We start from the raw sequence: 40550 nt of genomic DNA, 5'->3' as shown, positions 1-40550 counted from the left end.
CATGGCCACCCTGACCTATTTCGGCCTGCCCGAGGCCTGGATCGCCCTGGTCCTCGGCGTCGACCACCTGCTCGACATGGGCCGCTCGGCCACCAACGTCGTCGGCAACTCGGTGGCCGCCGCCGTCGTCGCCAAGTGGGAGGGCGAGCTGGACGAGGTGGATCCCGAACTGGCCAAGGCTTCGGCCTGATCCTCTTCGCCATCGGAACAGGAAGGGCGGGACCTCGCGGTCCCGCCCTTTTCTCTTGAGCGCTCGCGAAGCCCCCTACTTTACCGTCTTGTCGACCGTCTCCCGCGTCACCGCGTGATAGAGCGGCCGGCTCTGCGCGTAGATGCGCCTGGCGATCGACTGGCCCCAGTCGCCCTGGCCCCACAGCGACACGAACAGAGGCGCGACGAACTTGCGGCGGCCCTGGCCGGTCAGGAACTGCTCCAGCGACGGCACGGCCGGCTCGTAGCGGTTGGCCACGGCCAGTTGCAGCCAGGCGAAGCGGATCTCGCTGTTGCCCTGGGCCGACAGGCCGAAGGCCGTATCGGCGGCGGCCAGGCGCTCGGCCGACAGCTGCCGCGGCAGGCTGCCGACGAAGCGCACGCGCTCGGCCGTGCTCCAGGCCTTCCAGGCGTCGAGCGGCGCGGCGCCGCCGGCCGCGAAGGCCTTGGCCTGGGCGTCGACGGCCTCGAAGGCCTTGGACTGCACGTGGACGGCGTTCTCGGGCAGGCCCGGCTGGTAGACCCAGCCCTGGACGTCGATCTTCCGCTCCAGCGCCTTGTCGCCCTTGAACAGGTGCGTGCGCAGGTCGGCGATGAAGCCCTCGGCGGTCTGCGGCTGGAAGGCGTGGCGATCGAAATAGCCGCGCAGATAGGCGTCCCAGCGCTCGCGGCCGACCTCCTTCTCGATGGTGCGCAGGAAGGCCGCGCCCTTCTCGTAGGGGATGTCGGTCATGCCGTCGTCGGGATCGCGGCCGGTCAGGTCGATGTGCAGGCGGGTGTCGGGGCCGGTCGGGCCGCCGGCCTCGTCGATCGCCCGGTGCAGGTCGGTCCAGCCGAGGTCGGCCAGCATGGCGGCCGTGTCCTTGCCGTACAGGGACTCCATGATCCGGTTCTCGAAATAGACCGTGAAGCCCTCGTTGAGCCAGAAGTCGGCCCAGGTGGCGTTGGTGACGAGGTTGCCCGACCACGAGTGCGCCAGCTCGTGCGCCACCAGGCTGACCAGCGAGCGGTCGCCGGCGATGATGGTGGGCGTGGCGAAGGTCAGGCGCGGGTTCTCCATGCCGCCGAACGGGAACGACGGCGGCAGCACCAGGAGGTCGTAGCGGCCCCAGCGATAGGGGCCGTAGAGCTTCTCGGCGGCCTCGACCATCTTCTCGACGTCGGCCAGTTCCCAGGCGGTGGCCTTCATCACCGACGGCTCGGTGTAGACGCCGGTGCGCTGGCCCAGCGGCTGGAACGTCAGGTCGCCGATGGCGATGGCGATCAGGTAGGGCGCGACCGGCTTGTCCATCCTGAAGCGGTAGGCGCGGCCGCCGGCGACGGGCTCGCCGTCCGGGGTCAGCTGTTCGGCGCTCATCACCGCCTTCAGGCCCTCGGGCGCGACGATGCGGGCGGTCCAGGTCTGGCGAACGCCCGGGCTGTCCTGGGTAGGGATCCAGGTGCGGTTGAGGATCGCCTCGCCCTGGCTGAACAGGTAGGGCTTGGCCTTGCCCGCCGTCTGCGAGGGCGACAGCCATTGCAGGGCCGCGCCGTCAGGGGCGCTTTCATAGGCGATGACGATGCGCTTGGCGCCGTTCAGGGTCACGGTCAGCGGCGCGCCCAGGTGCGGGTCGGCAGCCCCCAGGGTCCATTCCAGCGGCTGGCCCTTGGCGTTGGTGATCGACTTGACGACCAGGCCCTTGCTGTCGAGCACGACCTCCTTGGCGCCCGGCGCGAGCTTGAGGTCGAGGGCGGCCGTGCCGACCATCTTCCTGCCCGTGAAGTCGGCGGTCAGGTCGAGGTCGACATGGGTGACGCGGGCGATCTTCGGCTTGGCGTAGGAGTGGATGTCCGTCGCGTCCGAGGCGGTCGACAGCGGCGCGGCCATCGGCTTGGCCGGCGCGGCCTGGGCAAGGGCGGGAACGGCGGCGGCGCCAAGCAGCGCGGCCATCAGGACGGCGCGCGGGGTGTTCGAGGTCAGGGACATGGGCAATCCGTGGAAGCGGAACTTTGCCCCCTTATTCCAGATACGGACGGCTACAGATAGTCGAGCAGGCTCATGCCGGTCTTGATCGACCCGTCGGGGCCGAACATCGACGAAAGTTTCGCCGACAGGTTCTGCGTCGCGACCATCTTCTCGTACAGCGCCGGGGTCCAGCCGACCGCCTCGCGCTCCTCGCTGCTCATCGAGACGTACTGCGAGACCAGCGTCCGCCCGAAGGCCGAGCCGTCGCCCGACTGCTGGGCCGACTTCCAGTAGGACGACACGCCCTCGCGGTTGCGGCTGCGGATCTCGCCGGCGGCTTCCTTGGCCTCGTGCTCGGAGAACTGGCCTCCCTTGTTCAGCGCGATGGCCGACAGCGAGCGGTCGTCGAAGCGCGCGAAGTCGATCTTGCCGGCGTCTGGGCCGACAGCCATCCCTTCGCCGGTCGCCAGCGAATACTGCCGGTCCAGCGCCACGCGGACGTCGGCGACCACGTCGTCGATATCGCGCGAGCGGGGGTTGGAAACGACGCCGCCGTTCTGCTTGACGTAGGCGGCGACCGGATCGTCGGCGATGCCCGTCGGCGCGGTCCCCGGCTTGGCGGTGGACTGGCGCAGGCCCTCGACCAGGGCGGCCTTCTCGTTCTGCCACTTCAGCGTGGCCTTCTCCTCGGCCCCCGCGCCCTCGTGGCGGGTCAGGGCGGCCTTGTAGAGGCCGGCATAGTCGCCGGTCACACGCGCGTCGGCGGCGGGTCCGGCCAGGGCGGCGTTCTGCCCCGACTGCAATTGCAGGCTGGCGACCACCTGCTCCTCGATCGGGAAGCTCCCCCCCTGGTTCGAAGCGATGGCGTAGAGGGCCCGGCGATCCAGGCCCGAAACGTCGATCGTCGCCTTGCCGTCCTTCAGGGCGCTGGTCGCCTTGGCGGCCGAGAGCAGGGCGTCGAGGCTCTTGCGGGCGTCGGACACCACGGCGCCCAGGTCACGGCCGTCGGCCTTGCCCGCCAGCGCCGCCTGTGCCTCCGCCGACAGGGTGACGCTGACGCTGGAAGCGCCCGTCCTGGCCGCCTCGGCGGCCTTGGCCTGCTGCTGGGCGGCGGTTCCCGTCTGGCTGTTCGTCGCGCCCGCATAGGCATAGGCGGCGGCGTAGCCCTGCGACCCGATCCTGGTCATCACGCACTCGACCTCGATTCAACTTCGGCGAGTTGTATCAGGCTCGATGCGATTTGAAATGTTTGGAAATCAGAAGGTTGGTTGGTTAACGAGCCGACCCTTCTTCGGCGCGTGGTCCTCGCCCTTCGACAAGCTCAGGGTGAGGACCATTTCACAGGCCGCCGAAGTAGAACCTCACCCTGAGCTTGTCGAAGGGCGAGGTTTGGCCCCTCAGTCCGCGTGGCCCGGCTTGCGCGAAGTGGCCCAGGGATCGGACACGTCGGCCAGCACAACCTCGATGCAGTCGACGGCCACCTTCAGGTCGCCGCCGCCGGCGAAGGTCAGCAGGATCGTGCCGCCCGGGGCCTCCTCCCCCGGCTCGAACGCCACCGACAGAAGCTCGACCACCGCCTGCTTGGCGTCGCGGCGCAGGTTGCGGGCCTGGACGCCGGTGACGTCGCCCAGTTGCAGGGCCGAGCGCACGCGCTCGCCGCCCTTGCCCCGCTTGGCGCCCGCTTCCCAGCGGAAGCGGTTGCAGGCGAGCGTCAGGGTGCGGGCCCCGGCGTCCCAGCGGATGTCGCCGATCTTGGCCACGGCGTCCTGCAAGGCGGCCGAGACCACCTCGAGGTCGGCGGGCTCCTGGGCCAGCAGGCGAAGGGGAGCGGCGGTCATGGTCTACAGCTCCGGCTCGCCGTCGCCCTTGATGCGACGCACCTGGGCCCCGCAGGCGCCCAGCTTCTCTTCCAGGCGTTCGAAGCCGCGATCCAGGTGATAGATGCGCGACACGACGGTCTCGCCGCGCGCCACCAGGCCGGCGATCACCAGGCTGACGGACGCGCGAAGATCGGTGGCCATCACCTCGGCGCCTTCCAGCTGCTCGACGCCGCGCACGCGGGCCTCGCCGCCATGCACCGAGATGTCGGCGCCCAGGCGCATCAGCTCGGGGGCGTGCATGAAGCGGTTCTCGAAGATGGTCTCGCGGATGCGGCTCTCGCCGTTCGCCGTCGTCATCAGGGCCATGAACTGGGCCTGCAGGTCGGTGGCGAAGCCGGGGAACGGCGCGGTCTCGAGATCGACGGCGTTGAGGCGCGAGCCGTTGCGCTTGACGATGACGCCGTCCTCGGTGCGGACCACCGTGGCGCCGGCCTCTTCGAGCTTGACCGACAGGCTCTCGATCAGCTCCGGACGAGCCTTGGTCAAGCGCACTTCACCGCCGGCCATGGCCGCGGCGACGGCGTAGGTGCCCATCTCGATGCGGTCGGGGATCACCGAGTGCGTCGCGCCCTTCAGGCGGGCGACGCCGGTGATGGTGACGGTGGGGGTGCCCGCGCCCTCGACCTTGGCGCCCATGGCGTTCAGGCATTCCTGCAGGTCGACCAGTTCCGGCTCGCAGGCGGCGTTCCTGATCACCGTCACGCCGTCGGCCAGCACGGCGGCCAGCATGGCGTGCTCGGTGGCGCCGACCGAGACGATCGGGAAGACGATCTCGGCGCCCTTCAGGCCGCGCGGGGCCTGGGCGTAGACGTAACCTTCGTGCAGGTCGATCTTGGCGCCCAGGGCTTCCAGCGCCTGCAGGTGCAGGTCCACCGGACGCGCGCCGATGGTGCAGCCGCCGGGCAAGCTGACCTTTGCCTGGCCCGAGCGGGCGACCAGCGGGCCCAGCACGTTGAACGAGGCGCGCATCTGCCGCACCAGGTCATAGGGCGCAAAGCCGCTGGTGATTTCCGGCGCGTGCAGGATGGTCTGCTGGCCGTCCGGACCGTCGCTTTCGGTGACGCTGACGCCCAGGCGCGTCAGCAGCTTGCCGAGGAATCGCGTGTCGGCAAGGCGCGGCATGTTGGTCAGGCGCAGCGGCTCGTCGGTGAGCAGGCTGGCGGCCATCAGCTTGATGGCCGAGTTCTTGGCGCCGCTGACGGGGATGACCCCGTTCAGCTGCGCGCCGCCGGTGATGGCGATGCGATCCAATGAAAATCCCTCGAACGCGCGAAAAAGACGTCCTTCGCGCGGGTCACATGTGAGGTCGCGGTTCTAACGCTTGCAAGAGGTCATGCAAGAGGCCGCGCCGATTCCCCTATTCGTCGCCCGGCGGGGGTGATTCAGGCTTGGCCGAAGCGCTGGCGGGCGCCTTGCGACGGCGAAGGTTGGTTCGCAGGGCCTGGGCCAGCCGCGCCTCGCGATCGGCTTTTTCCTTGTCCTGGCTTGGGTTTGACGTCGGTGAGCGGCTCATGTGTCCACAGGTGAATTGCGTGCGGACCTCGGTCTATACGATTTGGGCTTTGCAATCCCGGAAATCGTTGGCTATACGCCCCTCCTCGCCGCCGCCGTAGCTCAGTGGTAGAGCGCATCCTTGGTAAGGCTGAGGTCGGCAGTTCAATCCTGCCCGGCGGCACCACGGGGACCCAGATGGAAGTCTGGGTCCCCACCACACCCCAAAAATGCGGCGAGATCCAAACGCTTAGGGCGACGCGAGATGCGTCCTTAAAGGCTCCCCGCCCCGCCGGCCGGGACCGGTCCCTGCACGAACTCGATCAGGTTTCCGGCCAGGTCGCGGATGAAGCAGGCCGTGCCGTGCGGCATCACCTTCAGCCAGACGATGTCGGCGCCCCTCCCCTTCAGTTCCTCGACCAATGCCGGCACGTCAGGCGCGACGAAGGCCACGTGCTTGACGCCGTGGGTGTGGACGTCGCGGTCGGGGATCCGGCGCTCGTCCGGCAGCGGCGCGGCCCCGGGAACCTCGAACAGCTCGATCCGCAGGTCGCCGTTGGCGATCATCGCCACCTGCGCCGGGATGGTCGGGATCTCGAAGCGGCGCTCCAGCGAAAAGCCGAGCACGCTCCCGTACCACTCCACCGCCGCGTCGAGATCGGGGACGCTGATTCCGCCGTGATGGAAGCCGTACCGAAAGCCGCTCATCGTCGCTCGCCCCGCTGGTCGCATGAGCCCCGCCATGCAAGGCGTGCATTGTCGCCAGCCAAGCACGGCGCGCCACTCGCGCATGGGGTCCGCTCGCACAGCGAACGTCGCCCCTGAAGCTCAAGTCACAAACACCCTATACTTCACCAAGCTGAAGCTTGCGCCGCGTCGAATGTAGACTTTCCGACGCAGATAACGGGCTACCGATGCGCTGTCCTGACGCATTACGCGAGTCAGTCGCGCCCTATACACATCGATTAAGCATATCGATTAACCACAGCTGATCGGGGGAGCGTCGATGACGTTCGACTTCGCACGCCAGGCCATGGGCTTGGCGGCCATAGCGACCTGCTGCCTGCTCTCCGCCCTCGCCACGCCCGGCCTGGCCGCCGCCCAGGTTCTGGAAATCGGCGACGAGGGCGAGGTCACGCGCTTCGACGGCCCCGCCGTGCACACCGGTACGAGCGTGGAGGCCATCTTGCCGCCGGCGCCTCCGCCGACCGCTCTGACCGCGACGCTCATCGAAGAGGGCCACGAGGACGTGCGCCGCGAGATCGCCGTGGCCGCCGCCGCCTATTCCTTGGATCCCAAGCTGGTCGAGGCCGTCGCCTGGCGCGAAAGCCGCTTCAAGCCGACCGCCCGCTCGCGCAAGGGCGCCATGGGCGTCATGCAACTGATGCCGGCGACCGCCCGCGACCTCGGCGTCGATCCGTCGGACATGGCCCAGAACGTCCGCGGCGGTGCGATGTACCTGCGCCAGATGCTCACCCGCTTCGGCGGCGACGTGAAGCTGGCGCTGGCCGCCTACAACGCCGGCCCCGGGGCCGTCCTCAAGCACGGCGGCATGCCGCCCTACGCCGAAACCCAAGCCTACGTCACCTCGATCCTCGGCCGCATGGCCGTGTCAGGCGCCGCCTTCGCCGTTCCCGCCCTTGGAGTCTCCAACTGATGCGCAAGTTTCTGAACGCCCGCGCCGCCGCGCTGGCGACCGCCCTCCTCGCCGCCGCCGGCCAGGCCCACGCCCAGGTCGCGCAGGCCGACCCGCAAGGCTCGTCGGCCGTGCTGTCCGGCGTGATGTGGCTGCAAGGCACGTTGCTGGGCAATGTCGCCACCGCCGTGGCGGTGATGGCCGTGGCCGCCGTCGGTTTCATGATGCTGACCGGCCGGATGAACTGGCGCTACGGCGCGACGGTCATCCTGGGCTGCTTCATCCTGTTCGGCGCGACGACGATCGTCAGCGGCATCCGCACGGCGGCGGGCGCGTAGAGCCCGATGGCCGCTCCCCTCGATCGCGACGTGGTGTTCGGGGCCCTGACCCGGCCCCAGATGTTCGCCGGCGTGACCTACAGCTACTTCGTCGTCAACGGCGTGGTCACGACCGAGCTGTTCCTGATCACCAAGTCGTTCTGGGCGCTGCTGGCGGCGCTCGTGATCCATGCGATCGGCTATGCGGCGTGCCTGCGCGAACCCCGCATCTTCGACCTGTGGCTGACCAAGGTCAGCCGCTGCCCCCGCGTACCCAATTTCCGGGCCTGGCGATGCAACAGCTACCAACCGTGAAGCCGAAAATCGGCAAGGAAGCCTCGGCCGGCAAGCGCCTGCCCTACGCCCGCCTGCTGGACGAGCGCACGATCGAGACGCGCGACGGCCTGCTGATGCAGGTCATCCACCTGGCCGGCCTGCCGTTCGAGACCGCCGACAGCGAGACCCTGAACTACCGCAAGGCCGTGCGCGACGTGATGCTTCGCGGCCTGGCCTCCTCGCGCTTCGCCGTCTACCACCACATCATCCGCCGCGAGGCGAAGGTCGGCACGGAGGGCGATTTCGCCGACGGGTTCAGCACCCGCCTCGACGCCGAGTGGAGCGCCCGGCTCGCGGGCCGCAGGCTCTACGTCAACGACCTCTTCCTGACGATCGTGCGCAGGCCGCTGCAAGGCCAGGGCGGACTGATCGACAAGGCCCTGCGCCTGGCCAAGGGCTCGACGCAAGGCGCCGGCAAGAAGGCCCAGGACCACCGCGAACTCGACGCCGCCCGCGACAGCCTGATCTCGGCCCTGGCCCCCTACGGCGCGCGGGCGCTTTCCCAGTACGTGGGCGCCAGCGGGACCTGCTCGGAGCCGCTGGAATTCCTGTCCTGCCTCTATAACGGCGAAATGCGCCCGGTGCTGGCGCCGGAGGGCGACGCCGGCGAGTACCTGCCCTATCGGCGGGTCAGCTTCGGACACGAAACCCTTGAGCTGTCGCGCGCCGGCGCCCTGGCGCGGAGCTTTTCCTCGATCGTGTCGGTCAAGGACTATCCCGCCCAGACCACGCCGGGGATGCTTGACGACCTGCTGCGCCTGCCGTGCGAGATGGTGGTCACCCAGAGCTTCGGCTTCGTCGACCGCCAGCCGACGCTGGACCGCATGAACCTGGCTTTGCGCCGCATGCGCGCGGCCGACGACGAGGCCATCAGCGTCAAGGCTGATCTGATCCGCGCCAAGGACGACGTGGTCAGCGGCCGCGCCGCCTTCGGCGAGCATCACCTGTCAGTGCTGGTGCGCGGGCAGAGCATCGAGGGTCTCGACCAGTCGACCGCCGAGGTGATGAGCGCCTTCACCGAGATGGGCGCGATCGCCGTGCGCGAGGACATCAATCTGGAGCCGGCCTTCTGGGCCCAGTTTCCCGGCTGCTTCAAGGACATCGCCCGCCGGGCGCTGATCTCGACGGCCAACTTCGCGGGCTTCGCCAGCGGCCACAACTTCCCGGTCGGCAAGGCCCAGGGCAACCACTGGGGCCCGGCGGTGACGCTGCTGGAGACCACCTCGGCCGGCCCCTACCACTTCAACTTCCACAAGGGGGATCTCGGCAACTTCACGATCATCGGGCCGTCGGGCTCGGGCAAGACCGTGGTGCTGAACTTCCTGCTGGCCCAGGCCCAGAAATACAGGCCGCGCACAGTCTTCTTCGACAAGGACCGCGGGGCCGAGATTTTTCTGCGCGCCATCGGCGGCCGCTACGAGGTGCTGCGCCCGGGCCGGGCCACGGGCTTCAACCCGCTGGCCCTGCAAGACGCGCCGGCCAATCGCCGCTTCGTCGCCGACTGGGTCGCGCGGCTGGTCTCCCAGCCCGGCGAGACCCTGACGCCCGACGACCTTGCCCGCATCAAGGACGCCGTCGACGCCAACTACGACCAGGCGCCGCGCCTGCGCCGCCTGCGGTTTTTCGCCGAGCTGTTCAAGGGCGCCCGCCGCCCCGACGCCGCCGACCTCTTCGCGCGGGTGGCGCCGTGGCACGGAAGCGGCGAGCACGCCTGGCTGTTCGACAACGCCGAAGACGGCCTGGATCTCTCGGCCGCCACCCTCGGCTTCGACATGACCCAGCTGCTGGACGACCCGGCCCTGCGCACGCCTGCCATGATGTACCTGTTCCACCGCGTGGAGCAGCGCCTGGACGGCCACCCGACCCTGATCGTCGTCGACGAGGGCTGGAAGGCGCTGGACGACGATGTCTTCGTCGCCCGGATCAAGGACTGGGAAAAGACCCTGCGCAAGCGCAACGGCCTAGTCGGCTTCGCCACCCAGTCGGCCCAGGACGCCCTGGAAAGCCGCATCGCCAGCGCCATCGTCGAACAGGCCGCCACCCAGATCTTCATGGCCAACCCCAAGGCCCAGGCGAAGGACTACTGCGGGGGCTTTGGCCTGACCGAGCACGAGTTCGAATTGGTCCGCAGCCTGCCCGACACCGCCCGCTGCTTCCTGATCAAGCACGGCAGCGACAGCGTGGTGGCCCGCCTGAACCTGGCCGGCTCGCCCGAGCTGCTGACGGTGCTGTCGGGCCGCGAGAGCACGGTGCGCCGGCTCGACGCCCTGCGCGAACACCTTGGCGACGCCCCGGAGGCCTGGATGGCCAAGCTCCTCAAGGAGGCCGCATGAGCCCCGTCTCCTGCCCGACCGCCGACGCCCCGCTGGTCCAGGGCCTGATCGGCTCGGTCGACTGCCAGGTGCATGGCCTGGCCCAGGCCGGCTATGCGGCCCTGTCGGCGCCCGGCTCGCCGGTCTCCACCCTGCTGACCGTGCTGATGACCCTCTATGTGGGCTTCATGGGCTACCGGCTGGTGCTGGGCCGTGGAACCCTGCGCATCGGCGACGCCACCATCGCGGCGGTGAAACTGGCGCTTGTCGTGGCGCTGGCCACCAACTGGGCGCTGCTGGAGACCCTGGCCTACGACCTGCTGTTCAAGGCCCCGACCGCGGTCGGAAGCCTGCTGCTGGCCCAGTTGGACGGCGGCCCCGGCAAGCTCGATCCCTTCGTGCGCCTGCAAGCAGCCTTCGATACGCTGCAAGACGCCGCGCAGCACTTCGCAACGCGAGCCGGCTCCCAGGACGCAGCCCTTCAGGGCGGTCCCGGCTTCGCGGCCTTCGCCGCCAATGTCGGCGGGCTCGTCATGCTGCTGACCAGCCTGGGCGTCGTCCTGGCCTGCAAGGTGGTGCTGTCGGTGCTGCTGGCCCTCGCCCCCATCGTCGCGGGCCTTCTGCTGTTCGAAACCACGCGCGGCCTTGTCGAGGGCTGGTTGAAGGCGATGATCGCCCTCTCCGTCCTGCCGATGATCGCCACCCTCGCCCTGTCGCTGGAACTGGCCATGATGGCCCCCTCCCTGAAGGCCCTGGCGGCCATGAAGGACGCCCAGCAGTTCGCCGAACTCGACATGGGCCCGGCGATCACCGTGCTGGTGCTGAGCCTCGTGTTCACCGCCGTGCTGGTCGCCGCCGCCATCTCGGTGTGCGTGATCGCCGCCGGCCTGCGCCTGCCCCGCGAACGGTCGCTCGACCGGGAGGCCCCGCCCGTTTCCGAGCCTGGCCAATCGCCCGCCGCGCCGCTGGAGCCGCCCTCGCGCGCCGCCCACGTGGCCGCCGCCGCCATAAACCTGTCCCGACGGGAAGAGCAGGCGGCCCAGGCCGCCGCCGCATCCTCGCCCATCGGCCCGCGCCGCCTGACGGTGGTGTCCGACCGCACGGAAACCGCGCCGGCCTCCGGCCCGACCACCGCCACGGCGGCCGCCGTCCCCCTGGGCGCCAGCTATCGCCGCCCGGCCTCGCCCCGCATCGCCGCCTCCGGAGCCCGGAGAGACCAGTGACCACGCCTATCCGTTCCGGAGTTTCGCCCGTGAAGCGCCCGCTTCTGGCCCTGTCGCTCACCTGCCTGCTGGCCACGCCGGCCCTGGCCCAGACAACCCTGGCCCAGGCTCCTTCGGCCCAGGCCGCCGGCGCACCCGTGTCCGCGCCCGACCCGCGCATCCGCACCCTGCCCTACGACCCCGATCAGGTTTACCGCCTCGCGGGCGTCATGGGCTTCCAGACCATGCTGGAGTTCGCCCCCGACGAGCGGATCGAGAACGTCTCGATCGGCGACTCCGTCGGGTGGCAGGTGACGCCGAACAAGCGCGCCAACCTGCTGTTCCTGAAGCCGATGGACCGTGCCCCGGCCACCAACATGACCGTCGTCACCGACCGACGTCGCTATGTCCTGGAATTGTCGGTGTCGAGCGGCGGCGCCGCCGACGCCTCCTACGTGATCCGCTTCCGCTACCCGCCCGCGCCTGTCGCGGTCCCCGCCCCGACCGCCGGACCGGCGACGCCCCCTCCCCCGCGCAACACCGCCTATTCGGTCAGGGGATCGCGGGCGGTGACGCCTTCGGACGTCTTCGACGACGGCCGCGCCACCTATTTCGCCTGGACCGGACGAACCGAACTGCCGGCCATCTTCGTCATCGGCGCCGACGGCTCCGAAGGCCTGGCCAACGCCGTGGTCAAGGACGGCTACCTGGTCGTCGACCAGGTGGCCCCCCGCTTCGTACTGCGCAGCGACAAGGCCCGGGCCACAATCGTCAACCGCGTCTGGCGCAAGACCCAAGCCCCGGAGAAGGCCGGATGACCCAGGATATCGATCCGCGCCTGACGCCCCAGGTCCAGGACGACCTGGCCGCGGCCGACGCCCAGGCCCGCCCCTCGGTGGGCAAGGCCGGCGGCGTCTCCAACCTCGCCATCATGGTCGCTTTCGGCGTCTTCGGCCTGGTCGTGTTCGGCTGGCTGTCGACCCATCGCGCCGACGCTCGCCCGCAGGCGGCCGCGATCCCTTCCGCCCCGCCGGCGCCCCCGGGCCCTCCGCCGCCTGTGGCCAAGGTCGCCCAGGTGCAGGGCCCCCTCTACACCGTGCCGGCGCCGCAGTTCACGGTCGACAACAGCGCCCCCGACCTGGATCGGGCGCCGCTGCCGGAGCCGAGCCAGGTCCCGCCGCAGGCCCCGCTCATCTCCGTGCCTGACGACTCCGGGCGTCGCCGCGCGCCGACTCTCGTGGTCGACCTCAGCGACCGCAACGGCGCCCCGGGGGCAGGCGGCGAAGGCGCACGCCCCGTCGCCCTCAACCCCGACGACCGTGTCTCCGACCGCGTCGGCCTGGACGACGCCGCGCCCGCCAAGGCCACGGCCATGCGCGACCTCGACGCCGTCATCCCGCAGGGCGCGGTGATCCCGGCGGTGATGGAGACGGCGATCAATTCCGACCTGCCGGGCCTGGCCCGCGCCATGGTCACCCGCGACGTGAAAAGCTTCGACGGCTCCACCGTGCTGATCCCGCGCGGCAGCCGGGTCATCGGCCAGTACAAGTCGGGCCTGGCCCTGGGCGCCAGCCGCGTCTTCGTGATCTGGACACGCGTGATCAGGCCCGACGGCGTGTCGGTGCAGATCGGCTCGCCGGCCGCCGACCCGCTGGGCCGCGGCGGTCTGGAGGGCAAGGTCGACCGCCACTTCTTCACCCGCTTCGGCGGTTCGATCCTGACCTCGGTTCTCAGCGCCGGCGTCGCGGCGGTCAGCAACAGCCGGGCCAACTCGCAGATCTACATCGGCTCGATGTCGGAGGCCGCCAACATGGCCAACGCCGCCAAGGGGACCAACACCTCGCCCACCATCAGGACGCCGCAGGGCGCGCCGGTGACGATCTTCGTCGCCCGCGACCTCGACTTCTCCGGCGTGCGGGGCGGCAGATGACCCGTCACGCCCCGATGGGGGTCTATCTGGAGGCCTACCTGGCGCCGCTGGCGCCGTGGCTGGCCGATCCGGCGGTGACCGACCTCTACGTCAACCGGCCCGGCGAGCTGTGGGTCGAGCGGCTGGGCGGCGCGGTCGCTCACGTCGCCGTGCCCGAACTCGACGAGACCAACCTCTGGCGCCTGGCCCGCCAGGTCGCCGCCATCGCCCACCAGGGCGTCAGCCGCGAGCATCCCCTGCTGTCGGCCGTGCTGCCGGACGGCGCCCGCGTGCAGGTCGTCGCCCCGCCCGCCACGCGCGGCGGGATCGTCATGGCCATCCGCAAGCACGTGGTCTCGGACCTGTCGCTCGACGACTACGCCCGCGCTGGCACCTTCGACCGCGCCACGGCCCCGCTGATCCGCCCCGACGCGGCCCTGCGCGCCATGCTCGACGCCGGCGAGGTGCGCGGCTTCCTGTCGGCGGCCGTGCGGGCGGGCAAGAACATCGTCGTCAGCGGCGGCACCTCGACCGGCAAGACCACCTTCCTCAACGCCCTCCTGAAGGAGGTCCCGCTCGACCAGCGCCTGGTGCTGATCGAGGACGCCCCCGAGATCCGCCTGGTCCACGCCAACGCCGTCGGCCTGGTGGCCGCGCGCGGCGAGCAGGGCGAGGCCCGGGTCGGGACCGAGGACCTGTTGCAGGCCAGCCTGCGCCTGCGGCCCGACCGTATCATACTGGGCGAGCTGCGCGGGGCCGAAGCCTTCAGCTTCCTGCGGGCCGTCTCCAGCGGCCACCCAGGCTCGATGACCACCGTCCACGCCGACGATCCGCGCGGCGCCGTCGAGCAACTGGCCCTGATGGCCCTGCAGGCCGGCGCCAACCTGCGACGCCAGGACGTGGTCGACCATGTCGAACGCGTCGTCGACGTCTTCATCCAGCTTCACCGCCAGGACGGCGTCCGCGCCGTGCGGGAGATCGTGTTCACAGACCGCTAGCGACGGCCTTCACCCACCTTGTTTTTCGCGTTCAGCGCGCCCGCACCGCGGGCGTGATCGGGGACCTATTGTTCATGCGTGCCAGACTTCTAGCTTCGGGGACCGGGATCGGCCTGGCCCTTCTTCTGACGGCCTGCGGCGGCGGTGGAGGCGGCGGCGGGGGATCCACCGCGCCTCAGAGCGGCGGCGGAACGACGCCGACCACCCCGCCCCCGCCGACGGTGATCTCGGCGGCCGAGGCCTCGCGCCTGGCCAAGCAGGCGAGCTTTGGCCCGACGCCCGAACTGATCGACCAGATCGTCGCCGCCAAGAGCGCGTCGGCCTGGATCGACCAGCAGCTGGCGCTGAGCTCCAGCACCTATGCCGACATCGCCGGCAAGCCCGTGCCGACCAACTTCTGCACGGCCCAGAACCTGACCGGCACGGATCTGAGCAACTGCAACCGCGACAACTTCGGCGCCCTGCCGATGGCCATGCGGTTCTATTACAACGCCATGGGCAAGGACGACCAGCTGCGCCAGCGCACGGCCTTCGCCCTGTCGCAGATCGTGGTGGCCTCGGACCTCGAGGTGCACACCACCGCGGGCCTGGCGACCTTCAACCAGGTCCTGCTGGGCAACGCCTTCGGCAACTACAAGGACATCCTGCGCGAGGTGACCCTGAACCCGTTCATGGGCAACTTCCTCGACATGGTCGACAGCAACAAGTCGGCCCCCAACGAGAACTACGCCCGCGAACTGATGCAGCTGTTCTCGGTCGGCACGGTGATGCTGAACATGGACGGCACGCCCAAGACCGGCGCCGACGGGGCGGTGATCGCCACCTATTCCAACGCCGAGGTCAAGGAAGTGGCCCGGGCGCTGACGGGGTGGACCTACGCCCGCCTCGATGGCGCGGCGATCAGCGACTACGTCAAGGTCGACTACACCAAGCCGATGATCGTCAACGCCGCCCGGTTCGACACGGGGGCCAAGACCTTCCTGAACGTGACCATCCCGGCCGGCGCCACCCAGCAGCAGAACGTCGACACGGTGGTCGACACCGTCTTCAACCACCCCAACACCCCGCCCTTCATCTCCAAGCGGCTGATCCAGCAGCTGACCCTGGCCAATCCCTCGCCGGCCTATGTGGGCCGGGTCGCGGCCGTGTTCGCCGACAACGGCGCGGGCGTGCGCGGCGACATGAAGGCGGTGATCAAGGCGATCCTCACCGACAGCGAGGCGCGCGGCTCGGCCGCCACGCCCGGCAAGGTCAAGGAGCCGGTGCTGTTCCTGACGGGCCTGGCGCGCGGCATGGGCCTGAAGTCGGACGGCTACGCCTTCTATTACCGCGACAACGGCCTGGGGCAGATGCCCTTCCGCGCCCCGTCGGTGTTCAACTTCTATCCTTACGACTTCCCGCTGCCGCTGGGTTCGGGCGAAATGAGCCCGGCCAGCAAGCTGATGACCACCTCGACCATGGTCGCCCGCCACAACCTGGCCTGGGACTGGACCATGGGCGGCGAGGCCACCCGCACCGAGTTCAAGTCGCAGCCGACCATCGCCGGCTCGGTTCCGGTCGAACTGCCCTGGGCCCAGTGGGAAGCCCTGGCCGCCGACGAGGCCAAGATGCTCGAGCGCATCGACCTCGTCTTCCTCAACGGGACCATGACCTCGGCCCAGCGCGGCGCGCTGTCGTCGGCCATGGCCGCCGTCAAGAACACCGACCCCGCCATCCAGGCGCGCAAGCGGGCGCAGGTCGCCCTCTACATCGTCGCCTCCTCGCCCCACTTCCAGGTCGATCGCTGAGCCATGACCCTTTCCCGCCGTGATTTCGGCCGGCTGCTCGCCGGCGCCTCCGCCACCGCCGCCCTCGCCCAGATCGGGGTTTCGGCCGCCGTCGCCGACACCTCCAGCTATCGCGCGATGGTCGGGGTCTTCCTGTTCGGCGGCAACGATGCCTGGAACATGGTCGTGCCCACCGACGAGCGTTACGCCGACTACGCCGCCAAGCGTTCGGCCATCGCCGTCAGGCAGGACGCCCTGACGCCGCTGACCGGCACGGCGTTCGGCCTGCACCCGGCCATGGCGTCGCTGAAGAGCGCCTGGGACGAGGGCGCGCTCAGCGTCGTGCTCAACACCGGCACGCTGTTCCAGCCGCTGACCAAGACCATCTACCAGAGCCGCCCCGACCTGCGTCCGCTCAACCTGATGTCCCACGAGGACCAGCAGAACGAGTGGCAGGGCATGCGCATGCGCGAGAAGAACCTCGACGGGTTCATGGGCCGCATCCTCGACCGCGCCGAAGCGGCCGAGATCCCCCCGCTGGTCTCGATCGCCGGCTCGCAGCTGGCCCTGCTGGGCAGCCGCAAGTCGCCGCTGATCCTGCCCTCCAGCGGCGGCATTTCGCGCGCCGGCTACAACGCCGCCAGCACCGACGCGGCGACGATCGCCCGCCAGCAGGCGCTGAACACCTTCTCGGACGCCTCGGCGTTCGGGGCGGTGACCGACTTCACCGGCCGCGGCATGTCGTCGGCCTATGCCCAGGCGGCGACGGCCAACGCCATCGTCACCTCGACGACCTCGGTGGTGGACCAGCATTTCAAGAACCCGACCACGGGCGCGACCCTGACCAGCGAGATCTCGCGCCAGCTGTTGCGGGCGGCGCGGATGATCGAGGCCCGCAACACCCTGGGCCACGCCAAGCAGACCTTCTTCGTCAGCCAGGGCGGCTATGACACCCACAACGGCCAGGTCGCCTCGCACAACAGCCTGTACGCCGACCTCGCCATGGCCCTGGCGGCCTTCTACAACGCCATGAAGGCGCTAGGCGTGGCCAACAACGTCACCGCCTTCACGATGTCGGACTTCGGCCGGGTCTACAAACCCAACGCCAACGCCGGCACCGACCACGCCTGGGGCTCCAACCACCTGGTGCTGGGCGCGGGCCTGGCCAAGGGCAAGGTCCACGGCCGCTATCCCGACACCACCTACGGCGGGGCCGAGGACGCCTACAACGACGGCCGCTGGATCCCCAGCATCGCCGTCGAGGAATATGTCGGCGCCATCGCCCAGTGGTACGGCGTCTCGCCCGCCGACATGCCGTACGTCTTCCCCAACTGGGCAACGTGGAACGGCGGCGGGCGCGGGCCCGTGCCGCTATTCGGGTAGGAAGGGAAAAGACCCCCTCCGGCCCTCCGGGCCACCTCCCCCAGAGGGGGAGGATCTGTAAAGCGCCGTGCAAAGAAGATGCTCCCCCTCTGGGGGAGCTGTCGCGGAGCGACTGAGGGGGTCTTACCCCGCCAGTTCCGCCAGCCCATGCTCGCGCGACACCACCGGCGCATAGCCCAGCGCCGCGCGGGCCTTGGCGATGCTGACGGTCACCTCGACGGCGGAAGTGGCATAGACCTGCCGGCTCAGCGGCCCCTTGATCCGGCCGCCGCTGATCGCCGCCAGGGCGTCGCCGATCGTGGCGATGGTCTTCAAAAGGTCGCGCGGGACGGTCTTGTCCGGCGCCGTCAGCCCCTGCGTGGCCAGGAGCCGCGTGGCGAAGGCGCGGAACTCCGCCGGCTCGCCGTCGGTGATGAAATAGGCCTGCCCGCCGGCGCCGTTCCTCAGCGCCAGGACCACGCCCTCGCACAGGTTGGCCACATGGGTGGTCGAGGTGCGATAGCGGCCGCCGTCGATCCAGGCGAAGGCGCCCGAGCGCACCGCCTCGGCCAGTTGCGGCAAGGCCGTGGTGTCGTCGCGCCCCCAGACGAAGCGCGGCCGCACGGCCATGACCTCGAACCCCGGCGCGCTCATCGCCAGCGCCAGGCGCTCGGCCTGCGCCTTGCTCTTCGAATAGGCCCCGGCCGGGCGGGCGGGATAGGCATGGTCCTCTGTCGCTCCGACCAGCGGCGCGCCGTCCAGCAGCACCGACTCGGTGCTGATCAGCACCGAGCGCGACACGCCCGCAACCTTGGCGGCGGCCAGCACCGCGCGGGTTCCCTCGACATTGATCCGCTCAAGCCTCGCCTCGACGCCGGCGCCGTGGTCGGTGTCGGCGGCGGCGGCGGCGTGGACCAGGGCGTCGCAGCCGGCCATGGCCTGCGCCAGGCGCGGATCGAAGAGGTCGCCCTCGAAGGGCTGCGCGCCCAGGTCGCGGACGGTCTCGACGGCGGCCGCGCTGCGCGCCAGCGCCACAACCTGCACGCCGTCGGCGACGAGGCGGCGGATCAGGTTGCGGCCGACATAGCCGCTGCCCCCGGTGAGGAACAGGCGCGAGGGCGCGCGCCCGCCGGCGGCGGGTTCGTTGAAGCTCATGGTCTCAAGTCCTTGGGTGGGGGGTCTTCAGGTCGTCTTCGGCGACGGCAGAGGCGCTTCGCCGTCGGGCTTTGCGGTCACCAGCCAGTTGATCTCGCGCAGGATCCGCGTGCGCTCCTCGACCGGCCAGGCGTGGTAGTCCAGCGCCTCGAGCAGCTTCAGTCCCTCCAGCGCCAGATAGGCCAGCAGCGCCCCGCGCGGGCTGGCCGCATCGGCGGTCAGGGCGCCGATCACCGCCTTCTGGTTCTCCTGGATGCGGCCGCGCAGGCTCGCGTCCTGGGCCAGGGCCGCGCACAGGTTCAGGGCCACCGCGCGGAAGTCGTCGGGCAGCGGCGTCGCCGCCGCCAGAATCCGGCCGCGGATCACCGCGTCGCCCTGCCCATCGAGGCTCTCCGTCATGGCGGTGTTGAAGGCGTTGTCGCGCGCCACCGCCCGCTCGACCACGGCGTCGATCAGCGCCGCCTTGGTCTTGAAATCGTACAGCACCGTGGCCTTGCCTATGCCGGCCTGCTCGGCCACCGCGTCCAGCGTCAGGCGCGCGGCTCCGTCGCGGGCGACCACCGCCTCGGCGGCGTCGAGCACCGCGTCACGATTGACGATGCGCTTACGGCCCATGGCCAACTCCATTTATAACCGACCAGTCGGATATAAATGAGTCCAGACCGTCAGGTCAACCACGCCCCTCAAACGACGACGCCCCGGAGCCTTTCGACCCCGGGGCGCGCCATTACGCGAAGAGATGCGCCTTAGAACTGGATGTTGGCGCCGAAGAAGACCGTCCGGCCGCTCTTGGTGTGGTTCCACAGGCGGTGGGCGCCCGGCAGGGTGACGTCGACCTTGTTGACCGTGTCGTAGACGTAGAAGCTGTTGTACTGGGCTTCACGCTCGTCGGTCAGGTTGACGCCGTCCAGAGTCAAGCGGATGCGCGGCGAGACCTGGTAGAAGGCCGAGGCGTCGACATAGGTAGTGGCCTCGAAGCCGCCGCTGTCGACGGTGTAGTCCGAGCGGTAGTTCGACGACACCCGCGCGCCCCACTTGGCGGTCTCGTAGTAGAGCGTGACGTTGGCGTTGACATCCGACAGGCCGTACATCTGGCCCTTCACGTCCTTGGTGTTGATCTTGTTGGTGGTCTCGGAGTCGATCAGCGTCAGGTTGGCGACCATGCCCAGGTTCTTCAGCGCACCCGGCAGGAAGAAGAAGTCGCTCTGGGCGCTCAGTTCCAGGCCGGTCAGGGTGGCGCCGGCGGTGTTGATCGAGCGGGTCCAGATCACCGGGGTCGAGCCGGTGACGCCGGCCACCAGGCCTTCGGCCAGGCCCGTGTCGGAATAGACCGCCGCGTTCGTGGTGCTGGCGACCAGGTTGTCGATCTTCTTGTGGAAGACGCCGGCGGTCAGCATGCCGACGCTGCCGAAGTACCACTCGCCCGCCAGGTCGAACTCGTCGGAGGTGTAGGGCTCCAGGTTCGGGTTGCCGCTCGACACCGTGACCGTCGTGCCGTCGACGCTGATCGAGCCGTTCATGGCGTAGGAGGCCAGGGACGGACGGTTGATGTTCTGGGCCGCGGCGGCGCGGATCTGGAACTGGTCATTGACCTCCAGCACCGCGTTGAAGGCCGGCAGCACGCCCGAATAGGTCTTCTTGACGGTGGTGGCGGTGTTGACGCCGCGCACGGCCATCACCCCCGACGAGGTCAGCTCGGTGTCGTAGGCGCGGGCGCCGATGTTGCCGCGCAGGCGCATGCCGGCCAGCTCGGTCTTCCAGTCCAGTTGCAGGTAGCCGGCGGTGGTGTCTTCCTGCACCTCGTAGATCGACTTGGGCGCGCCCAGCGTGCGGGTGATGTTGTATTTGGCCAGCGCCTTGTCCCAGTCGACGATCAGCCAGGCCTGGTCGTCGTGCTCGCGGAAGATCTTGTAGTAGTCGTTGACCCGGTCATCGAGCGTGCCCTTTTCCCAGGGCGTCTTGTTCACGTCGTCGTTGGTCTGGGTGTAGCCCGAGTTCTCGAAACCGCGGAACGACACGCCGCCCTTCAGGGTCAGGGCGTCGTCGAAGGCGTAGGAGCCGTTGAACTCGGCGTTCTTCAGCTTGGTCGTCTGGTAGGTGGCCGAGAAGTCGATCTCGTGGGCGCGGTAGTTGTTGGGATCGGTGGTGTCCCAGCCGTAGATGTTCTTGCCGGTCTTGCCGCGATAGTCGGTGATCAGGTCGCCGAACGCCTCGGTGTAGAACTTGTCCGAGATTGGGATGTCGTAGTCCGAGGTCTCCTGGCCGATGTGGCCGTCGAACTTCAGCTTGTCGGACAGCTCCCACTCGCCGCTCAGCACCAGCTGCTTGAAGGTGTTCTCGGTCTCCTGGCGACGGGTCTCGGTGGCGAACACCGTGTTGGCGACGTCGGCGTAGATGATGGTGTTGTACTTGTCGTACTGGATCGAGCGCAGCACCGGGGCCGGGGCCGTGACGCCCGAGTGCGGCGTGGCCGCGCCCAGGATGGTCGAGCCGACGCTGGCGCGGGTGGCCAGGTGGTTCTCGCTGCGGTCGTTGGAGAACTTGCCGTACAGGCCGTCCAGCGTGAGGGTCAGGTTCTCTACCGGACGCCATTGCACGGCGGTGGTGACGCCCAGGCGCTCGTTGTCGGCGCCCCACACCGACAGGCGGTTGCCGCGCTGGAAGATCAGCTCGCCGTTCAGGGCCTTGGCGCGGTCGGCCGGGCTGAGATTGACCACGTTGGCCGCGTTCGCCTTCTGCACGCCCGCGCCGTAGGTGTTGTAGCCCTGCTCCTCGACCTGGCGCTTGGAGTAGGCCACCGAGACCAGCACGCCGAACTTGTCGTCCCAGTTCTGGCTGATCATGCCGGCGACGCGCGGCTGGAAGTCCTTGGTGGCGCTGTTGGTGCCGCCTTGCAGCGACAGCGCGGCCTTGCGGCCCGAATATTCGAACGGCTTGGCGGTGTAGAGGCCGACGGTGCCGGCCATGCCGCCTTCGTCCTGCTCGGCCGAGAACGACTTGCGCACGTCGATCTTCGAGAACAGCTCCGAGGCGAAGATGTTGAAGTCGAAGGCGCGGTCGCGCGAGGTCTGACCGCGGCTGTCCATCGGCGAGTCGACGTTGCCCAGCACTTCCATGCCGTTCAGCTGCACGCGGGTGAAGTCGGGACCCAGACCGCGCAGGGACACGCGGCGGCCCTCGCCGGCTTCGCGGTTGATGGCCACGCCCGGCAGGCGCTGCAGCGACTCGGCGAGGTTCAGGTCGGGGAACTTGGCCATGTCTTCGGCGACGATGACGTCGGCGACGATGCTGCTGTCGCGTTTCATCTCGCGGGCGACGCCCAGCGACTTGCGGAAGCCCTGGACGACGATCGCCTCGACCTCGGCCGTGTCGGGGGCCTCGTCGGGGTTGGCGGCGGTGACGATCGGCGCGTCGGCCGACAGGTCGGCGGCCTGGGCCTGGGCGGCGAGCATGGCGAAGGCCAGGACGGCCGACGCGGCGCTGAGCGACAGCGCTTTTTTCGTGGTGGACATGAGACCCCCTGCAACTGGATCGCCGGGAGCCTCGAACAGAGCGGGCCGCCGGCGCGATGGCGGGGCGGTTAGGGCGAAATTGTGACCGCGTGTTACGAGTTTGATAACGGCCAGATGAAGCCCGACAGCGAGGGCCGGACTTTCCCCGCATTTGTTGCCAACCCGCCGCAGGGCGGTCAGCGGCGCCTGACGCCGAACCGTCACGCGCCGCCGCTAGAGAGGCCGCTTTCCCAAGGTGGAGTGCGCGTGATGCTGGGTCTGGTGGCGGCGATGACGATGGCGGCGGGGGCCCAGGCGCCGCTGCGGATGAACGACCTTTTGGCCGTCGGCACCCACAATTCCTACAAGCAGGCGATTCCTGCCGACGAGCTGGCCGCCATGGTCGCCGCGCGCGGGCGGCTGGTCCTGGGGCTCGACTACGCCCACCGCCCGCTTTCCGAACAGCTCGACGCCGGGGCCCGCCAGCTGGAGATCGACGTCGTCGCCGACCCGCAGGGCGGGCGTTACGCAACGCCGCTGACGGCGCTCGGCGGCGGGACGGTGCTGGCGCCGGCGACGTTGCAGGCCCTGGCCAAGCCCGGCTTCAAGACCCTGCACATGCCCGACGTCGACTTCCGAACCTCGTGCGTGACCTTCATCGAGTGCCTGACCCAGGTCCGCGCCTGGTCGGACGCGCATCGCGGCCACGCCCCGATCCTGATCATGCTCAACGCCAAGGAGGGCCAGGCCAGCCTGCCGGGCGGCGTCACGCCCCTGCCCTTCGACGAGAAAGCCTTCGACGCGCTGGACGTCGAGATCCGCGGCGTCTTCGGCCCCGACCGCCTGATCACCCCCGACCTCGTCCAGGGCAAGAAGCCGACCCTGCGCGAGGCGGTGCTGGCCGGCGGCTGGCCGACGCTGGAGGCCGCGCGCGGCAAGGTGTTCTTCGCCCTCGACGAGGGTCCCGAGAAGGTGGCCATCTATCGCGGCAAGCGCGCCTCGCTCGAAGGCCGGGCGATGTTCGTCAACACCGACGAGGCCTCGCCGGCCGCCGCCTACCTGACGCTCAACGATCCCGTGGCCCAGAAGGACCGCATCGCCGCGGCCGTGAAGGCCGGCTTCATCGTGCGCACCCGCGCCGACGCCGACACCTGGGCCGCCCGCGACGGCGACGTGACCATGCGCGAGGCGGCGCTTTCCAGCGGCGCCCAGTACGTCTCGACCGACTACATGTGGGCCGACCCGCGCCTGCCGGGGAACTACACGGTGCGCCTGCCCGCCGGCGTCGCGGCCGCCTGCAATCCGGTGCGCGCGCCCAAGGCCTGCCACGGCGCGATCGAGACGACCGCCGGCGCCCCATCCAGGGCAATCCCGAAATAGGCAAACGCAAGTCGCCGAACGGCGCTTGCCAAAACGATAGTTATAGCTAGCATCCTCCTCGTACGGACATGCGGGGGGTTGTAGTGCGCAAGCTGCAAGTGTTCGCCGGGGTCGCCGCCGTCGCCATGATGGCGTCGGCGACCTCATCCTGGGCTCAGACGGCCGACCAGGCCGCGCCCGTCGCGTTGGACGAGATCGTCGTCACCGCCCAGAGACGGGCGGAGAACCTGCAGGAGGTGCCCGTCTCGGTCACCGCCATGACGGGCGCCCAGCTGCAGAACCAGCGGGTCGGCGACGTGCTGGCGCTGTCTGGCCTTGCGCCCGGGCTTCAGATCAAGACCGACGACAACGCCGCCAACCCGCGCATGTTCATCCGCGGCATCGGCGTCAACGACTTCAACCCCGGTACGGCCAGCGCGGTCGGCGTCTATGTGGACGGGGTCTATGTCGCCTCGCCGCTGGCCCAGCTGGCCGGCTTCTACGACCTGGAACAGGTGGAAGTGCTGCGCGGCCCGCAGGGCACGCTCTACGGCCGCAACACCACCGGCGGGGCGATCAACGTCGTCACCAGGAAGCCGACGACCACGCCCGGCGGCGACATCGCCGTCGAGTACGGCCGGTTCAACGCCGTCAACGCCCAGGGCGGCTTCGGCGGACCGATCGCCGGCGACGTCCTGTCGTTCCGCATCAGCGGCCTCTACGACAAGAACGACGGCTATACGACCAACCGGCTGACGGGGAACAAGGGCAACGACGCCAACCGCTGGGCCACGCGCCTGGCCCTGCGCTACCAGCCCGACGACAAGCTGACGGCCGACCTGTCGCTGAGCCTCAACCAGTCGCGCGGCGGTTCGATCTGGACCTACAACCGCTCGCTGGTGGCCCAGACGCCCGATGCGGCCGGCGATTTCGATCCCAGCCTCGGCTACGCGGTCTGCAAGCCGGCCTTCTACACCTCGGGCCAGTGCACGAACGTGCTAGGCTACGCCAACACCAGTTCCAACCTCTACGAAGGCGACTACCGCTTCGAGGGCAAGGACATCGTCAAGCTGTTCGGGGCGACCGCCAGCGTCTCCTACGACCTGGGCGACATGACGCTCTATTCGATCACCGGCTACCAGCGCGCCGCCCGCGACGACTGGGAGGACACCGACGCCAATCCCTTGCAGGTGATCAGCGCCCGCTACATCGCCCTGCAGGAGACGGCCAGCCAGGAGTTCCGGCTGCAATCCAACGGCCAGGGCCCCACCCGCTGGGTGACCGGCCTCTACTGGGCCAAGGACGACCTCTCCAACGACAGCCGCTACGACGTGCTGGGCGACCTGCGCGCACCCACGCCCGATAATCCGACCGGCATGGATCCGGCCGCCAGCATCGGCGTGTTCGGCTGGCCGCTGACCCAGAAGACCCGCAGCTGGGCCGTCTTCGGCCAGCTCGACCACGACCTGACCTCGCGCCTGACCTTCACGGCCGGCCTGCGCTATTCGGTCGACGACAAGAGCTTCCACTATGTCAGCGACGTCGACTACGGCCTGCTGACCCTGTTCACCTACGACGGCGACAAGACCTTCAAGTCGCTGTCGGGAAGGCTTGGCCTGCGCTACGCGCTGACCGACGACGCCAACCTCTATGCGACCTACAATCGCGGCTACAAGAGCGGCGGCTTCTTCACCGGCCAGACCACCGCGCCGGAAGACCTGGGCCCCTATGACGACGAGACCGTCGACGCCTTCGAGGTGGGCGCCAAGAGCGAGTTCCTCGACCGTCGCCTGCGCCTGAACGCCGCCGCCTTCTATTACGACTACCAGGACCTTCAGGTTTACACCGTGATCCAGCGCGGGGCCCTGTCGGTGCAGTACTTCACCAACGCCTCGGCCGCGCGAGTGTACGGCGCCGAAGCCGAGATCGAGGCGCGGCCCGTGCGAGGCCTGTCGCTGACCCTGGGCGCGGCCCTGCTGAACGCCGAGTACAAGGACTTCGTCTCGGTCGGGCAGGACTATTCGGGCAACCGCCTGCCCTCGGCTCCAAAGGCCAGCGTCAACGGCGTGGTCCGCTACGAGCACCCGCTGCCGGTCGGCGACTTCGCCGGCCAGCTGGATTTCACCTACCGCTCCAAGGTGTTCTTTGACACCGCCAACACCGAGCGGCTCAGCGACAAGGGCCGGGCCTACGTCAACGGCCAGTTGGGCTGGAAGCTCGACGGCGGCCGCTACGAGCTGGGCGTCTGGGGCAAGAACCTGTTCGACGAGACCAACATCCTCGACATCACCGCCATCGAGGGCCTGGGCTTCGACGTCTTCAGCATGGGCCCGCCGCGCACCTACGGCCTCTATCTGCGGGCCCGCTATTGAGCGCCCAGGACGGGTCGTGGATAGGGCCTTCGCCCAGCCTCCCAGAGCGGCTGGCGGTGCTGTGGATCGGCATCGTCGGGGTGCTGTTTCCGGGCGTCGGCCCGCTGCTGCTGGGCGGACTGGAGGCGGCCGGCCGGCTTACGGCGACAGAGATCGGCCTGGCCGGCATGGCCGAACTGGCGGCGATGGGGATCGGCGCGGCCGTGCTGGGCCCGGCCTTCGGCGCCAAACGGCTGCGCCTGGCGGCGGTGGCCTGCGGCTGCTTCCTGGCCGCATTGAACCTGGCCTCGACCTTCGCCCATGACGGACTGCTGGTGCTGGCCCGGGCGGCGGCGGGCCTGCCGGCCGGGGCGCTGATCTGGATCATCACCGGCATGATCGTCCGCTCGCCCCGGCCCGATCGCTGGTCGGGCGTCTACCTCACCGTCCAGACCCTGGCCCAGCTGATCGTGGTCTCGGCCCTGACCATCTTCGTCATCGGCCATTTCGGACCCAACGGCGGCTTCGTGGCCCTGGCGGCGCTGGCCGCCTCGGCCGCCCTGGCCGGCGCGCTGATCCCGCGCGCCTGGGCCGCCCTGCCGCAGGCCGAGGACGGACCCAAGGGCCTGCCCAGCCCGCGCGGCTGGGTCGCCCTGCTGGCCGTGTTCTGCTTCCAGGCCTTCATCCTGGCGCTGTGGATCTATGCCGAGCCGCTGTCGCGCCAGGCCGGACATCCGGCGACCACGGCGGGCCTGGCCTTCTCGATCTCGCTGGCGGCCCAGGTCGTCGGCGGATCGGCGGCCACCGCCCTGGCAGGAAGGACGTCCTGGTTCGTGTCGCTGACCTTGGGCGTGGTCGCGGCCGCCGCCTGCCTAGTGGCCTTCGCTGCGCTGCCGCCGGCGGCCGCCTTCCTGGCCGCCTCGGGCCTGTTCGGCTTCGCTTGGCTGTTCGCCTCGCCGTTCCTGACGCCGCTGGCGATCGAGGCCGATCCCAGCCGGCGCGCCGCCCTGCTGGGTCCCGGCGCCAGCCTCCTGGGCTGCGCGGCCGGCCCGCTGCTGGCCGCCCTGATCGTCGGCGAACACGACGTGCGCCCGGCCGTCTGGCTGGCTGGAGGCCTCGCGATCGCCACCCTGGCCTTGATTTCCGGCCTTCACCTGACCCGCCACAGGTAAAGCGTGGGGATAAGCCAGTTTGGCCATTGCGAGCCCGCCCGACCTCTGATAGCCAGACCCCCTCTTCGCCGACGCAAGCGTGTCGACCCGGTGGCCCGGTGGCGGAGTGGTTACGCGCCGGACTGCAAATCCGTTTACCCCGGTTCGATTCCGGGCCGGGCCTCCACCCATTCCTCTCTAGAATTCGACCAGACCTCGCGGCCTAGTTCTGCGGCAGGGTCAGGCTTTCGGCCTGGCTGTCGGCGGGGATCGCCGTGGTCCTGTTGTCGACATTGACGGCGCAGTCGGCGAAGGCGATGCCCGACAGGTCGCCGCTGGTCGGACGGTCGATCCACAGGCCGGTCTGGCAGTTCTGCACGGTGACCCGCCGCACGGTGATGTCGGCCCGATCGGGACCTGAATCCACGCCCCCGCCGATGCCGCTGATCGACACCCCGCGATTGCAGTCGCTGATCACCAGGTCCTCGTAGACATGCTGGCGTACGCTCGTGGACTCGCCCACGCCGACGCCCCAGCTGTAGGCGTTGAGCCGCGAGCCGCTGACCTTGCCCCGGCGCACGACCATGTTGTCGCCGTTCAGCCCGATGCCGAAGTTCAGGCCATAGGCGACGAAGTCCTCGATCACCGTGCCCGCATTGCCGGTGACCACGACGCATCCCTTGCCGCTGCTGGCGCCGCGCATGTCGTACTGGTCGCCGCTGAGGCGCACCTGGGCGCCCTGGTTGTCGCTGAGCTGGAAGTTGTCGGCCTCGGCGCCGTTGGCCGGGTCGTAGCGGTTGCCCTCCGAGATCACCCAGCCGCCCTTGGTGGTCTGCAGGAAGACGTCGTCGCCGATCACGTCGTGCACGTGGCAGGCGCCGATATAGAAGTTCCTGAAATTGCGGCTGGTCACCCCGCCGCGGTTGGTCTCGGCCTGGCCCGACGCGATCGGCCCGATCTCGCAATCCCACAGCATGTGGCTGTTGAAGCCGTAGTTGTTGAAGCCCTTGAGCTTCCAGTCGCGCAGTTGCAGCCCTTCGATCCGGAAGCCGGACTTGTTGTTCTCGTCGCAGCCATAGTCCTGGCCGACGCCGACGATAGGCCGCGCGCCTTCGCCATAGGCCCCGACCGTGCACCAGTCGGACGGCGGCGACAGGATCTCGGGCCACGATCCGCCTCGCTTGAGCAGCAGGTGGACGCCGGACGGCAGCGCGGTCGCGGCGGCGGCCGCCTTGGCCAACGTGGCCCAGGCCGTGTCGGGGGTCAGGCCGTCGGCGGTGTCGCTGCCCTTGGGGTCGACATAGCGGACGATGTCGTGAGCCATGGCGTCGGCCGTCGGGGCGCTGGCCAGCTTCAGTTCGCGCGGATCCACCAGCCCCCGGATATCGAGGCTGCGGAACCAGCCGGCCAGCGGCTCGGTCCCGTCCGGTCGCGCGCCCAGGGTCAGGCGCGAGAGCTTGGCGGGGAAGGTGTTGAAGGCGTCATGGGCGTTGGCGCCGCCGATCGACAGCACCCTGCCCTGCGGCCGCACCTGCAAGGCTACGCGCGCGCCGCCCGGGCCATGAATGCGGGGAAGGCGCGGCGCGACGGTCGTATCGTGGATCGCGCCCGCGCCGGTCAGGGTCAGGGCGTTGTCGGCCGAGCGGGTGACGACCACCTCCTCGCCGCCGCCCGAGACGGTGATCCAGCGGCGGGCCAGATCGCTGGCGCGGCGGATGTGGGTGTCGACGACGATCGTGAACGGCTGGCCAAACAGGGCGGCGTTGTCGATCACCAGTTCGTCGGCCGCGCGGCCCACCGAAGCCCCGGCCACGACGATCGGGCTGGTGGCCAGGGCGCTGGGCTCCAGCTGGTGCAGGATCCAGCGGATCCGGGCCTTGGCGTGGATGGCCATGGTCAGGCCCTGGCTGGCGCTGGTCGGCGTCAGGCCGGCGCGCTCGACGCGGGCCCAGTAGGCCTGGCTGTAGGCGGGACCGGCAGCGCCGCCGGTGAGGCGCAGGTCGCCGCTGCCCGCCACGCAGCGGGTCCAGGCCGACAGCGTGTGCTTGACCCCTATCGTGGCCATGCCGGCGGCGGTGACGGCCGCCGAAGCCGACCCGGAATTGTAGGCCTCCAGCACCATGCCGTTCATCACGCCCTGGTCCAGCAGGTCGCGGAACAGGTAGTCGCCCGTGGCCGGATCCTGGGCGGCGTACAGCTCGTCACGGGCGTCGACGACCTTGAGGCTGATCGTGGCGCCCGCCGACCAGCCCTGGCTGGTGGTCGGGGCGGCGTTGAAGCTGGCGCACAGGTTGCGCGAGGCCGGCTCGATCAGCAGCCCGGCCTGCGCATGCTGGCGCTGCTGACCGTCGGCGAAGGGCAGCAGCCGCCCCGTCGGCGCCAGGGCCAGGCCGCCGGCGGCGCGGATGACGATGCCCGGCATGGCGGTCAGCGGGCCGGCGTCCTGGCCGTTCTGGAACAGGCGGGCGGCGCGGAAGTCGAGCCTGTAGCCGTCGGCCGGCGCCGGCTCGCTCGCGCGAGGCGCGGCCCCCGCCCTGCCGGGCAGGGCGGCGAGCCCAGGAAGCCCCAAGGCGGCCGCGCCAACCTTAAGTATTTCGCGACGCTCGAACCCGGATTTCATGGCAACGCTCTGGCTTACTGTTACTCACCCAGCAAACACAGAATGCACCAAAGAGCACAGCGTGCCCAATACCTAATTTTGCTCCAAATATAGGCGCCAGTTGCTTACACGCGGACCTTAGACACACGGCCAAGGCGAGTCCGCTCGTAGCCGCCAATCCTTTTGGCGAGAAACTCGGCGATCGGCCGCTCGACGACATAGTACATCGCGATGCCGACCAGGGTCGCCAGGACGACGATCGCCGCCACCGCCGCGGTGCTGGCGTAGCCCGTGCCGATCGCCGCGCTGACCATGCGGCCGACACGCGCGCCGACGATGCCGACGATCAGGATATGGACGAGATAGATCGAATAGGAGGCGTCGCCGACCAGTCCGAACACCTTGGGCGTCCGCGTGACCTTGCCGTCGGCCTCCAGCGACACCGCCGCGAACACAATGACCGCGCTGGGCAGGCCCCAGCACAGCACCCGCCAGGCCTCGGCGTGGACGAACAGCGGCGCGACGAACAAGGCGGCGGTGGCGACGGCGATGGCCGGCAAGGGCAGCGGCATCCGCGCCCCGCGCTTGATCGCCAGGGCGACCAGGCAGCCGAACAGGAACTCGATGGCGATCGGATTGGCCAGGAAGCTGACGATCGCCGCCTTGCCCGGCAGCAGGCTGCACGCGGTGATCGCCAGCAGGATGAACGCCGCCAAGGGCGCGAAGAACGCCTTGCGGGCCACCACCACGGCGGCGGCGAACAGCAGGTAGAAATAGAGCTCGTACGACAGGGTCCAGCCGACGCCGAGGATCGGCTGCACACCGCCCGCCTCGTTGAACGCCGGGATCAGCAACAGCGAGGTCGCGATCCGCAGCGGCTGGAGGTCGAAGCTCGACGCCCCCTCGGTGACGTGGTTCATCACCTTCAGGCCGATCAGCACCAGCGAGACGATGATGTAGATCGGGTAGATCCGCGCCGCGCGCTTGAGCAGGAAGCCCAGGATCGGCTTGTCCGAGGCCATGTAGGCGCCCGAGACATAGACCATGATGAAGCCGCTGATGACGAAGAACAGGTCCACGCCGAAGGCCAGGGCGTCATAGAAGGCCGGCGCGCCGATCAGGGCCGGTGGAACGATGCCGGCGCTGGCCTTGACGGTGAAGGTCCGGATCGTGTGGTGGGCGACCACGGCGATGGCGGCCACGCCCCGCAGAGCCTGCACCAGGGCCAGGTTCTTGGGCAGGGGCGCCGGGCTTTGCGACGCCGCCTCCCCCATCCCGAGGCCGGACAGCAGCCTCATGCGGGGCCCCGCGACGCGAAGGCCGGGCGGCGCAGGGGCCGGCGGGCCGGCGTCGCCTCGAACGAGGCGGGCAGCGAGATGACGATCAGCGGCCACAGCACGATGGGCGCCAGCAGCATGCCGGCGTCCAGACCCGAGGCCACCAGCACCAGCAGGATGATGATCACCTCCAGCCGCTGCTGCCTCTGGACCGGGATGCTGGCCGGCGACGGGGCGATCTTGGCGAACAGGCGCACCAGGATCAGGAACAGCAGCGCCGCCGCGCCGGGCACGCCGATGTTCAGGCAGAGCTCCAGATAGGTGCTGTGCGTCGAACTGACGTTCCACGAGGCGCGCACGAACTGGTCGAACACCTCGGGCTGGCGGAACACCGCGAAACCGTAGCCGAACAGCGGCCGGTCATAGACCAGCGGCAGCAGCTGGTCCCAGATGTTCGAGCGCCCCGAGAGGGTGGCGTCCTTGCCGAACGCCTCGGCGATGGTGGCGATGACGATGTTGTAGGAGACGACGATCAGGGTCGCCATGACCACCGTGGTCCCCAGGATCAGGCCCACCCGCGCCGGCTTGCTCTTCAGGGCCCGGGTGGCGTTGAGGCCGACGATCACGGTCATGCCCACGCCGATCATCATCAGGGCGGTGGAGGATCGCGCCAGCACCACCAGGCCCAGGGCGCAGGCGGTGGCCACGGTCTTGACCACGCCGTGGAAGGTCGGACCGTACCGGTGCTGCGAGTTCAGGAAGATGATGAAGAACCCGAGGGAGAAGAAATGGCCCATCAGGTTCTTGTGGTAAAACATCCCCTTGACCATGCCCTGGTAGGCCCCGCCCATGATGGCGAACTGGGGGAAGACGACGGTGTAGGCCACGTTGGCGATCGCCGACACCACCATGAACGTATAGACCGTGTTCCAGGTGTCGGCCGCCCCGTAGCGCAGCCGGTACATCAAGGCCGCGATGGTGATCAGCGACACCGCGATCAGGCCGCGCGTCGAGGCGCCCATGTTGATCGACCAGAACACCGACGCCACGCAGGCGGTGAAGATGATCACCACCGAGATCGGGGTCTTCTGGATCATCTGCTTGACCCGTCCCGCCTCGAGCAGGGCGTAGAGCAGGATCAGCGGGATCAGGCTGTAGAGCAGCGCCTTCATGACGAAGACGTTGTCGCCGCTGCCGCCCTCGTCGAAGCGCGACGGATAGCCGTAAGACATGCCCGAGGCGCGCCACAGGCACAGGATCAGGATGGCGGTCAGCAGCGTCTTCAGCTGGCTTTCGCGGCGCGCCGCGCCGCTGACCTTGGCCTGGGCGGCGCGACGATGCGAGGGACTGTCGTTCACGAGGGTCATGGGTAGATCACTGGGCCAAGCCGCGCGCGGGCGCTAGGCTTCGGCCTTTCCGTATTCCTGATAGCTGTGGCCGAGGATGCCGCTGACGACGCCGGCGCCGCGCACCCCATGGATGATCGCCCGCATGCCGAGGCTGGGCGAGATCAGCAGGGCCGGCGACATCACAGCCCCCAGCACCATCCGCGCCGCGCCGTAGACCAGGCGGTAGGCGCGGCGGGCCGGCGTGCCGTGCAACTGGTCGGCGACCGCGAAGGTGTTGCCCAGACGGTACTGGCGCTGGATCACCCACTTCCAGGTCATCCGGTTGGCCGGCACCACATCGTAGACCAGGGCCGCGTCGCTCCAGTGGATCTTCGCGCCCTTGCGGACCGCCTGGTTGAAGAACAGGTAGTCGGTGCCGCCGGTGTGGCGCATCCGCTCCTCGAAGCGCAGCCCCATCTGCCTGAACAGCGGCAGGTCGAACATCACGTTGTTGGAGGCGGCATAGCCGATCCGGGCGCCGTCCTCGTTCTTCTTGCGCTCGAAGACGCGGCTCTTGATGAAGTAGGCGGGCGGATCTTCCGGATAGACCGGCTCGACCGGGCCATAGACGCAGTCGGCGCCGGTGCGCGCCTGCACCTCGAGCAGGGCGTCCAGCCAGCCGGGCACGACCCACTCGTCGTCGTCGACGAAGCAGAAGTACCGGGTGTCGGCCGGGGCCTCGTCCATGGCGCGGTTGCGGCCGAACGGAATGCCGGGCTCCGGCTCGATGGCGTAGATCAGCTGGAAGACGCTTGATGCCATGAACGGCTCGACCGCCGCGCGGCCGCTGCCCTTGGGGTCGTTGTCGACCACCACCACCGACAGCCGATACGGCCGTTCGGCGTTCATGCTCAGGCCGCCCAGCGACTCCAGCAGCTTGGCGATGCCGTCGGGGCGCTTGAAGGTCAGCACGCCGACCGTGACGTGGATGGCCTCAGAAGCCTGGGCCGGGGCGACTTGCGCGGGGTCGAGCGTGACGGTGGTCGTGGTCATGGTCAGCCCGCCTTCGCCGCCTTGCGCGGCGCAAGCGAGGCGCGCGCGCGTTTCATCGTCACCCGCCACCACAGGTCCAGCGCCGCCAGGCGCGGGTTGGGCGCGGCGTTGGTGGCCACGGCCAGCTGCTCGCGCAGGGCCTTGCCCGAAAGCTCACCCTGGGCGAAGCCGCCGGCCGCCAGGCTGGCGCCCAGGCTCTTGAGGCCCGGATAGCGGCGGGCCAGCTCCAGGCCGGTGGCGATCATGATCCGCGAGCGCAGCGGGCTGGCCTGCACCGCGCCTGTGTAGCGGTTGGTCGCGTGGATGCGCTGGAAGGTCAGCGGCGTGTCGACCAGCACCCCTGCCCCCAGATAGCTGGCGGCGAACTTCAGGTAGTTGTCGCTGAGCACCACGTCCTGGGCCACCGGCATGGGCAGGATCTGCGACAGCAGCCCGCGCCGGAAGGTCAGGCCCGAGGTGGGCACCGGAATGCTCGGAAAACGGCCTCGGCCCAGGCCCTGGCGATAGTCGACCGGCTTGGTCGCCAGCTCGCCAGGCGCGCCGGCCGCCTCGTCGGTGGTGACCCGGTCGAAGCACCAGTCGACCCCCTCGCCGGCGTAGATCTCGGCCAGGCGCGACAGCTTGCCCGGCAGGAAGGCGTCGTCGGCGTCCAGCAGGCACAGGATCTCGCCCGTGGCGGCGGCGAAGCCGGCGTTGAACGACGAGGCCTGGCCGCCGTTCTCCTTCAGCACCGGAACCAGCCGGTCGCCGTACGCGCCGATGATCTCGCGCGAGCCGTCGGTCGAGCCGTCGTCGACAACGATCAATTCGAAGTCCGGGTAGTCCTGCGACAGCACGCTGTCGATGCAGGCCGGCAGATAGGCCGCGTAGTTGTAGTTGTTGACGAGAACCGAGATCTTGGGGACCGAGATCCTGAGAACCGGGGAGAGCGGAGACTTGGCCATGGCTTATGCATTCCGCAGGCGGGCGAAGCGCCCGGTGGTTTTCGACAGCAGGCGCGCGAGCTCGGCCTCGATGCTGTTGCCCGGGCGTCCGGCCATGAACCAGACCGCCGCGTGGGTGACCACATAGGCCGCACCGCCGGCGATCGAGATCGCCACGGTGGCGTAGAGGGCGTCGGCGTGATGCTCCACGCTGGGGAACAGCGAGCCAGTGGCCAGGGCGGCGGCGATCATCACCACCGTGCTGACCAGCGAGCGCCAGGTGACCTTCACCTGCTCCAGCGGCGTCAGGCCGGTCAGCTTGTGCACCAGCATCAGGTTCAGCACCGACAGCAGCAGGCCGCCCGACAAAATGCGCGCCACCAGAAGGCCCGTCAGGCCCCAGAAATAGAGGCCCGCCAGCACCACGGGCACGCGCACGGCCGTCTGCCACAGGCTGCGCTGGAAGAGGTCCTTGGTCGCGCCCTGGGCGTAGGCCACGGCGTTGACCGCGCCGAACACCACCTGCACGCCCAGCACCGGCGCGATCAGCTGGATGACGACGGCCGCCAGATGCCACTTGGGCCCCAGGGCAAGGGCCACCAGCGGCTCGGCCACCAGCGCCAGCCCCACGCCCAGCGGCAGGCCCACGGCGAACAGCGACGACTGGCTGCGCTGGAACGCGGCCCGCAGGCGATCGCGGTCGGCGGCGATGTGCACGAAGCTGGGGAAGAACACCCGCTCCAGCGGCTGGATGGCCTGCTGGGTCAGCATGGTGGCGATGTTGTTGCCGACGTTGTACGCGCCGAAGGTGGCCGTGCCGAGCACGCCGGCGATCACCAGGTTGTCGAAGCGGTTGCCGATGACGGTGATGAACTGGTTCAGCGTCACCCAGATCGAGAAGCCCAGGATCAGCTTGGTCGAGGCCAGCGAGAAGCGCGGCCGGTAAGGCGCGTAGAGATAGCTGGCCACCAGCGGCACGAGGCCCGCGGCGATCACCCCCGCGACGATCCCCCAGTAGCTGTGGGTGGTCCAGGCCACCGCCACGGCGGCCACCAGTTGCAGCACGGCCGCCAGGCTCTCGATGGCGATCACCACCGAGAACTTCAGGTGCTTGGCCAGGGTGATGTAGTAGGGGCTCATCAGGCCGGCCATCAGCGGTCGCACGCTGATCGCGGCCATGATCGCGAACAGGCGCGGGTCGTTGTAGATCCTGATCATCACCGCCCCGGCGCCGATCATGATCGCCATCAGCAGCAGGCCGCGCAGCACGCCGAGGGTGAAGGCGGTGTCGTAGTCGGCGCGATCGGCGTCCTGCTTGTGGATCAGGGCGTTGCCCAGCGACAGGTCGGTGATCGCCTGCAGCATCAGCAGCACGGTGGTGGCCAGGGCCACCAGGCCGAAGTCCTGCGGCAGCAGGATGCGCGCCAGCACCACCGTCATCAGAAGGTTGGCCAGGCGCGTGAACACCACCCCGCCCATCACCCACACCGAGGCCTTCACGGCCTTGGAGCCGATGCCGCTGGCGCCGCCGGCCGGCGGTTGCGCCGACGCTTGAGTGTCGATCGGATCGCTCATGCACGGGCCGCCGGCATGTAGTGGCGGATGCCCTGGATCAGCCCGCGCATGTAGTAGAGCTTCCAGATCGCCCAGAACCGCAGGCGCGACTTGGGCAGCGGATACAGCATCAGGCTGCGCGCGCCCCAGCTGGCGGTCTCCAGCCAGGTCCTGACCGGCACGCCGCCCAGGCGCGGGCCGCCGGGGATCTTCTCGGGCTGCAAGGCCGGGATGCCGAAGCCCAGGCGCTCGGCCCGCTTCTGCACCCAGTCGGCCGACATGTTCGAGGCCGGCACGAAGTGGCGCACCTGCGCCTCGGCGCAGTGGTAGGCCTTGTGGCCCCGCGCCGCCAACCGCATGACGATCTCGGAGTCCTCGCCCATGGCGTAGAGCTTGGCGGGCAATGGCCCGATGTCCTCGCGATAGCGCTCCTCGCCCAGGGCGCTGGCGCGGATCGTGGTGTTGGGGCCCCAGATCTTCGACGGGTCGCACGGACCGGTCGGCAGGTCGTCGACGATGGCGAAGGTCGAGCCCAACGGCAGCCAGGTGTAGAGCGGGTCATCGCCGGGCGGCCGCTCCCAGTTGGGAACAATGCGGCCGCCGATCACCGACACTTCCGGATGGGCGGCGGCGCATTCGACGATCGACGACAGCCAGCGCGGCGCGGCCTCGACATCATCGTCGGTGAACACCAGCAGCTCGCCCCGGGCGCGGGCGATCGCCTCGTTCAGGGCGCTCGACTTGCCGGGCGTGACGTGCCGGAACGGCTTGATAGGCAAGCGATCGGCATAGGACTGCAAGAGCTCGAACGTGCCGTCGCTGCTGTTGTTGTCGACGGCTATGATCTCCCACCCGTCCTTGGGCAGGTCCTGGCGCACGAACGAGTCCAGCGTGTTCGGCAGCCGCTTCTCGCCGTTGTAGGACGACAGGATGACGGTGGCGGAAAGGCTGGTCATCGGCCGGGCCTCACTGCTCGACGGGCTGGACGTCGCGTACGGTCGCCGGCGCGAAGTCAGCCTTCAGCCGCTCGACCTGGGCGAGCATGGCGGCGTGGGCGGCCTCGATGGCGGCGTCGGTGCTGAGCTGGCCGGGCTTTGCGGCCACGGCCTGCAAGGTCGCCCCGGCCGAGCCGAAGGCCATGTCGCCGGTCAGCTGGCGGATGCGGCGGTGGCGGAAGGTGATCGCCTTGCGCCAAGCCGTGTCCTTGCGCAGGGCGGCCAGGGCTTCCACCGGGTTCGACGGACCGAGCGTGTCGAAGTCGATCGAGACGTCCAGGGCGCTGGCCCAGTCGTACCACTTGGCGCGGTTGGCAGGATCCAGCGGCACGATGGCCCGCCATGGCACGCGCAAGGCGTCCGAGATGATCACCCCGTGCATGGCTTCCGAGATCACCTTTTCGGAGGCGCTGATCTCCTCCAGCACCTTCTCCACCGACCAGCGCGGGTCGATGAAGTGGATGCCGGCCTTGGCGCAGACCTTCTCCCAGGCGCCGTACATGGCGCTCTCGTAGTGGGGGATGAACGAGACGGCGTGGCGCTTCTCGACCTTGCTGGCGTCCCACAGGCTGCGGATCAGGATGCCGCTGTCGCCGATCCCCAGGCCCTCGTCGACGCCCAGCTCCTGCGCGGTCTTCTTGCCGCGCACGAAATAGACCGTCCACTTGTCGTCCAGCGTCGGCGCCTTGGTGTAGCCGCCCCAGCCCGAGCCGAAGACGATCTTGCGGATGCCCGGATCGAAGTTGTCGTAGAGGATCGAGCCGATGCCCAGGAACAGGTCGCTTTCGTCCTCGTCGAAGAAGTCCGGCAGAATCTGCGGCCACAGCCAGTGGTTCAGCTCGTCGCCGAAGTTCTCGTGCTTGCCGCGGTAGAAGAACATCTTCATTCGGCGGCTCCCAGGGCCAGGGCGGCGACGTTGGCCGCCTCGATTTCGTCCTCGCGGGCCATGCGGCCGTAGCGCGAGATGATCTTGATGTCCGAGCGGATGATCTTGGCCGGGTTGCCGGCGACCAGCGAACGCGGCGGGATGTCCTTGGTGACGACCGCGCCCGAGCCGATCACGCACTCGTCGCCGATGGTCACGCCGGGCAGGATGATGCTGCGCGCGCCGATGAAGCAGCGGCGGCCGATATAGGTGTTGAGGTACAGGCCGCGCGTCAGGTCGTGGGTCAGGATCGCCGCGTCGAAAGCTACGTAGGTCTCTTCGCCCACATGGACGCCCTTGGGGTTGGTGCGGTCGAACTTGGCGCTCAGCGAGAACGACGCGGTCGGGTGGATGTGCATCCCCCAGACCTTGTTGTAGTAGGCCCGCCGGACATTGATGATCGCGTCCCGGATCGGCCGGAACACGTTCAGGCTCCACTTGGGCTTCACGCCCTTGGGCTTGGTCTGCGGCATAGGCTGGGTCATCGACGCGCCTCCCCCTTTTTATGGGCGTCGAGGACGCTGTCGTAATAGTCTTCCAGCAGCGCGGTCTGGCGGCGGATGTCGAAGCGTTCGGCCACCATCCTGGGCGCGCGTTCGCTGAAGGCGTTCCACAGCGGCTGGTCGTTCAGCAGACGGCCGATGTGGTCGGCCATGGCGGCCACGTCGCGCTCGGCGGCCAGGAAGCCCGTCGCCCCCTCCTCCACCGCCTCGCCCACCCCGCCCGAGCGGAAGGCGACGACCGGCGCGCCCATGGCCTGGGCTTCCAGGTTGGCGATACCGAAGGCCTCGGCGTGACCGTTGGCCAGGGTCACCGCGCCATGCAGATAGAGCTCTGCTTCCGACAGCAGGTCGCGGATCTGGGCCTGGGTCTGCTTCTCGCGGATCTCGACCTTGGGGAGCGAGCGCCGGGCCAGGGCCTCGATCTCGTCGCGCAGCGGGCCCTCGCCGATCATGATGAACTCGACGGGCGTGCCGGCCTTGGCCACGCGCTCCAGCGCCTCGATCATCAGCTTGTGGCCCTTGTACTCCACGAAGCGGGCGACCGAGACCACCAGGCCCTTGCGGCGCGGCTTCGTGGGCGCCGAGAACAGGCTGGTGTCGACGCCGATATAGTGGCGGAAGATCCGCGACTGCGGGAAACCCAGGGCCAGCAGGCGGTCCTGGATGAAGTCGGACACCGCGATCTGCCAGCCGCCGCCCCTGGCCATCTGCTCGCGGCCCTTGGCGAAGAACCGCACCTGGTTGAAGCCGTCGACGTCGGCCGCCTTGCCGGCGAAGGTGGCGTCGAAGCCGTGGAAAGTGGTGACCAGCGGCTTGCCGGCCGCCAGCGGGCCGATCACGTAGCCGTTCTTGCCGAAATGGGCGTGCACCAGGTCGGCCTGGCGCACGGCCGGAAACAGCGCCGGCGCCGGCAGGCGCACGGTCTTCAGAGCGAACTCGCCCGCCCGCATGGCCGGCGAGGCGCGGATGTCGTGCACCGGAAAGCCGATCAGGTCGCGATCGAGGCTAGCCATGGTGCTGCCGGCCAGGATCGCCGGCTGGTAGCGCGCCAGGGCCCGCGCCTGCTGGGCCACGAAGGCCTGCGACGGCGGCAGGTAGCGCTCCACGTAATAGAGCACCTTCTGGCGATCGTCGGGGGCGATGGTCACGCGCCGCCGCCGATGAAAGCGCCGATGGCGTCGGTCAGCTGCCGGCGCTTGACCGCAGCGCCCGGATCCTCCGAGCCCGAGACCAGACCCTTGTCGAGCAGCAGCGCGCGCAGCTCGCCCTCGTCCGTGGCCACATAGATGCCGGCCTGGGTCTTCAGCTGGGCGCAGGTGGCCAACTGGTGGTCGTTGCGGTGTTCGTTGTGCGCGGCCAGGCGTGGGAACAGGATGATCGGCTTGTTGTACTTGCGGGCCGTCAGGATCGAGCCGATGCCGGCGTGTGAGACCAGCACCCGCGCCGAGGTGATCTTGGTCTCGAAGTCGCGCGGCGGCAGGTTTTCCTGGAAGGTGAAGTTGCGCGGCGACAGCGTGCTCTTGCCGATCTGGCCGAACACTTCCTCGCCGGTGTCGGGCGCGACGCGGTCGACGATGTCGACCAGGCGGTCGAAGGGCAGCTGGGTGCCGACGGTCAGCAGGATCACAGGACGCTCCCGTAGTATTTCGGGCCCTTGGCGCTGGCCAGCTGGCTCCACTGGGTGATCCAGAGGTTGGCGACGTAGCCCGCCATCTTGCCGCTCATCGACAGCCGCTCGGAGTTGGCGATGCTGTCGACCCAGACGCCCCGGGCGCCGAAAAAACGGCCGATGACGATGGCCAGCAGGCCCGGCGCGGCGCCGGTCGAGATGATCACATTGGGCCGCTCCGTCCGGATGATGGAAAGCAGATCCCTCATGCAGCGAAGATTGGCCCCAATATTGTCCCGGTTACAGTCCGGCACGACATAGGATTTCTCGACGCCCGACTTCTCAGCCAAACCAGGCAAAGTCGTGACGAAGACCGGATCGGCGCCTTTGAAAGCGTCACGGATCATCATCATCTGCTCCCAGTGGCCGCCACTGGAGCAGACCGCCAGAACCTTGGGCTTTTTGACGCTACGCTGTGCGGTCATGACTTCGGATCCATTGTGCAGTTCGCGACGCCGCATTCAGTTCAGGGCATTCAAGTTCACGCAGGCGGCCCAGGCACGCGCGATCGGCGGCGTTCACCGCCATCGCCGCGCTCCGGATGCGTTTCCCCCTTGGGATTTTTTCTGGATCGCCGGCCCGGCCCCGCCGCCCGAGTGACGGCGGAGGCGCGGACCTTCCCGCCTAGTTCGGGACGGCGTCCATCTGGCGCTCGTCGGTCTTGAGACCCGCGCCTTCGCCACCTTCGGCCGCCGCCCCGCGCCCCACCGAGGCGTAGGTGAAGCCGTGGCGGACCATTTCGTGCGGCTTGTAGATGTTGCGCAGGTCGACGACGACCGGGGCGGCCAGCAGGGTCTTGAGGCGCTCCAGGTCCAGGGCCCGGAACTGGTCCCACTCGGTGAGGATCAGCAGC

General features: G+C 69.2%; 35 protein-coding genes and 2 tRNA genes. 16 read left to right on the top strand and 21 right to left on the bottom strand.

Going from position 1 to position 40550, the window contains the following annotated elements:
- A partial coding sequence (locus SGCZBJ_RS23095) for a cation:dicarboxylate symporter family transporter (RefSeq protein ID WP_133149153.1) occupies nt 1-190 on the top strand: 190 nt, incomplete at its 5' end.
- A 75-nt stretch (nt 191-265) separates the two neighbouring features.
- Here SGCZBJ_RS23095 and SGCZBJ_RS23090 read toward each other — a convergent pair.
- The 4 genes from SGCZBJ_RS23090 to murA all read right to left on the bottom strand — a co-directional run bounded on the left by SGCZBJ_RS23090 (nt 266) and on the right by murA (nt 5286).
- Entirely contained in the window at nt 266-2176 is a 1911-nt protein-coding gene (locus SGCZBJ_RS23090) for a M1 family metallopeptidase (protein WP_101720268.1), read from the bottom strand.
- 50 nt (nt 2177-2226) lie between these two features.
- Nucleotides 2227-3342: a hypothetical protein gene (locus SGCZBJ_RS23085; RefSeq protein WP_101720267.1), complete on the bottom strand. Its 1116-nt coding sequence runs from the start codon at nt 3340-3342 to the stop codon at nt 2227-2229.
- Nucleotides 3343-3552: 210 nt separating this feature from the next.
- Nucleotides 3553-3993, bottom strand: coding sequence for a DUF2948 family protein (locus tag SGCZBJ_RS23080; RefSeq protein WP_101720266.1), 441 nt, complete (start codon nt 3991-3993; stop codon nt 3553-3555).
- A gap of 3 nt (nt 3994-3996) precedes the next feature.
- The gene (gene murA, locus SGCZBJ_RS23075) at nt 3997-5286 is read right to left on the bottom strand and encodes a UDP-N-acetylglucosamine 1-carboxyvinyltransferase (protein ID WP_101720265.1); all 1290 of its coding nucleotides are present in this window, start codon (nt 5284-5286) and stop codon (nt 3997-3999) included.
- 352 nt (nt 5287-5638) lie between these two features.
- On the opposite strand from murA, the gene SGCZBJ_RS23070 reads away from it, so the two are divergent.
- Nucleotides 5639-5713 (top strand) — tRNA-Thr (locus tag SGCZBJ_RS23070).
- A gap of 86 nt (nt 5714-5799) precedes the next feature.
- Here the strand turns inward: SGCZBJ_RS23070 and SGCZBJ_RS23065 are convergent.
- Nucleotides 5800-6234: a VOC family protein gene (locus SGCZBJ_RS23065; RefSeq protein WP_101720264.1), complete on the bottom strand. Its 435-nt coding sequence runs from the start codon at nt 6232-6234 to the stop codon at nt 5800-5802.
- 298 nt (nt 6235-6532) lie between these two features.
- Between SGCZBJ_RS23065 and SGCZBJ_RS23060 the strand changes: the two genes are divergently transcribed.
- The 10 genes from SGCZBJ_RS23060 to SGCZBJ_RS23015 all read left to right on the top strand — a co-directional run bounded on the left by SGCZBJ_RS23060 (nt 6533) and on the right by SGCZBJ_RS23015 (nt 17385).
- Entirely contained in the window at nt 6533-7183 is a 651-nt protein-coding gene (locus tag SGCZBJ_RS23060; RefSeq protein ID WP_205685465.1) for a lytic transglycosylase domain-containing protein, read from the top strand.
- The gene (locus SGCZBJ_RS23055) at nt 7183-7500 is read left to right on the top strand and encodes a TrbC/VirB2 family protein (RefSeq protein ID WP_101720263.1); all 318 of its coding nucleotides are present in this window, start codon (nt 7183-7185) and stop codon (nt 7498-7500) included. Before SGCZBJ_RS23060 ends, SGCZBJ_RS23055 begins: the two co-directional genes overlap by 1 nt.
- Nucleotides 7501-7506: 6 nt before the next feature.
- Entirely contained in the window at nt 7507-7794 is a 288-nt protein-coding gene (locus SGCZBJ_RS23050; RefSeq protein ID WP_058350403.1) for a VirB3 family type IV secretion system protein, read from the top strand.
- On the top strand, nt 7791-10148 hold the full coding sequence (locus tag SGCZBJ_RS23045; protein WP_240621620.1) for a VirB4 family type IV secretion/conjugal transfer ATPase: 2358 nt from the start codon (nt 7791-7793) through the stop codon (nt 10146-10148). The genes SGCZBJ_RS23050 and SGCZBJ_RS23045 overlap by 4 nt, the downstream gene beginning before the upstream one ends.
- Nucleotides 10145-11350, top strand: a complete 1206-nt coding sequence (locus tag SGCZBJ_RS23040; RefSeq protein WP_101720261.1) for a TrbL/VirB6 family protein — start codon at nt 10145-10147, stop codon at nt 11348-11350. The genes SGCZBJ_RS23045 and SGCZBJ_RS23040 overlap by 4 nt, the downstream gene beginning before the upstream one ends.
- Nucleotides 11351-11379: 29 nt before the next feature.
- Entirely contained in the window at nt 11380-12147 is a 768-nt protein-coding gene (locus tag SGCZBJ_RS23035; RefSeq protein WP_165799420.1) for a TrbG/VirB9 family P-type conjugative transfer protein, read from the top strand.
- Nucleotides 12144-13259, top strand: a complete 1116-nt coding sequence (locus tag SGCZBJ_RS23030) for a TrbI/VirB10 family protein (protein WP_101720259.1) — start codon at nt 12144-12146, stop codon at nt 13257-13259. The genes SGCZBJ_RS23035 and SGCZBJ_RS23030 overlap by 4 nt, the downstream gene beginning before the upstream one ends.
- Nucleotides 13256-14236 (top strand): P-type DNA transfer ATPase VirB11, encoded by a 981-nt coding sequence (virB11, locus tag SGCZBJ_RS23025; RefSeq protein WP_101720258.1) that lies wholly within the window; start codon nt 13256-13258, stop codon nt 14234-14236. Before SGCZBJ_RS23030 ends, virB11 begins: the two co-directional genes overlap by 4 nt.
- Nucleotides 14237-14310: 74 nt before the next feature.
- The gene (locus SGCZBJ_RS23020; RefSeq protein WP_101720257.1) at nt 14311-16023 is read left to right on the top strand and encodes a DUF1800 domain-containing protein; all 1713 of its coding nucleotides are present in this window, start codon (nt 14311-14313) and stop codon (nt 16021-16023) included.
- 3 nt (nt 16024-16026) lie between these two features.
- Nucleotides 16027-17385 (top strand): DUF1501 domain-containing protein, encoded by a 1359-nt coding sequence (locus tag SGCZBJ_RS23015; protein ID WP_101720256.1) that lies wholly within the window; start codon nt 16027-16029, stop codon nt 17383-17385.
- 123 nt (nt 17386-17508) lie between these two features.
- On the opposite strand, the gene SGCZBJ_RS23010 is transcribed toward SGCZBJ_RS23015, so the two are convergent.
- The 3 genes from SGCZBJ_RS23010 to SGCZBJ_RS23000 all read right to left on the bottom strand — a co-directional run bounded on the left by SGCZBJ_RS23010 (nt 17509) and on the right by SGCZBJ_RS23000 (nt 22031).
- Nucleotides 17509-18519 carry an NAD-dependent epimerase/dehydratase family protein gene (locus SGCZBJ_RS23010; protein WP_101720255.1) on the bottom strand — a complete coding sequence of 337 codons (1011 nt, stop codon included), beginning with the start codon at nt 18517-18519 and terminating at the stop codon, nt 17509-17511.
- Nucleotides 18520-18546: 27 nt separating this feature from the next.
- On the bottom strand, nt 18547-19134 hold the full coding sequence (locus tag SGCZBJ_RS23005; protein ID WP_101720270.1) for a TetR/AcrR family transcriptional regulator: 588 nt from the start codon (nt 19132-19134) through the stop codon (nt 18547-18549).
- 131 nt (nt 19135-19265) lie between these two features.
- Complete coding sequence (locus SGCZBJ_RS23000) at nt 19266-22031, bottom strand: TonB-dependent receptor (RefSeq protein ID WP_101720254.1); 2766 nt, start codon at nt 22029-22031, stop codon at nt 19266-19268.
- Nucleotides 22032-22280: 249 nt separating this feature from the next.
- Between SGCZBJ_RS23000 and SGCZBJ_RS22995 the strand changes: the two genes are divergently transcribed.
- From SGCZBJ_RS22995 to SGCZBJ_RS22980, 4 genes are all read left to right on the top strand, one after another.
- A complete protein-coding gene (locus tag SGCZBJ_RS22995; protein ID WP_101720253.1) occupies nt 22281-23390 on the top strand; it encodes a phosphatidylinositol-specific phospholipase C1-like protein in 1110 nt (369 codons plus the stop codon).
- Between the two features lie 83 nt (nt 23391-23473).
- A complete protein-coding gene (locus tag SGCZBJ_RS22990) occupies nt 23474-25741 on the top strand; it encodes a TonB-dependent receptor (protein ID WP_101720252.1) in 2268 nt (755 codons plus the stop codon).
- On the top strand, nt 25738-26892 hold the full coding sequence (locus SGCZBJ_RS22985) for an MFS transporter (RefSeq protein ID WP_133149315.1): 1155 nt from the start codon (nt 25738-25740) through the stop codon (nt 26890-26892). The genes SGCZBJ_RS22990 and SGCZBJ_RS22985 overlap by 4 nt, the downstream gene beginning before the upstream one ends.
- Nucleotides 26893-26984: 92 nt before the next feature.
- Nucleotides 26985-27058 (top strand) — tRNA-Cys (locus SGCZBJ_RS22980).
- 36 nt (nt 27059-27094) lie between these two features.
- Here SGCZBJ_RS22980 and SGCZBJ_RS22975 read toward each other — a convergent pair.
- The 13 genes from SGCZBJ_RS22975 to SGCZBJ_RS22915 all read right to left on the bottom strand — a co-directional run.
- Complete coding sequence (locus SGCZBJ_RS22975; protein ID WP_133149314.1) at nt 27095-29491, bottom strand: hypothetical protein; 2397 nt, start codon at nt 29489-29491, stop codon at nt 27095-27097.
- A gap of 104 nt (nt 29492-29595) precedes the next feature.
- Nucleotides 29596-30768 carry an acyltransferase family protein gene (locus SGCZBJ_RS22970; protein WP_101720249.1) on the bottom strand — a complete coding sequence of 391 codons (1173 nt, stop codon included), beginning with the start codon at nt 30766-30768 and terminating at the stop codon, nt 29596-29598.
- Nucleotides 30765-32114, bottom strand: a complete 1350-nt coding sequence (locus SGCZBJ_RS22965; RefSeq protein WP_101720248.1) for an O-antigen ligase family protein — start codon at nt 32112-32114, stop codon at nt 30765-30767. Before SGCZBJ_RS22965 ends, SGCZBJ_RS22970 begins: the two co-directional genes overlap by 4 nt.
- A gap of 33 nt (nt 32115-32147) precedes the next feature.
- Complete coding sequence (locus SGCZBJ_RS22960) at nt 32148-33128, bottom strand: glycosyltransferase family 2 protein (RefSeq protein ID WP_101720247.1); 981 nt, start codon at nt 33126-33128, stop codon at nt 32148-32150.
- Nucleotides 33129-33130: 2 nt separating this feature from the next.
- A complete protein-coding gene (locus tag SGCZBJ_RS22955) occupies nt 33131-34072 on the bottom strand; it encodes a glycosyltransferase family 2 protein (protein ID WP_101720246.1) in 942 nt (313 codons plus the stop codon).
- Nucleotides 34073-34075: 3 nt separating this feature from the next.
- Entirely contained in the window at nt 34076-35626 is a 1551-nt protein-coding gene (locus tag SGCZBJ_RS22950; protein WP_101720245.1) for a lipopolysaccharide biosynthesis protein, read from the bottom strand.
- Nucleotides 35623-36561: a glycosyltransferase family 2 protein gene (locus SGCZBJ_RS22945; RefSeq protein ID WP_101720244.1), complete on the bottom strand. Its 939-nt coding sequence runs from the start codon at nt 36559-36561 to the stop codon at nt 35623-35625. Before SGCZBJ_RS22945 ends, SGCZBJ_RS22950 begins: the two co-directional genes overlap by 4 nt.
- A 10-nt stretch (nt 36562-36571) precedes the next feature.
- A complete protein-coding gene (locus SGCZBJ_RS22940; RefSeq protein WP_101720243.1) occupies nt 36572-37486 on the bottom strand; it encodes a polysaccharide pyruvyl transferase family protein in 915 nt (304 codons plus the stop codon).
- On the bottom strand, nt 37483-38010 hold the full coding sequence (locus SGCZBJ_RS26400; protein ID WP_205685464.1) for an acyltransferase: 528 nt from the start codon (nt 38008-38010) through the stop codon (nt 37483-37485). The genes SGCZBJ_RS22940 and SGCZBJ_RS26400 overlap by 4 nt, the downstream gene beginning before the upstream one ends.
- Nucleotides 38007-39176, bottom strand: coding sequence for a glycosyltransferase (locus SGCZBJ_RS22930; RefSeq protein WP_205685463.1), 1170 nt, complete (start codon nt 39174-39176; stop codon nt 38007-38009). The genes SGCZBJ_RS26400 and SGCZBJ_RS22930 overlap by 4 nt, the downstream gene beginning before the upstream one ends.
- Nucleotides 39173-39655: a glycosyltransferase gene (locus tag SGCZBJ_RS22925; protein WP_165799419.1), complete on the bottom strand. Its 483-nt coding sequence runs from the start codon at nt 39653-39655 to the stop codon at nt 39173-39175. Before SGCZBJ_RS22925 ends, SGCZBJ_RS22930 begins: the two co-directional genes overlap by 4 nt.
- Entirely contained in the window at nt 39652-40122 is a 471-nt protein-coding gene (locus tag SGCZBJ_RS22920; protein WP_101720240.1) for a glycosyltransferase family protein, read from the bottom strand. The genes SGCZBJ_RS22925 and SGCZBJ_RS22920 overlap by 4 nt, the downstream gene beginning before the upstream one ends.
- Nucleotides 40123-40321: 199 nt before the next feature.
- Nucleotides 40322-40550, bottom strand: a 229-nt coding sequence (locus tag SGCZBJ_RS22915; RefSeq protein WP_240621619.1) for a UDP-glucose/GDP-mannose dehydrogenase family protein, incomplete at its 5' end; no start/stop codon positions are given.

The organism is Caulobacter zeae, assembly GCF_002858925.1.
Lineage (GTDB): Bacteria > Pseudomonadota > Alphaproteobacteria > Caulobacterales > Caulobacteraceae > Caulobacter > Caulobacter zeae.
The sequence above is the reverse complement of the archived record's forward strand: the minus strand, read 5'-3'. Positions and strand labels throughout refer to the sequence as shown.

Coding starts and splice junctions, on each gene's coding strand:
- SGCZBJ_RS23090 (WP_101720268.1), bottom strand. CDS start 2,176: ATGTCCCTGACCTCGAACACCCCGCGCGCCGTCCTGATGGCCGCGCTG.
- SGCZBJ_RS23085 (WP_101720267.1), bottom strand. CDS start 3,342: ATGACCAGGATCGGGTCGCAGGGCTACGCCGCCGCCTATGCCTATGCG.
- SGCZBJ_RS23080 (WP_101720266.1), bottom strand. CDS start 3,993: ATGACCGCCGCTCCCCTTCGCCTGCTGGCCCAGGAGCCCGCCGACCTC.
- SGCZBJ_RS23065 (WP_101720264.1), bottom strand. CDS start 6,234: ATGAGCGGCTTTCGGTACGGCTTCCATCACGGCGGAATCAGCGTCCCC.
- SGCZBJ_RS23060 (WP_205685465.1), top strand. CDS start 6,533: ATGACGTTCGACTTCGCACGCCAGGCCATGGGCTTGGCGGCCATAGCG.
- SGCZBJ_RS23055 (WP_101720263.1), top strand. CDS start 7,183: ATGCGCAAGTTTCTGAACGCCCGCGCCGCCGCGCTGGCGACCGCCCTC.
- SGCZBJ_RS23050 (WP_058350403.1), top strand. CDS start 7,507: ATGGCCGCTCCCCTCGATCGCGACGTGGTGTTCGGGGCCCTGACCCGG.
- SGCZBJ_RS23040 (WP_101720261.1), top strand. CDS start 10,145: ATGAGCCCCGTCTCCTGCCCGACCGCCGACGCCCCGCTGGTCCAGGGC.
- SGCZBJ_RS23030 (WP_101720259.1), top strand. CDS start 12,144: ATGACCCAGGATATCGATCCGCGCCTGACGCCCCAGGTCCAGGACGAC.
- virB11 (WP_101720258.1), top strand. CDS start 13,256: ATGACCCGTCACGCCCCGATGGGGGTCTATCTGGAGGCCTACCTGGCG.
- SGCZBJ_RS23020 (WP_101720257.1), top strand. CDS start 14,311: ATGCGTGCCAGACTTCTAGCTTCGGGGACCGGGATCGGCCTGGCCCTT.
- SGCZBJ_RS23015 (WP_101720256.1), top strand. CDS start 16,027: ATGACCCTTTCCCGCCGTGATTTCGGCCGGCTGCTCGCCGGCGCCTCC.
- SGCZBJ_RS23010 (WP_101720255.1), bottom strand. CDS start 18,519: ATGAGCTTCAACGAACCCGCCGCCGGCGGGCGCGCGCCCTCGCGCCTG.
- SGCZBJ_RS23005 (WP_101720270.1), bottom strand. CDS start 19,134: ATGGGCCGTAAGCGCATCGTCAATCGTGACGCGGTGCTCGACGCCGCC.
- SGCZBJ_RS23000 (WP_101720254.1), bottom strand. CDS start 22,031: ATGTCCACCACGAAAAAAGCGCTGTCGCTCAGCGCCGCGTCGGCCGTC.
- SGCZBJ_RS22995 (WP_101720253.1), top strand. CDS start 22,281: ATGCTGGGTCTGGTGGCGGCGATGACGATGGCGGCGGGGGCCCAGGCG.
- SGCZBJ_RS22975 (WP_133149314.1), bottom strand. CDS start 29,491: ATGAAATCCGGGTTCGAGCGTCGCGAAATACTTAAGGTTGGCGCGGCC.
- SGCZBJ_RS22970 (WP_101720249.1), bottom strand. CDS start 30,768: ATGAGGCTGCTGTCCGGCCTCGGGATGGGGGAGGCGGCGTCGCAAAGC.
- SGCZBJ_RS22965 (WP_101720248.1), bottom strand. CDS start 32,114: ATGACCCTCGTGAACGACAGTCCCTCGCATCGTCGCGCCGCCCAGGCC.
- SGCZBJ_RS22960 (WP_101720247.1), bottom strand. CDS start 33,128: ATGACCACGACCACCGTCACGCTCGACCCCGCGCAAGTCGCCCCGGCC.
- SGCZBJ_RS22955 (WP_101720246.1), bottom strand. CDS start 34,072: ATGGCCAAGTCTCCGCTCTCCCCGGTTCTCAGGATCTCGGTCCCCAAG.
- SGCZBJ_RS22950 (WP_101720245.1), bottom strand. CDS start 35,626: ATGAGCGATCCGATCGACACTCAAGCGTCGGCGCAACCGCCGGCCGGC.
- SGCZBJ_RS22945 (WP_101720244.1), bottom strand. CDS start 36,561: ATGACCAGCCTTTCCGCCACCGTCATCCTGTCGTCCTACAACGGCGAG.
- SGCZBJ_RS22940 (WP_101720243.1), bottom strand. CDS start 37,486: ATGAAGATGTTCTTCTACCGCGGCAAGCACGAGAACTTCGGCGACGAG.
- SGCZBJ_RS26400 (WP_205685464.1), bottom strand. CDS start 38,010: ATGACCCAGCCTATGCCGCAGACCAAGCCCAAGGGCGTGAAGCCCAAG.
- SGCZBJ_RS22920 (WP_101720240.1), bottom strand. CDS start 40,122: ATGACCGCACAGCGTAGCGTCAAAAAGCCCAAGGTTCTGGCGGTCTGC.